At 51.3% G+C, this 57,671-nt stretch carries 57 protein-coding genes, 1 pseudogene and 2 riboswitches (1 of these 60 running past the window's edge); of the genes and pseudogenes, 4 read left to right on the top strand and 54 right to left on the bottom strand.

All coding sequences use genetic code 11. The features are described from left to right. From nadB to yabN, 15 genes are all read right to left on the bottom strand, one after another. On the bottom strand, positions 1 to 985 hold the 5' portion of the coding sequence (gene nadB, locus AC0YNV_RS37415) for an L-aspartate oxidase (protein WP_475772605.1). It extends 632 nt beyond the left edge of the window; only the first 985 of its 1,617 coding nucleotides appear in the window; it begins with the start codon at positions 983 to 985; the stop codon falls past the left edge of the window. Positions 986 to 1,017: 32 nt separating this feature from the next. Then, entirely contained in the window at positions 1,018 to 1,956 is a 939-nt protein-coding gene (gene nadA, locus AC0YNV_RS37410) for a quinolinate synthase NadA (protein WP_475772604.1), read from the bottom strand. Between the two features lie 400 nt (positions 1,957 to 2,356). Continuing rightward, positions 2,357 to 4,360 carry an ATP-dependent zinc metalloprotease FtsH gene (gene ftsH / locus AC0YNV_RS37405; protein WP_210046384.1) on the bottom strand — a complete coding sequence of 668 codons (2,004 nt, stop codon included), beginning with the start codon at positions 4,358 to 4,360 and terminating at the stop codon, positions 2,357 to 2,359. Between the two features lie 145 nt (positions 4,361 to 4,505). Next, on the bottom strand, positions 4,506 to 5,045 hold the full coding sequence (hpt, locus tag AC0YNV_RS37400) for a hypoxanthine phosphoribosyltransferase (RefSeq protein ID WP_210046383.1): 540 nt from the start codon (positions 5,043 to 5,045) through the stop codon (positions 4,506 to 4,508). A gap of 76 nt (positions 5,046 to 5,121) precedes the next feature. Next, positions 5,122 to 6,537, bottom strand: coding sequence for a tRNA lysidine(34) synthetase TilS (tilS, locus tag AC0YNV_RS37395; RefSeq protein ID WP_475772603.1), 1,416 nt, complete (start codon positions 6,535 to 6,537; stop codon positions 5,122 to 5,124). 70 nt (positions 6,538 to 6,607) lie between these two features. Continuing rightward, positions 6,608 to 7,534 carry a serine/threonine protein kinase gene (locus AC0YNV_RS37390; protein ID WP_210046381.1) on the bottom strand — a complete coding sequence of 309 codons (927 nt, stop codon included), beginning with the start codon at positions 7,532 to 7,534 and terminating at the stop codon, positions 6,608 to 6,610. Beyond that, positions 7,518 to 8,243, bottom strand: a complete 726-nt coding sequence (locus AC0YNV_RS37385) for a vWA domain-containing protein (RefSeq protein WP_210046380.1) — start codon at positions 8,241 to 8,243, stop codon at positions 7,518 to 7,520. Before AC0YNV_RS37385 ends, AC0YNV_RS37390 begins: the two co-directional genes overlap by 17 nt. Before the next feature lie 208 nt (positions 8,244 to 8,451). Next, positions 8,452 to 10,947: a stage II sporulation protein E gene (spoIIE, locus tag AC0YNV_RS37380; RefSeq protein WP_475772602.1), complete on the bottom strand. Its 2,496-nt coding sequence runs from the start codon at positions 10,945 to 10,947 to the stop codon at positions 8,452 to 8,454. Positions 10,948 to 11,482: 535 nt separating this feature from the next. After that, a complete protein-coding gene (locus AC0YNV_RS37375; RefSeq protein WP_475772601.1) occupies positions 11,483 to 12,046 on the bottom strand; it encodes a S1 domain-containing RNA-binding protein in 564 nt (187 codons plus the stop codon). Positions 12,047 to 12,189: 143 nt separating this feature from the next. Beyond that, on the bottom strand, positions 12,190 to 12,507 hold the full coding sequence (locus AC0YNV_RS37370; RefSeq protein ID WP_475772623.1) for an FtsB family cell division protein: 318 nt from the start codon (positions 12,505 to 12,507) through the stop codon (positions 12,190 to 12,192). 30 nt (positions 12,508 to 12,537) lie between these two features. Continuing rightward, entirely contained in the window at positions 12,538 to 13,179 is a 642-nt protein-coding gene (gene yabQ / locus AC0YNV_RS37365) for a spore cortex biosynthesis protein YabQ (RefSeq protein WP_475772600.1), read from the bottom strand. After that, positions 13,176 to 13,460, bottom strand: a complete 285-nt coding sequence (gene yabP, locus AC0YNV_RS37360; protein WP_210046375.1) for a sporulation protein YabP — start codon at positions 13,458 to 13,460, stop codon at positions 13,176 to 13,178. Before yabP ends, yabQ begins: the two co-directional genes overlap by 4 nt. Before the next feature lie 195 nt (positions 13,461 to 13,655). Beyond that, positions 13,656 to 13,937, bottom strand: a complete 282-nt coding sequence (locus tag AC0YNV_RS37355) for an RNA-binding S4 domain-containing protein (protein ID WP_475772599.1) — start codon at positions 13,935 to 13,937, stop codon at positions 13,656 to 13,658. Between the two features lie 3 nt (positions 13,938 to 13,940). After that, entirely contained in the window at positions 13,941 to 14,213 is a 273-nt protein-coding gene (locus AC0YNV_RS37350) for an HU family DNA-binding protein (protein WP_210046373.1), read from the bottom strand. A gap of 301 nt (positions 14,214 to 14,514) precedes the next feature. Further along, positions 14,515 to 16,002: a bifunctional methyltransferase/pyrophosphohydrolase YabN gene (yabN, locus tag AC0YNV_RS37345; protein WP_475772598.1), complete on the bottom strand. Its 1,488-nt coding sequence runs from the start codon at positions 16,000 to 16,002 to the stop codon at positions 14,515 to 14,517. A 122-nt stretch (positions 16,003 to 16,124) separates the two neighbouring features. Here yabN and AC0YNV_RS37340 point away from each other — a divergent pair, with 122 nt between their 5' ends. Further along, the gene (locus tag AC0YNV_RS37340; protein WP_475772597.1) at positions 16,125 to 16,538 is read left to right on the top strand and encodes a hypothetical protein; all 414 of its coding nucleotides are present in this window, start codon (positions 16,125 to 16,127) and stop codon (positions 16,536 to 16,538) included. A gap of 16 nt (positions 16,539 to 16,554) precedes the next feature. Here the strand turns inward: AC0YNV_RS37340 and AC0YNV_RS37335 are convergent, their stop codons facing one another. The 15 genes from AC0YNV_RS37335 to pth all read right to left on the bottom strand — a co-directional run bounded on the left by AC0YNV_RS37335 (position 16,555) and on the right by pth (position 34,779). Beyond that, positions 16,555 to 18,360, bottom strand: coding sequence for an oligosaccharide flippase family protein (locus AC0YNV_RS37335; RefSeq protein WP_475772622.1), 1,806 nt, complete (start codon positions 18,358 to 18,360; stop codon positions 16,555 to 16,557). A 194-nt stretch (positions 18,361 to 18,554) separates the two neighbouring features. Next, a complete protein-coding gene (spoVT, locus tag AC0YNV_RS37330; RefSeq protein WP_475772596.1) occupies positions 18,555 to 19,097 on the bottom strand; it encodes a stage V sporulation protein T in 543 nt (180 codons plus the stop codon). Positions 19,098 to 19,385: 288 nt separating this feature from the next. Beyond that, positions 19,386 to 20,147: an ABC transporter ATP-binding protein gene (locus tag AC0YNV_RS37325; protein ID WP_475772621.1), complete on the bottom strand. Its 762-nt coding sequence runs from the start codon at positions 20,145 to 20,147 to the stop codon at positions 19,386 to 19,388. Between the two features lie 142 nt (positions 20,148 to 20,289). After that, positions 20,290 to 21,090, bottom strand: a complete 801-nt coding sequence (locus AC0YNV_RS37320; RefSeq protein WP_210046369.1) for an ABC transporter permease — start codon at positions 21,088 to 21,090, stop codon at positions 20,290 to 20,292. 7 nt (positions 21,091 to 21,097) lie between these two features. Beyond that, positions 21,098 to 22,114 (bottom strand): ABC transporter substrate-binding protein, encoded by a 1,017-nt coding sequence (locus AC0YNV_RS37315; RefSeq protein ID WP_475772595.1) that lies wholly within the window; start codon positions 22,112 to 22,114, stop codon positions 21,098 to 21,100. A 158-nt stretch (positions 22,115 to 22,272) separates the two neighbouring features. Continuing rightward, positions 22,273 to 22,418, bottom strand: a riboswitch (guanidine-I (ykkC/yxkD leader). A gap of 119 nt (positions 22,419 to 22,537) precedes the next feature. Beyond that, positions 22,538 to 23,233, bottom strand: coding sequence for an urea ABC transporter ATP-binding subunit UrtE (gene urtE, locus AC0YNV_RS37310; protein ID WP_475772594.1), 696 nt, complete (start codon positions 23,231 to 23,233; stop codon positions 22,538 to 22,540). Then, positions 23,211 to 23,996, bottom strand: a complete 786-nt coding sequence (gene urtD, locus AC0YNV_RS37305) for an urea ABC transporter ATP-binding protein UrtD (RefSeq protein ID WP_379114256.1) — start codon at positions 23,994 to 23,996, stop codon at positions 23,211 to 23,213. Before urtD ends, urtE begins: the two co-directional genes overlap by 23 nt. Next, positions 23,959 to 25,047 (bottom strand): urea ABC transporter permease subunit UrtC, encoded by a 1,089-nt coding sequence (urtC, locus tag AC0YNV_RS37300; protein WP_475772593.1) that lies wholly within the window; start codon positions 25,045 to 25,047, stop codon positions 23,959 to 23,961. The genes urtD and urtC overlap by 38 nt, the downstream gene beginning before the upstream one ends. Before the next feature lie 20 nt (positions 25,048 to 25,067). Continuing rightward, positions 25,068 to 25,973 (bottom strand): urea ABC transporter permease subunit UrtB, encoded by a 906-nt coding sequence (gene urtB, locus AC0YNV_RS37295; RefSeq protein ID WP_210046365.1) that lies wholly within the window; start codon positions 25,971 to 25,973, stop codon positions 25,068 to 25,070. Between the two features lie 127 nt (positions 25,974 to 26,100). Beyond that, entirely contained in the window at positions 26,101 to 27,375 is a 1,275-nt protein-coding gene (gene urtA / locus AC0YNV_RS37290) for an urea ABC transporter substrate-binding protein (protein WP_475772592.1), read from the bottom strand. 333 nt (positions 27,376 to 27,708) lie between these two features. Beyond that, positions 27,709 to 28,749, bottom strand: a complete 1,041-nt coding sequence (locus AC0YNV_RS37285) for a lactonase family protein (protein ID WP_475772620.1) — start codon at positions 28,747 to 28,749, stop codon at positions 27,709 to 27,711. 209 nt (positions 28,750 to 28,958) lie between these two features. Beyond that, positions 28,959 to 30,023: a peptidylprolyl isomerase gene (locus AC0YNV_RS37280; protein WP_475772619.1), complete on the bottom strand. Its 1,065-nt coding sequence runs from the start codon at positions 30,021 to 30,023 to the stop codon at positions 28,959 to 28,961. Between the two features lie 37 nt (positions 30,024 to 30,060). Then, positions 30,061 to 33,588 carry a transcription-repair coupling factor gene (gene mfd, locus AC0YNV_RS37275; protein WP_210046361.1) on the bottom strand — a complete coding sequence of 1,176 codons (3,528 nt, stop codon included), beginning with the start codon at positions 33,586 to 33,588 and terminating at the stop codon, positions 30,061 to 30,063. A 345-nt stretch (positions 33,589 to 33,933) separates the two neighbouring features. Further along, positions 33,934 to 34,164: an anti-sigma-F factor Fin gene (locus tag AC0YNV_RS37270; protein ID WP_210046360.1), complete on the bottom strand. Its 231-nt coding sequence runs from the start codon at positions 34,162 to 34,164 to the stop codon at positions 33,934 to 33,936. A gap of 54 nt (positions 34,165 to 34,218) precedes the next feature. Then, entirely contained in the window at positions 34,219 to 34,779 is a 561-nt protein-coding gene (gene pth, locus AC0YNV_RS37265) for an aminoacyl-tRNA hydrolase (protein ID WP_475772591.1), read from the bottom strand. Positions 34,780 to 34,951: 172 nt separating this feature from the next. Here pth and AC0YNV_RS37260 point away from each other — a divergent pair, with 172 nt between their 5' ends. After that, positions 34,952 to 35,152: a hypothetical protein gene (locus AC0YNV_RS37260; protein ID WP_210046358.1), complete on the top strand. Its 201-nt coding sequence runs from the start codon at positions 34,952 to 34,954 to the stop codon at positions 35,150 to 35,152. A gap of 155 nt (positions 35,153 to 35,307) precedes the next feature. Here AC0YNV_RS37260 and AC0YNV_RS37255 read toward each other — a convergent pair whose 3' ends face one another. From AC0YNV_RS37255 to AC0YNV_RS37190, 14 genes and pseudogenes are all read right to left on the bottom strand, one after another. After that, entirely contained in the window at positions 35,308 to 35,940 is a 633-nt protein-coding gene (locus tag AC0YNV_RS37255; protein WP_475772590.1) for a 50S ribosomal protein L25/general stress protein Ctc, read from the bottom strand. A 218-nt stretch (positions 35,941 to 36,158) separates the two neighbouring features. Further along, positions 36,159 to 37,544, bottom strand: coding sequence for a bifunctional UDP-N-acetylglucosamine diphosphorylase/glucosamine-1-phosphate N-acetyltransferase GlmU (glmU, locus tag AC0YNV_RS37250; protein ID WP_475772618.1), 1,386 nt, complete (start codon positions 37,542 to 37,544; stop codon positions 36,159 to 36,161). Positions 37,545 to 37,766: 222 nt separating this feature from the next. Continuing rightward, positions 37,767 to 38,054 (bottom strand): septation regulator SpoVG, encoded by a 288-nt coding sequence (gene spoVG, locus AC0YNV_RS37245; protein WP_189000021.1) that lies wholly within the window; start codon positions 38,052 to 38,054, stop codon positions 37,767 to 37,769. Positions 38,055 to 38,194: 140 nt separating this feature from the next. Beyond that, positions 38,195 to 38,587 (bottom strand): RidA family protein, encoded by a 393-nt coding sequence (locus AC0YNV_RS37240; RefSeq protein WP_475772589.1) that lies wholly within the window; start codon positions 38,585 to 38,587, stop codon positions 38,195 to 38,197. Positions 38,588 to 38,647: 60 nt separating this feature from the next. Beyond that, positions 38,648 to 39,478 (bottom strand): pur operon repressor, encoded by an 831-nt coding sequence (gene purR, locus AC0YNV_RS37235; protein ID WP_210046355.1) that lies wholly within the window; start codon positions 39,476 to 39,478, stop codon positions 38,648 to 38,650. A gap of 83 nt (positions 39,479 to 39,561) precedes the next feature. Further along, the gene (ispE, locus tag AC0YNV_RS37230) at positions 39,562 to 40,416 is read right to left on the bottom strand and encodes a 4-(cytidine 5'-diphospho)-2-C-methyl-D-erythritol kinase (protein WP_475772588.1); all 855 of its coding nucleotides are present in this window, start codon (positions 40,414 to 40,416) and stop codon (positions 39,562 to 39,564) included. Positions 40,417 to 40,763: 347 nt separating this feature from the next. After that, positions 40,764 to 40,937: pseudogene (locus AC0YNV_RS37225) on the bottom strand (small, acid-soluble spore protein, alpha/beta type); the annotation flags it as partial. 179 nt (positions 40,938 to 41,116) lie between these two features. Further along, the gene (veg, locus tag AC0YNV_RS37220; RefSeq protein ID WP_189000010.1) at positions 41,117 to 41,389 is read right to left on the bottom strand and encodes a biofilm formation stimulator Veg; all 273 of its coding nucleotides are present in this window, start codon (positions 41,387 to 41,389) and stop codon (positions 41,117 to 41,119) included. Between the two features lie 150 nt (positions 41,390 to 41,539). Next, positions 41,540 to 42,421 (bottom strand): sporulation peptidase YabG, encoded by an 882-nt coding sequence (gene yabG, locus AC0YNV_RS37215; protein ID WP_475772587.1) that lies wholly within the window; start codon positions 42,419 to 42,421, stop codon positions 41,540 to 41,542. 73 nt (positions 42,422 to 42,494) lie between these two features. Beyond that, on the bottom strand, positions 42,495 to 43,388 hold the full coding sequence (rsmA, locus tag AC0YNV_RS37210; RefSeq protein WP_475772586.1) for a 16S rRNA (adenine(1518)-N(6)/adenine(1519)-N(6))-dimethyltransferase RsmA: 894 nt from the start codon (positions 43,386 to 43,388) through the stop codon (positions 42,495 to 42,497). Beyond that, the gene (rnmV, locus tag AC0YNV_RS37205; RefSeq protein ID WP_475772585.1) at positions 43,389 to 43,961 is read right to left on the bottom strand and encodes a ribonuclease M5; all 573 of its coding nucleotides are present in this window, start codon (positions 43,959 to 43,961) and stop codon (positions 43,389 to 43,391) included. A 130-nt stretch (positions 43,962 to 44,091) separates the two neighbouring features. Continuing rightward, positions 44,092 to 45,240: a ubiquitin-like domain-containing protein gene (locus tag AC0YNV_RS37200; protein WP_475772584.1), complete on the bottom strand. Its 1,149-nt coding sequence runs from the start codon at positions 45,238 to 45,240 to the stop codon at positions 44,092 to 44,094. 240 nt (positions 45,241 to 45,480) lie between these two features. Beyond that, a riboswitch (cyclic di-AMP (ydaO/yuaA leader) is annotated at positions 45,481 to 45,683 on the bottom strand. Positions 45,684 to 45,855: 172 nt separating this feature from the next. Continuing rightward, the gene (locus AC0YNV_RS37195; protein WP_475772583.1) at positions 45,856 to 46,635 is read right to left on the bottom strand and encodes a TatD family hydrolase; all 780 of its coding nucleotides are present in this window, start codon (positions 46,633 to 46,635) and stop codon (positions 45,856 to 45,858) included. A gap of 19 nt (positions 46,636 to 46,654) precedes the next feature. Beyond that, the gene (locus AC0YNV_RS37190; RefSeq protein WP_475772582.1) at positions 46,655 to 47,965 is read right to left on the bottom strand and encodes an HD domain-containing protein; all 1,311 of its coding nucleotides are present in this window, start codon (positions 47,963 to 47,965) and stop codon (positions 46,655 to 46,657) included. 274 nt (positions 47,966 to 48,239) lie between these two features. On the opposite strand from AC0YNV_RS37190, the gene AC0YNV_RS37185 reads away from it, so the two are divergent. Next, positions 48,240 to 48,494, top strand: coding sequence for an AbrB/MazE/SpoVT family DNA-binding domain-containing protein (locus AC0YNV_RS37185; RefSeq protein ID WP_188999999.1), 255 nt, complete (start codon positions 48,240 to 48,242; stop codon positions 48,492 to 48,494). A gap of 141 nt (positions 48,495 to 48,635) precedes the next feature. On the opposite strand, the gene rsmI is transcribed toward AC0YNV_RS37185, so the two are convergent. The 10 genes from rsmI to AC0YNV_RS37135 form a co-directional block, all read right to left on the bottom strand. After that, the gene (rsmI, locus tag AC0YNV_RS37180; protein ID WP_475772581.1) at positions 48,636 to 49,535 is read right to left on the bottom strand and encodes a 16S rRNA (cytidine(1402)-2'-O)-methyltransferase; all 900 of its coding nucleotides are present in this window, start codon (positions 49,533 to 49,535) and stop codon (positions 48,636 to 48,638) included. Beyond that, positions 49,532 to 50,314: a tRNA1(Val) (adenine(37)-N6)-methyltransferase gene (locus tag AC0YNV_RS37175; RefSeq protein ID WP_475772580.1), complete on the bottom strand. Its 783-nt coding sequence runs from the start codon at positions 50,312 to 50,314 to the stop codon at positions 49,532 to 49,534. The genes rsmI and AC0YNV_RS37175 overlap by 4 nt, the downstream gene beginning before the upstream one ends. A gap of 146 nt (positions 50,315 to 50,460) precedes the next feature. Beyond that, positions 50,461 to 50,859: an initiation-control protein YabA gene (locus tag AC0YNV_RS37170; RefSeq protein WP_475772579.1), complete on the bottom strand. Its 399-nt coding sequence runs from the start codon at positions 50,857 to 50,859 to the stop codon at positions 50,461 to 50,463. 47 nt (positions 50,860 to 50,906) lie between these two features. Further along, positions 50,907 to 51,707: a PSP1 domain-containing protein gene (locus AC0YNV_RS37165; protein ID WP_210046345.1), complete on the bottom strand. Its 801-nt coding sequence runs from the start codon at positions 51,705 to 51,707 to the stop codon at positions 50,907 to 50,909. Between the two features lie 4 nt (positions 51,708 to 51,711). Then, positions 51,712 to 52,689, bottom strand: coding sequence for a DNA polymerase III subunit delta' (gene holB / locus AC0YNV_RS37160; RefSeq protein ID WP_475772578.1), 978 nt, complete (start codon positions 52,687 to 52,689; stop codon positions 51,712 to 51,714). 159 nt (positions 52,690 to 52,848) lie between these two features. Beyond that, complete coding sequence (locus AC0YNV_RS37155; protein WP_210046343.1) at positions 52,849 to 53,292, bottom strand: YaaR family protein; 444 nt, start codon at positions 53,290 to 53,292, stop codon at positions 52,849 to 52,851. Between the two features lie 17 nt (positions 53,293 to 53,309). Then, the gene (locus tag AC0YNV_RS37150) at positions 53,310 to 53,639 is read right to left on the bottom strand and encodes a cyclic-di-AMP receptor (protein ID WP_475772577.1); all 330 of its coding nucleotides are present in this window, start codon (positions 53,637 to 53,639) and stop codon (positions 53,310 to 53,312) included. A gap of 139 nt (positions 53,640 to 53,778) precedes the next feature. Beyond that, positions 53,779 to 54,438 (bottom strand): dTMP kinase, encoded by a 660-nt coding sequence (gene tmk, locus AC0YNV_RS37145; RefSeq protein ID WP_475772576.1) that lies wholly within the window; start codon positions 54,436 to 54,438, stop codon positions 53,779 to 53,781. Between the two features lie 95 nt (positions 54,439 to 54,533). Beyond that, positions 54,534 to 56,051: an aminotransferase class I/II-fold pyridoxal phosphate-dependent enzyme gene (locus AC0YNV_RS37140; RefSeq protein ID WP_475772575.1), complete on the bottom strand. Its 1,518-nt coding sequence runs from the start codon at positions 56,049 to 56,051 to the stop codon at positions 54,534 to 54,536. Positions 56,052 to 56,251: 200 nt separating this feature from the next. Then, the gene (locus AC0YNV_RS37135) at positions 56,252 to 56,437 is read right to left on the bottom strand and encodes a sigma factor G inhibitor Gin (protein ID WP_210046400.1); all 186 of its coding nucleotides are present in this window, start codon (positions 56,435 to 56,437) and stop codon (positions 56,252 to 56,254) included. Between the two features lie 225 nt (positions 56,438 to 56,662). On the opposite strand from AC0YNV_RS37135, the gene AC0YNV_RS37130 reads away from it, so the two are divergent. Beyond that, positions 56,663 to 57,193, top strand: a complete 531-nt coding sequence (locus AC0YNV_RS37130) for a transposase (protein ID WP_475772574.1) — start codon at positions 56,663 to 56,665, stop codon at positions 57,191 to 57,193. Positions 57,194 to 57,671: the final 478 nt, after the last annotated feature.

Here is a 57,671-nt window from a genome sequence, read left to right as displayed (position 1 = left end):
ATTCATAAATATTAGGAAAGCGATGTTTCACCATATCCGGCGACTCATGGGTGACATCAATATAAACGAACGTCGATTTGGTTTCCTCCATCTCGGTGACGATCGCACGGGCAACAACGTCTCGGGGAGCAAGCTCAAGCTGCTCATGATATTTCTCCATAAACCGCTCGCCTCTAATATTGCGAAGGATACCGCCTTCTCCGCGTACTGCCTCCGAAATGAGGAATCGCGGTGCTCCCGGGTAGCAGAGTGACGTGGGATGGAATTGAACGAATTCCATATCCTGAATGTTGGCACCCGCCCGGTAAGCCATCGCAATCCCGTCGCCGGTCGCTACATCCGGATTTGTTGTGTACCGGTACAGCTGACCCGTCCCGCCTGAGCAGAGAATAGTTGCTTTACCGCGCACAAATACCCTTCCGCCCTCCGGTTTCTGAACAACCGCTCCAATGCATTGACCGTCATCAATAATCAGATCAATGACAAAATGATCGTCCCAAACCTCGATACGCGGGTTCTCAATCGCTTTCAGCGAGAGGGCGCGAACAATTTCAAAGCCGGTCGCATCCCCATTGGCATGCAGAATACGCCGCTGGCTGTGAGCGCCTTCTTTGGTAAGCGCAAATTCACCGTTCTCCTGATCGAACTTCGTGCCCATCCGCACCAGATCCTGAACGCCCTTCGTTCCTTCATGAACCAGCACATCAACTGCCGTATTGGAACAAAGTCCCGCACCTGCGATGAGCGTATCCTGCCTGTGGTATTCCGGAGAATCATCCTCCGATATGACAGCTGCAATGCCGCCTTGGGCATAACGTGTGTTGCTGTCCAGAAGAGACTTCTTCGTTATCATCAGCACATCATTATCGCTGCTGGACTTAATAGCGGTAAAAAGGCCGGCAATGCCGGCCCCAATGACAATAACATCCTTGTCGATAACAGGAAGAGCTGCGAGCGATACATCTACTAAATATCGTGGGATCATCGTAATAGATTTTCCTCTCTAAAGTTCATTCCTTATTTCACCAGCAGCATGCGCTCCAGTGATAGTCGTGCCTGATCGGCAATATGGTCGGGAACATATATTTGCGGCTGCATGGTTTCAAGGCTTTTTACAAGCTTCTTGAGGTTGTTCACCTTCATATTCGGGCAAACCAGATACTTGGAAGCAAAATGGAAGGTTTTGCCCGGGCTGTCCAAACGCAATTGGTAACCGGTGCCATCCTCCGTGCCTACAATAAATTCTTTGTTGTCCGACTCTTTGCAGTATTTCAGGATCGCCGTCGTGCTTCCTACAAAATCGCCAAGTTGAACGACTTCCGGGCGGCATTCCGGATGAACGACAAATTGTGCATTCGGATACTTGGCTTTCATCTCTTCTACATCTTTGACGGTCAGCATATCGTGGGTGTTGCAGTAGCCTTCCCAAATGATCATTTTTTTGTCCGTGTGCTGCTGAACATAGTGACCGAGGTTCTTGTCCGGCACCCAGATGACCTCGTCCGAATCCACCGAGTTCACCACACGGACAGCGTTGGCCGAGGTACAGCAAATATCCGTTTCCGCTTTGATCTCAGCAGAGGAGTTAATATAAGTCACGACTTTCGCATTGGGATGCTGCGCCTTCAGCTTGCGCAGACCATCCACATTGACCATATCGGCCATTGGGCAACCGGCACGTTCATCAGGAATAATGACCGTCTTGTTTGGAGCCAAAATCTTGGCGCTTTCCCCCATAAAATGGACGCCGCAGAAAACAATAACATCTGCGTCGGTCTGAGCGGCCTTCTGTGCGAGCAGGAACGAGTCCCCGCGGAAGTCAGCCACCTCCTGTATTTCGTCACGCTGATAATAATGCGCCAATATAATAGCGTTGCGTTCTTTCTTAAGCTGCATTAAACGTTCCCGCAGCTCGCGGTTTTGTTCCGCTTTGCGCTCGAGAGCCAATGCTTCCATAGTCTTAAGTCTCCTCTTTTCACTGACTTTGTGAACAGATGCACAAACCCCTACATGACTTATAGATGTTCAATCTGCCGCACAATCATGACAAAGCGTTTTCGATTGTTTAACATTTAATTTACACAGTGTGCTTCCTGCTGTCAACCGACAAAAGGGACCGTTTTGAGCCATCTGCGAAGACAATGCGCTTCATTGAACACATAGGGGCTGCAAATCTTATCCACCCTTCTACAGAGGCTTGTTTTCAAGAAGAAACGGCTGCATCCACTTTGGTACGGCAAAGTAAATTTTTTACACAATATATTAAAAAAATCAATAATCATTCTTACCGGGGCAAAAAAGGCTGCCCGCGCAGTTGTCTGCTTGCGAACAGCCTTCGATGGCTTTGATCTGGTCTTTATTTGGGTCCGTTGTCGTTGCCGCTATCCGGATCGTCCGGAGGCGACAGATCTTCTGTTTCCTTGGATTGAATGCGAACCTTCACACCACCGATGTTATCAATGATTGGCTCCCCGTGAGGTTCTTCAGAGGTGCCTTCGGATGGAGTTCCTGTACCTGTTCCATCGATCGAGCCCGTCTCGATCAGACGCTTGATTTGATCAAGCTCCAGCGTTTCCACTTCCAGCAGAGTTGATGCAATGAGATGCATCTCTTTGCTTTTCTCCGTAAGCAGCGCTTTGGCACGATCGTAGCAGGATTGAATAAAGCTCTGCATTTCCTGGTCAATTTCATAGGCGATGGCATCGGAATAATTCTGTTCATGTCCGATATCACGACCCAGGAATACCTGACCCTGCGAGCTGCCGAACTGCATCGGTCCAAGCTTGTCGCTCATCCCGTATTCCATAATCATGGCACGAACAATGCTGGTCGCTTGTTTGAAGTCACTGTAAGCGCCTGTGCCGATTTCGCCAATGAACAGCTCTTCGGCAACACGTCCTCCAAGGAGTCCCGTTACTTTATCGAGCAGCTCCTTCTTGGTTGACAGCATGCGGTCGCCTTCCTTAGGAAGCATGATAACATAACCGCCTGCTTTACCGCGCGGGATGATGGTAACTTTATGCACCACATCCGCATGCTCCAGGAAGTAACCGGCAATGGTATGCCCGGCTTCGTGATAAGCGACTATCCGTTTCTCGCGGTCACTGATGACGCGGCTGCGTTTCTCAGTTCCGACCAGCACGCGGTCAATCGCTTCGTCCACCTCAGTCATCGCAATATCCTTCTTGTTGCGTCTGGCCGCAAGAAGCGCCGCTTCATTGAGCAGGTTCTCCAAATCCGCGCCTGTAAAGCCTGTTGTCCGCTTCGCGATGATGTCAAGCTTCACATCCTTGGTCAGCGGTTTATTGCGTGAATGTACTTTGAGCACCGCTTCACGTCCCTTAACATCCGGACGGTCAACGGTAATTTGACGGTCAAACCGGCCTGGACGAAGAAGCGCCGGGTCAAGAATATCCGGACGGTTGGTAGCCGCCACGATGATGATGCCTTCATTGGCGCCGAATCCATCCATCTCAACGAGCAATTGGTTGAGCGTTTGCTCACGTTCGTCATGCCCGCCGCCAAGACCCGCACCACGCTGACGCCCTACGGCGTCAATTTCATCGATGAAGATGATACAAGGCGCGTTTTTCTTCGCATTTTCAAACAGGTCACGCACACGCGACGCGCCGACACCGACGAACATTTCGACGAAATCGGAACCCGATATACTGAAGAACGGTACGCCGGCTTCCCCTGCAACGGCACGGGCCAGCAACGTTTTACCTGTACCCGGAGGTCCTACAAGGAGAACCCCTTTAGGAATACGCGCTCCGACCGCCGCGAATTTACGGGGATCCTTCAGGAATTCCACAACTTCCACAAGCTCCTGCTTCTCTTCGTCCGCGCCTGCCACGTCCTCGAACGTGACGCGCTTCTTCTCTTCGTTATATAAGCGCGCTTTGCTTTTGCCAAAGTTCATCACTTTGCCGCCGCCGCCCTGCGCTTGATTGATAAGGAAGAAGAACAAGATGAAAATGATCACGAATGGGATGATCGATGTTAAGAACGTCAGCCAGATGCTAGGGCCTTCGGTTGGTTTGACATCGATTTCGAATCCATTCTTGGCCTGTGCGTCATAGATTTCCTTGACTGCAAATTCCTCTACATTGGAGTGGGCATAAAATTGGTCCGACTCCGCGCCAGCTGGTTTTGTCTTATATTTACCTGTAACCAAATAGGAATAGCCGTCAAATTGAAGATCGACGCTGGCGACATTGTTATCGTTCAACGCTTGTCTCAATTGGTCGTATCGAATTTCGACGGTGGTATCGTTCTGGCTGCTGATAAATTGGAATATCCCGACAGTCACCAAAAAAATAATCAAATAAAATCCAGTGTTCCGGATGATCCGATTCATCCCCTACCTCCTCTCAAGACGTTCCAAATATTTTACCACAGCATGATTTCCGTCACAAACCAGAGTAGGTCGTGGGAGGGACATGATTGCTGGTGAATCGTACCACTTCGAGCCGCTTCCTGACAACAGGGTCAATCCACAAGCTTTACTTCTCATATATTTCCGGCTTGAGAATGCCGATAAGCGGCAGATTACGGTATTTCTCCGCATAATCAAGCCCGTAGCCGACCACGAATGCATCCGGCAGGACAAAGCCTTTATAATCAGCCTCCAGTTCCACCTTGCGGCCGGTCGGCTTGTCAAAAAGCGCAACGAGTGTGACTGATTTGGCATTGCGCCTTTCCAGTACATCGATTAAATAGCTGAGTGTCAATCCGCTGTCAATGATATCTTCAACGATCACAATGTCGCGTCCCTGAACAGGTGAATCGAGATCCTTGATGATTTTGACAACACCGGAGGTTTTGGTGGACTGTCCATAGCTGGAAACCGCCATAAAATCGATTTCGAGCGGAATATCAATCGTTTTGACCAAATCAGACATAAAGATAAATGCACCTTTCAAAACGCAAATGACAAGTGGATTGCGTCCTTCGAACTCCCGGCTGATGATAGCTCCGAGCTCACTTACTTTCTGCTGAATCTGGTCGGCGTCATACAATACTTCTTGAATGTCATTCAGCAATGCCGGGACCTCCTACTTTTTCACCTATACTTATGAATGGATCAGTGCAACTTATTCAAGACCCTACCATTCGTCTCTAAATCACCCTGATGCGCAGGATCCGCTTGGTTTGCCCTGTAACCTGAGCAAACCGCGAACGTCTTACGCCCGGGATCCAGAGGATGCAATCTTCGGCATCGACAAGCAGCGGCAGCTTATTGCGCTGCGAAGGTGCGATTCGGTCGTCAACGAACATATCTTGTACTTTTTTGGTGCCGTTTAAACCAAGCACCTGCATTCGGTCTCCCGGGCGCCGGTTGCGGACTGTCAACGGCCAATGAATCAGGTCGGCATCGAACCATGATTCCCGCCGGTCAACGGGCTTATCTTCGCCTGGAGGAAGCATCATATCCAGCCTGAGCTGAGCATGCGCAAGAGGCATTTCCAGCAGCTCCATGCTTTCCGTGACCATATAAGAGTATTCGGCCTCTGCTTGTTTGCCGCCCGACGTCCAATCTGCCCGGATAAAATGCAAGCTCTCGTATTCGCGTACGAACTTCACGCCACTTCCCGCATCATAGCTCCAGGTCGTCGATGCACGGTTCGAGACCGCTTGTCGAATAGTCTCAACGCTGTCGAATGAGATGGTCGCAGTTTCCATTCCAACATGGTTTAATATTAGTTTAATCAATCTCCTTTGTAAAGCGACATGCAACTCTAGCAGCGCTTTGCGGGTCATTTGGCATCCTTCACGGCCTATCATGATGCAGCGTTTAAAAGCCGCTTGTGTCTCCCGTTCCATCCAGTCGTCTTCACTTGCCGCAAGTTCGGAAAGCCGAACGAGCGCATCCGATAACTGTGGATTAAATTGTGCCAAATAAGGCAGCGCATCGAGGCGGATGGCGTTGCGGACGTAGGTCCTTTTCCCGTTGCTGCTGTCTTGGCTGTACGCGAGTCCCCATTGATTGCAATAGTGGAGGATGTCTGCCTTGTATGTACGCAAAAGAGGCCGAATAAGTTCCACGTTTTTTTCGGAACGCTTGATCGGGATGCCCGCAAGGCCGCCGGGGCTCGTCCCCCGGAGAATACGCATGAGCACGGTCTCCGCCTGATCATCGGCATGATGGGCCAGCGCGATACGTGATGCGCCATGCTTGCGGGCGACCTCATGGAGAAAGGCGTACCGCCGCTTGCGTGAAGCCGCCTGTGAATTCATCTTTGTTTCTTCTATATAAGCCGGCATATCGATATAGACGGATTCACACTGCAGGCCGAGCTCGGCGGCAAATTTTTTCACCGATTGCTCCTCCTGGTCGGATTCCCCGCCGCGGAACCCATGGTTCACATGCGCGGCAATCAAGGTCAAACCTTCCGAGGGGGCAAGCCGGTGAAGCATGTGCAGCAGAGCTGTTGAGTCAGGTCCGCCAGACACGGCCACGATGATGGTCTCTCCAGGGAGCCACAGCTGCTCGCTTGAAGCAAGCTCTGACATCTCGGCGAGCAACTCGTTCATACCTACCACCTCCATAGCGTTTGCAGCCGCGTTATCTTTCATCCCTTATACGTTAAAGACCGAGCTTTATTTACGATCCTGTCCGCAAAAGCCAATATATCGTTGTGGCGAGCACAGCCGCAGATGCAACGAACAATCCTTTGATCCAGCGGGAAACCGGAGGGGACGAGCGTCCGCCGGGCCGGTGCATCCACTGCTGCCAAGCAGCCGCGGCTTCGCGGGCGTTCTTGAATTCTCCGCCCATCGCTTTGCGCAGCCATCCGCAAAGCGGCTTGAGCACCGGATTCGCGTAAGCCAGCCGCAGCAGCTCTTCGGGAACGCGGTTCTGCGGCAGCATGGAAGCAGTGAGCTGGGCCAGCCGTTTGCTTTCGTACAATTGCAGACAAAGAACAGCGAACGAAAACAGATCATACCCCGCATCCGCGCTGCGCGTTCCCGCATTCCAATAACCGCGGTCGTAGATTTCGGTGAACTGCCTGACCCCTTTGCCGAAGGCGGTAACTCCGCCATAATCGACGAGCTCGACACGGCCGTAATCAGCCACGAGCACATTCTCCACCTTCAGATCGCCAAAGGCCCAGCCCGCTTCATGCAGCTGAGCCAGTTTGCCGAGAAGGCTGTACAGTGTCACCGGAAACCATTCCGCTCCCTGCTTCGACAAATAATCGGCCAATGTTACGCCGCGGACATAGCGCATCACATAAAACGGATATTCCTTGCCGTTAGCCGTGCGCAAGTCATCAACATCGACAAGATAGGACTCTGCCTTTGAGCTGCGCCTTTGCTCCGCGATGGACTGCAGCACATTAACCTCGGATTGCAGGTCCACTGCATCCGCGCCAATCTTGAGCGCATACCAGTTGCGCTGGCTCTCGACAAGAAAAACCTTGCCGTTGGCGCCCTCACCCAACAGCCGTTCCACGCGGTAGCTTCCCTGCTTCCATTTGCCCTTGATAATTGTTCCCCGGGACAAACTCCATTCAAACGACGTAGTCACTCATCATCCCGTCCGTTTCATCATTGTTCCTATTACCATAATCGGATTTTCGGTAAAAATCAATGACATGCAGCAAAGCGGGACCTGTAGGTGTCGTTCCGCGCATCTGCAGCCGGGGGAACAAAGACGCGGCCCCGCTGACATTGCCGGTCCAGTCCAGATCAAGCTTGCAATCCTCGCCATAGGCTGATCCCGGAAAATGAAATACCGCGATTTCGCTGCTTCCCTGACGGGCTTGAAGACTGAGCGAAAGATCGCGAATCGCATCCTCAACCGCCGCAAGCTTCGGCTTCATGCTCGCGCTTGCGTCAATAAGCAGCGCTACACGCAGCTTGCTGGTCTCGCTGAGCTCATCGATAACATGCACCACTTCGCCGCGTTTTTCCGGCGGCAGCGATTCAATCGAAGACGAGCCGAGAACCTGCTTCAGTTCACGTTGAACGGCATGCTGGATTGTCTGCACTACGGTCTTGCGTGTAAGCATCTGAACCGTTTGCGACAGCTGCCTCGTCTGTGCCAATCGGCTAAGCCCTCCGCCTGCGCGCGCAATCTCCTCGATTTCAGAGGTCCCGAACTCACCCAGATCCCCTTCATCCACTACACCCACAACATTGACTGTGACCCCCTGCGCATATGCCTGTGCAGCTGCCACAACCGGACTTATGCCTACATTCGAGCATCCATCGGTAATTAATAGAATCTGCTTCATTTCTCACAAACCTCCACAAACTTCAGAATCTACTGATAGCAAACGTTTGAGTATCTCTATCAGCGTTCCCAGTTTTAAGAGGCTTTAACCCTATGTAATCGTATGTCCTGCTTGGACATTAACCATTTTGCGCCGCTTGCGAATCGATAGAAATCGCCATAGCAAAAAAGCCCGCCCTCCGGCAGGCTTCATCATACTATAGCATTCTCTAGCTCACCGTCCTTGGACGCTCGACCTTGGACAGACCCGGCCAGCGGAAGGTTGCCCACTCGGGCTGATGCTTGTCTACTCTGGCGACGACGACTGTCATGTCGTCCATGATCTCGCCTTTATGATAACGCACGACCGTTTCCAGGAGCGAGTCGGCGATTTCCTGCGGATTGTCTGAGGCGATTTCCTGAATAACCCGCTTCATCCACAATTCTTTATTGACCGCATGGCCCGGAGCATCGTAGATGCCATCGGTCATCATTATGAGGGTATCGCCCGCCATCAGCTGCACCCGGATCAAATCGACATCGATTTCCTGCAAAATGCCCACGGGCAGATTGTTTGCGGATATCGGAATAACTTCGCTGCCGCGCTTGATGAAGCTTGGCGTCGAGCCAATCTTCATGAAGGTCGTCTTTGCGGTATACATATCAATAAGGGCCACGTCCACAGTGGCGAAAATTTCCTCGGACGACCTAAGCAGCAGAACCGAATTAACCGACTTGATGGCCAGCTTCTCATCCATGCCGGACTGCAGGAGCTGCTGCAGGATGGTCAGGGCGGTGCTGCTCTCCAGCTTCGCCCGCTCCCCGTTGCCCATCCCATCGCTGATGGCGACGGCGAATTTTCCGTTACCCAGCTCCACTGTGCTGAAGCTGTCCCCGGATAATAAATCTCCTCCTTTGGCGACGCCGGCTATACCGGTCTCCACCTCGAACGCTTTGGCCGTGCCGAACACAACCAGCGCCGGTTCGCTGCTCTTCTCGGGATAGCGCTCCGAGATCACGGCGATCGGCTCACCCAGAATATCCGAAAGCAGCGGGGCGATGATCTTGCGGCATTCATCATAGCCCCTGGCAAAGGTATGGTAAACTTCAATTTCGACATTCCCCTCCTCCAAATTAACGACATCAATGCCATGTATGGATAAACCGAGCCCTTCCAGCGCTTCTCGGATCTGTTCTTCCTGTAAATGCAGTTGTTGGCCTTCCCGCTTGATCTCATGCGCCAGATCTTCCATGATCTGCGACACACCGGATAGCTGCTCGGCGACGAGCTGCCTTGAGTCGCTGAGCTGCTTTCTCCACATTTGATCATGCTTGTACATTTCATATTGCTGCTGCATAACACTCAGTACCTGTGGCGAACGTATACAATGATTGCTCCATTCCTTAGGTATATCCTTGGGTCCGACCTTCCTCCCTTCTTCAACAGCCGTCATCATTCCGGTCATTACCCTGTACGTATCATAGAATCTCCCCTCCCAGCATAATTCCTTGCGGTGACAGGAAGCGCATGTTTTCTCCGCAGCCGCATTCATAAAGTGGCCGACAGTCTCCTCACGCTTCACACTCTCATCAACAAGGTTGACCTGTCCGAAGCTTCGCGACAGTTGCTTGAACACTTCAGAGAACTGCGTGACGCGCTGAGCCGTCACATCGCGCACCCGCCTGGCATATTCGTGCTGTGATTTGACATGCTCCTGTGTCCCCGGCACATATTTGGCAATGGTGCGCATAATGGAACGGGGCGTAACCAGAAACAATGCGGCAGCGATGACCGATTCCCAGGTGGAGGCCAATACATCCTGCTGATTTCCTATATAAATAGAGAGAATACATGATCCGAGCAGCATGCCGAAGGCGACTGCCATTCTCCCGCCCTCCCGCAGCAGCCCCGCGAGTAATCCCGCAAAAGCGAGCAAACTCATCTGCACGATGGCATTCAAGTCCGCGAGACTCAAAATCAATCCGGCTATCACGCCCACGGATGCGCCAAGCGGCGCCCCGCCTACCAGGGCAAAGAGCAGCAGCATGTAACGGGACATCATATGTTCAACAGACAGACCGTATACCGCCCAGCCGACGGCACCTGTCATCACGGAAGCAAGCAGTATCATCAGACATATAATTTCTTCGTTCTTCAGCGATGAGGTCTTCCTCGTCATCGTCAGAACAGGTATGGCTTGTACAAACACCAGCGTCAGCACAAAGGCCAGCGCAGCCTCTACTCCCACCATCATCAGCTGATACCAGCCAAGCGTATCGACAATGACGACGCTGAACAGCCTTACAATAAGGGTGGAGATGAAGACAAGGAGCGGGGCGTAGGATAATTCCGCCCGTTCGTAAGCTTCAAGCCCTCTCATCAACAGATAGACAACAGCCAGCTCCATGGCAATCCACATCGGTTCCGGCGAAATGGCGAAGCAGCTGCCAAGAACAATGGAAAACCCTACTGAGAGATAAGAATCCCTTCTTAGAAAATAAACAACCGTGAAGTAAGCAACCGCAAAGGGGGTAAGCGACTCAAGAATCACCGCGCGACCGAGAAGAAAACCAACGACCATCAGAACAAATGCCCATTTCTTCGAGGAGATCATCGCTCCCAGCCTGCGTATAAAGGAACCATTCACTCCCTTTTGAATCGCCGTCTGTATAATGCTCGTCCGTTTAACATTTGGAAACAACACGACATTTTGCTTGTCTCTCATTTCAAGGACACCACCCATTCCCGATTTGTGTGTTCTCAGTATAGGAGCATGTCCATATAAAAGTTTGTCATAAAGCGTTGTCACTCTCAAAGTTTTTTCCGACAAAAATGCGTGAATTGGAAACGACGCGCGCGCTGAGCGCGGTTGCACGGATTACGCGGCATTGGACGTGCAGCACGCGCCGCCGGCGACCCACCGTTCAACAAAAAACATTGTCTGACGGGAAGCCTCAATCAGTGAAACGCCGTCCGAACCTGTCGGGAATAGATGAGAAGAAGGGAAAAGTTTTTTTGAAAAAGAGGCATATTCTTCAAATTCGCGGATTTAAACCGGAAGAATTGGGGTAATCGGGTGATGAATCGGCAATAGCAGAACCGCCTTCATAGCTTGACGCAGTTTCTAGGTTCAGAAAAGATTACATATATGACAAACTTCTGGCGCAATATGCGTAAAGAGGGCTGTAACCATTACAATCTCTGGAAAGCCAAAAAAGGCAGAACCTGTAAAGGTTCTGCCTGCAAAGAGTCATATACAATTAAACGCGCTTCGCTCCGCGTCCGCCGCGTTTGGATTCCGTATTCTTCTTGATTGAAGAAATGCGTTCCTCGCTATCCTTAAGAAAGCGCGATACTTTATCCTCGAAGGTTGGTTTGCCAAAGGAAGGTTTACCGCCTGCTGCTTTATTGAAAGGACGTCCGCCGCCTCCTCCACCGCCTCCAGTACGATTGAAGCCGCCTCCGCCGCCTCCGCCAGGACGACTAAAACCGCCTCCGCCGCCTGCGCTTCCGCCACCACCTGTACGGTTGAATCCTCCGCCAGGGCTGGCACTGCGTTCGCGTTGAGGTGGAACAGAACCCTCAGGACGGTCGATTGCCTGTTTTATCGAAAGTCCGATTTTCCCGTCTTTATCTACATTAATGACCTTAACTGTTACAACATCTTCCAGTTTAAGATGGTCTTTAACATCCTTGACGTAATTATCGGCAATCTCTGAGATGTGAACGAGTCCCGTGACACCTCCCGACAAATCGACGAATGCCCCGAAATGCGTAATACCTGTCACTTTGCCCTCTAACTTGGCGCCCACTTCAATTGCCATAGGTAAAAATGTTCCTCCCTAACCGTTATGTGAAGCTGTTAGCTTCTGATGGCCTTACAACCAACAATAAATGCTGCTACTAAGGTGATTATAACCGAACGAGAGGTGCAAGGCAACAGACGTGTACCCGATTTCAGGCCGAATCAATCCTCAATGACCTGTATCTGCTGCTCGCCTTTTTTTACCATACCCTGTTCTTTCGTAGCCAATTGACCAATGTATTCTTTATCATTCAGTTTGGCGACTTCTTGCTTGAGATCATTGATCTGAGTGTTCGCCGTATCGATCATCTGCTTTGTCTCGGCGAGCTTGAGCTCGGACTGACCTTGCCGCTCCAACTGGGATATAAACGTATAGGATGCCCAGCCCAAGAATAAAGCAATGACGATAAACCATAGTTTCAGCCGACGTTTCGTTCCTGTGTATGAAGGTGTAGGAGTAGTCCCGGTAGCCGTCATCATCAATTCGTTGACCTCCACTCATAACATTATCTATTCATCACTGTCCTTCTTCTTCCAGTTTTTCACTCGCTGCCAAACCCCTGCCGCCTTGCCAGCCGCGGACTTCCAGCGTTCGGCAACCCGCCACCGGGCCATTAGCGGAACCCACCAGCCAACCACCCATCGCGAGAACGGTTTGGTGATCGGGCTCATCATCCAGCGAACCAGAATCCAGAGTGGACGGGTTAATTGTATCACAATTTTCAAGAGGAACAAAGCAAGCGCAATCAAAAAGGAAATAATCAGCTTGCACAGCCGGTAGATTAACTGTAAAGGACGTACGACAATATATATAAACATCTTGACTATGATTTGAATCAGAGTACGGACGGCACGGATAAAAAAATGTACGAGCTTCACCACTATTTTGCTGAAAAGCCAGTAATAGCTGGCGATTCCGAGCAGGAGCCCGAGAAAGACATATGCCCGCACCTCGCCCTCATTGCTTGCCGAGAGGACCTGGAAAACCACAATCGTCGCGGTAATCCAATATAGCAAATCAAGCACCGGAACCCATAATCGTCCGATCCGCAGCTCGTCCGACACAACACGGTACCCGTCAAAAACAATGCCCATTCCAATCCCGGACAGCAGCATCGTCGCCATCGTCCACCACTGTACGCTGAGACTCACTTAAATATCTTCCCGAACAAGCTTTTGGATTTGGCTGCGGTATTCCCGTCCAGATAAGTCAGCGAATGGACGAGCCCCTCAATGGCAACAAGACCCTGCTCCAGGCTCAGATGCTTCATATGTAGGTTCTGCCCGCGAATGGCCAGGAAGCCAAGCTCCGTTTCCAGCAGAAACTCTTCAACATCGAAGCTTTCCACATTCATGACACCCGTAATTTCGAGTATTTTACGATTAAGCATTTTGATTTCCTGACGTTTTTGCCCTTTTCCTTGATCAATCATCGCCTCGTCCCCTCCTTTAAGACTAGCCTATGGGGGTGGGACAGGTTTTAGAACAATTCATCCTTCTACCGTTCTGCCGGAAAAAGGAAAAGCTGCATGCCGGTACGGGAGCCGCAGCAGATAAAGGCGTATTCGCTTGCTTCTAAAAAAAAAAGACGGCCCCACCGAATACCCCGGTTAAGGCCGTCATTTCCTTTATTGCCATTCCATTTTGTTCTCCGCTTGGCGCGATTCTTCCTTCAACAAAGTGTATAAGCCGCTCGCCTCATCCTTTCTGGTCGTCTCCGCAAGCCGCTCAATGCGCACGGTGACAACTTTCTGGCCGAATTGAATCATGAGCTCGTCGCCGGCTTTGACGGTGCTGCTCGCTTTGGCTTCCCGGCCGTTGATCCAGACGCGCCCTTGATCGGACACATCCTTGGCGACAGTGCGCCGCTTGATCAGCCGGGAGACTTTGAGAAACTTGTCAAGACGCATGAACTACTTGATAGCTTCTTTTAATTTATTGCCGGCTTTGAATGCAGGAACTTTGGATTCCGCGATAGTGATGGGATTGCCCGTTTGCGGGTTGCGGCCCGTACGGCCTGAGCGCTTGCGGGTTTCGAATGTGCCGAAACCGATCAATTGCACTTTCTCGCCGCCTGCCAGCGCATCGGTTACTTCTCCCATAAAACCATTGAGAACCGACTCGACATCACGCTTGGTAAGCCCGCTTTTAGCTGCAATGCTGTTGATAAGATCTGTTTTGTTCATGAACATAGCCTCCTAAATTTTTAATTATCATAGCAGATAGTCACTATACTTCTACTTTGAGTTTACTTGCCCGCTTGTACCTATTCTGCTTGATTCTAAATAAATCCTGCCCATTTGTAAATTTTTTTTGCAATTTCTGGCGACTGGAGACGAATTTCCGATGAACCTTTAGCCGGGTTGGAAGAACGGCCCTCTCATCTTCAGCAGTCTATCAGCTTCAAGCCTTCCCTAGGATAAGCGGGCATCCTTATTCTGTCCCCGGGCTTATCGCAAGGAAGAGCATCCGGCGTCAATCGCGCTTTCAGGGGAGCAGCTTGGCTTCCTCCCAATACCGGTCCATCTCTATTAAATCAGTTTGGTCAAAGGTTCGTCCACTTATACGAAGCTGCTCTTCAATATATGAAAATCGTTTCTTGAACTTCCGGTTCGTCCGGGCAAGCGCTTCTTCGGGATCAGCATGGATGAACCGGGAAGCATTCACCACGGCAAACAACAGATCGCCCAGCTCATCGGCCTGCTCTTCCGGATTCCCGGCTGCTATGGCCTCCCGCAGCTCACCCAGTTCCTCTTCGATCTTGCCGAGCACCGGCTGAATATCATCCCAGTCAAAGCCGACCTTGGCCGCTTTCTTCTGAAGCTTATAAGCCTTCATAAGCCCGGGCAAATCCGGCGGAATCCCGTCCAGCTGCGACAGTTCCCCGGAATTTATGCCTTTGCGCCGTTTCTCCTCCGCTTTCATCTGCTCCCAATTCTGCAGGGCTTCCCCGGAATCATTGGCAACCTGGTCGCCAAAAACATGCGGATGGCGAAACAGCAGCTTCTCATTGAGGGACTCGATGACATCGTAGACGGAGAAGGAGCCAACCTCCTCTTCCATCTGGCTGTGCAGCATAACCTGAAGGATCACATCGCCGAATTCCTCGCGCATTCCGTCCGGATCGTCCGCATCCAGCGCTTCGATCGCTTCGTAGGTTTCCTCGATGAAGTTTTTGCGGATGGAGGTATGCGTCTGCTCCCGGTCCCAAGGGCAGCCTTCAGGGCTGCGGAGGATCCCCACAATCTCGTGCAGCCTTTCAAAGGATCGGTTGCGCAGCTTGTCATCGGTGGAGCGCGGCACATAGACAAGGGACAAATTCCCAAATCCCGGAGTCCGGTCCAGCTCATAGAGCGGGATCGTCAATATCTGTTCTTCGCCCGCGATTCCGAGCGCGTGACCGACAATGACGGGATAGTCGTCGGGCAGCTGCTCCATCAAGCTTAATTTCACATCCGAAGCCGTAAATTCATCATAGACCTGACCGATCAAGGTGTGCAGCTCCGGCCGCAGCTGTGACGGCTTTAGTTCCGCTGCATCCAGCAGCACGAAGCCTTCGATGGGATCGAAGCCAAGCCGGGTGAAGGCCTGATCGAGGAAGCTCTCTCCGCCCAGAATAACCAGCTCGATCCCCTCCTGTGGACAGCGTTCGCGCAGCAGCTGCACGGTACGTTCCGCTACCATCGGGTGCCCGGGAACGGCGTAAATCAGCTCAGACGCGGCTGGCAGCGATTTGGCCTGCCCGATCAGCGCCTCCGTAATAGCGGCATAGACATCAGGGAAGGAATCAAGCTGTTCATACAGGCTGTCAAACGACGTATAGGTTAAATCATTGTCGCCGAAGATCTTCATCATCGGATGCTTCTCCGTCCGTACAAAGCGGCGCTCCGCCTTCTGGAGCCTGCGCCAGACGCCGAGCGTCAGCTGGTCGGCATCGCCAGACCCCAGCCCGACAACGGTAATGGTTGGTTGCATGAATGAACCCTCCTTTGCTTAATAAGTGGTAGGCAGGTAGGTCTTTTCTTGTAAGGCTGCCAAGCGCGCATGAGCTGCTCTTGGAGAGCTGATAGCGTACGTGCGTTGGGGGCTGTACCCGAGTGAGGCTGATCAAGGCCGAGATCATGTACGGCAAGCCGGGTTATACATGCCTGGCGGGCTATATCCGAGTGAGGCTGATCAAGGCCGAGTTCATGTACGGCAAGCCGGATGGTACATGCCTGGCGGGCTATACCCGAGTGAGGCTGATCAAGGCCGAGTTCATGTACGGCAAGCCGGATGGTACGTGCCTGGCGGGCTGTACCCGAGTGAGGCTGATCAAGGCCGAGATCATGTACGGCAAGCCGGATGGTACATGCCTGGCGGGCTATACCCGAGTGAGGCTGATCAAGGCCGAGTTCATGTACGGCAAGCCGGATGGTACGTGCCTGGCGGGCTGTACCCGAGTGAGGCTGATCAAGGCCGAGATCATGTACGGCAAGCTGGATGGTACGTGCCAAGCGGGCTATACATGAGGCATTCTGCCTCGTGCTACTCGGCTGGAGGAAGCAGCCGCCAGCGGATCAGGCGGGCGGCCAGACTTGGGCCGCCCGGCAGTGCGCGCAGCTCGGCCGCGGTTATGCCGCCGAAGCGGAGCGCGGCGGCGGCAAACAGCGCGCCGCCGATGGCTGTGCCGCCGAGCGCCAGCACGGCGGCGGCCGCTCTGGGCGGCAGCGCCAGCCCGAGCAGCGGCGCTCCGCAGCGCTCGGCCAGGACCAGCGCCGCGGCCATTACCGCGAGCGCTAGCAGGGTGCCCGCGGCACGGCGAGCGGGCACTCCCGCGCCCGTGGCGCGGCGGACAGCGCCCGCGCTCAGCAGGGCGGCCGCCATGAGCGCGGCGATGCCCGCGCAGGCCGCGCCGGCGATGCCAAGCGCCGGCACGAGCAGAGCATTGAGCGCCGCCTTGAGCACGGCGGCCGCCAGCATGAACAGCGCAGGGGCGCGGGCGCTCCCCAGCCCCTGCAGCGCGGCTGCCGCGATCGCGGCGACCGTGCCCTCGAGCGCTGTGCAGCCCACAAGGGCAAAGGTACGCGTGCCGGCGGCGTCCGCGTACAGCATGACATTGATGGGCTCGGCCAGCAGCACGAGCCCGACCGCCGCCGCGCCGCCCACCGCCCACGCGGCGCGCATCACCAGGGCCGACTGCCGTTTCACGCCGGCCAGGTCGCCCTGAAGCCGCGCAGTCGCAAGCGCCGGAACAAGCGCGGCGCCCATCGCGCCTGCCACCATCACAACCAGCTGCACAAGCGGCTGGCCGCGGCTGTACAGGCCGAACTGCGCCATAGCCGCCACCGGGTCTCCGCCCGCAGCGCCCAATAGGCGCGGGACCGTGAACGCATCGACTACGCTGAGCGCGGGAACAGCCAGTGCGCCGAGCGTAACAGGTACCGCAAGGCCAGCGAGTCTGCGCATCAGCGGCAATATTACACCGCTATCCGGAGGCTTCAGTGCCTGCCCGGAAGGTGTCATTCCACCGCTAACAGGACTCGTAATCGCAGCTTCAGCACGGATAATTGCCCGGTCACGCAGCCAATACCCGGCCATGACCATAAGGCCTGCGGCGCCGCCGAAAGCGGAGCCCGCCGTTGCTCCGGCAGCCAATGATCCGTCGTTCCAACCCAAGTGCCATCCGATGGCCAGCAGCGCAAGCATGGCGCCTACACGGACGGTCTGTTCGGACAGCTGGGAAACAGCCGAGGGCAGCATGTTCCCAAGTCCTTGATAATACCCGCGAAGCGCAGCCGTAACAGGCCCAACCCACAGCGCCAGCGAAACGGCGCGAACAGCGGAAACGGTATCCGGATCGCCGATCCATCCCGCAATGTGACGGGCCCCCAGCCACATGAGCGCAAAACCGGCAGCTCCGCTGAGGCTGAGCAGCATCACGCTCGCCCTCAGCACAAGCCGCGCGCCGTCCCGGTCACCGCCGGTCATCCGCTCCGCAACAAGCAGTGATACGGCAACGGGGAAGCCCGCCGTAACCATGACAAGCAGCAGCTGATACAAGGGATATACCGCATTGTAAATGCCGAATACCCGATCCCCCGCGATATTTTGCAGCGGAATCTTCTGCAGGGTTCCGAGCGCCTTGCTGATCAGCATCGCGGCTCCCATCAATGCCGCTCCCCCGAGCATCTGCGGCCCGCGGGAGCGGCGGACGCCCATTTCAGGCGGGAGACCGTCCTCCTGCCCGCCGCTGTATGTATCCCCGTCAGGGGTCAAAACCTTATCCTCATCCATCAATCCGGACCTGCCGCTGCCGGCAAGCCCGGAAGCACTGGCCTTATGTCGTTTCACTTGTTCCAAGCCCGGCACCTGCCTGTCTGTACTCCTCCCCTCATTATACCCGAAAGCATCCCAATGTGAATGGCGCTCCTTATCGGCTTCTTAACCTCCACATGAGCAGAGGCTGATTCCGGCGGCACACAACCCCAAAACAAAAAACAAGCTGCTGCCAGTGTTTTAACGTCACTGTGCAGGCAGCTTGCCCTTTATTGCTCCATTTGTTTGGCCAGGAATCCGGCGGCTGTTTCGGCCATTTTGGTTTCCATCTGCGCCATCTTGACGTTTTCATCCTTGCTGAGCAGCACAACCGTACCAATGGGGTCTCCGCCCGCTACAATCGGCGCCGCTACAAACGAGCTGAAAGCTTCACCGAGATCCTTGACTACTTCATACGAGCCGCTGCCGGTCTCAACCACCGTTTTGCGGTTCTCCATGCAGGACTCCAGAATGGATCCGATTTGCTTCTCCATATATTCCTTCTTCGATGTCCCCGCTACGGCTATAATATTGTCACGATCCGTAATCAGCGTAATGTGGCTCGTGCTTTCCGAGAGGGATTCGGCGTATTCCTTGGCGAATTCACCAAGCTCCCCGATCGGGGAGTATTTCTTCAAAATCACTTCCCCATCGCGGTCAACGAATATTTCAAGCGGATCGCCCTCGCGTATACGCAGCGTACGGCGGATTTCCTTAGGAATGACGACCCGGCCCAAATCGTCAATTCGACGAACAATTCCAGTTGCTTTCATGTTCTGGTTGCCCCACTTTCATTGAAGGTTTTGAATTCGACTGGATACCTGATGCTTGTCTATTGCACAAGAGGAGAGAACTTGTAATAAAGGTGCTTTTCGAATCTGACCATAGTATTCATCCGCTCCCATATTCTTATGCACGTGGTAAACGATCACAGTCTTTAAAATATCCGCAGGCCGGGGAACCCCTCAATAAAATGCTGACTCAGCATCAAACGACGGCCCGAAATCGAGCCGCCGCCGCACACATTATATAGCGTTTTGCTGCTTCCACAGGTGATGAAATCAATGCTTGAGAAGCTGGGCAATTTCCCGCTTCAGAGCCAGAAATTCGGGATGCTCGCGCACTTCCGGCGATCGCCGGGCAGGAAGCTTCACCTCATAGGTCTTCAATATTCGCCCGGGTCCGGCACCCATAACCACAATACGCTGGGACAAGAATATCGCTTCATCGATGTCATGAGTAATGAACAAAACCGTTGTTTTTTCCCTCTCCCATACCTCAAGCAGCATTTCCTGCATTTCCAGCTTCGTTTGGGCATCAAGCGCGCCGAACGGCTCATCCATCAACAGCACCTTCGGCCGGTTGGCCAAAGCTCTGGCGATTGCGACCCGCTGCTTCATCCCGCCGGAGAGCTGCTTGGGATAGGCTTTACGGAATTCCTCCAGCCGGGTCACCTTCAACCAATAGCTGCTGATCGCACGGCGGTCCATAGTTGCCACTCCCTTAAGCTTCGGACCGTATTCAATGTTCTCCTGCACGGTCAGCCATGGGAACAGGGTGTAGCCCTGGAACACCATGCCCCTGTCGGCTCCCGGACCAATCACTTCGCCGCCATCGACGGTGACTGTGCCCTCCGTCAGCTCATCTAGGCCTGCGACAATGCGCAGCAGGGTTGATTTTCCGCAGCCCGAGGGGCCAAGTATTGTCACGAATTCATTGCTTCCAACCGTCAAATCTATTCCCTTAAGCGCCTCGAACCGGCCTGTTTTTGTTTCATACACCTTCTGCAGCCCGCTTATGACAATTTCACCGATGGCCGGCACAACCGCTGGACCGCGACCAGCTGACCCGCTGCCGCCCGCTTCCTCAAGGCTGCCTTCCTTCTGCTTCCGAATCGCCGCTTCCACACTCCCACTCCTCTCCTGCTTCCAAGCTTTCCTTTAAGGATGTAGCAAAATCCTCCGTTTATGCCCATGGATATAATCTGCGGTTTAAGAAAGCAAAAATCCGGTCGCTGATCAGACCAAGCAGCCCGATAACGATAATCCCCACAAAAATCTGATCCGTATTCAGGAACCGCTGCGCCTTCATGATGGCAAAACCGAGGCCGCTGTTCACCGCCACCAGCTCCGCGACGACCAGATAGGTCCACGCCCAGCCCAGAACCAGACGGAGCGTGTTCATCAGCTGCGGCTGTATAGCCGGGATCAAGACGGTTTCGATCGCTTTCCAGCGCCCCGCCCCTAAAGTGAAGGAGGCCTGCAGCAGATCATGGGAGACGCGGCGCGTGTTGTCCGCCACCATAAGCACAAGCTGGAAGAAGCAGCCGATAAAAATCAGCAGGATCTTGGCCCATTCGCCGATACCCGCCCAAACCATAATTAGCGGAATGAAAGCGACTGCCGGCATATAGCGGATAAATTCCATTGGAGGCTCGACGAATGCTTCCCCGAATTTGAAGGTTCCCGCGAAGATACCAATCGGGATCCCGATGATACAGGCGAGCACGAAGCCCGAGGTAACCCGGAACAAGCTTATGCCAATATGATGCCAGTAAGTAGCGGTCCCCAGCTGATGAATCAGCTCCAGCAGCACCTCATGCGGCTTGGGCAGAAAGACCGGATTCACCGCTTCGGTATAACTGAGCAGGGACCAGACGAGCAGCAGCAGTGCGAATGAAGCTCCTGCTGTAAACGCGAACGGCCTGCCGCCGATATCTTTGAAGATTTGCAATCTATGGGGTCTGAGTCGTTTTTTTGTCTTCATTGACTGCTCACCTCTTCGCAGTTGCTTCAATAAATTGGGAACCCAGAATAGCGTCGAAATCGTCAATGTCGTCCACCATGTCCAGGTTCTTGAGGAAATCAGCTGTTTTCTCAGCCGTGTAGCGCAGCGATGTATAGTCATCACGCTTGCCGAATGCATTAATATTGTCTTCTACGGTAAACAGCTTGATGCTGTCGAGCCCCAGCTTGAAGTCTTCCGGGGATGTTTCAGCATGCTTCGCCATCAGCTCAATCGCTTCATCCTGATGATCCTGGAAGTAGTCAAGCGCATCGAACCAGGCGTCAACTACCTTCTGAATATCCGCCGGACGGTCCTTGATCACGGAATCGCGGAAAACCAGCAAATCCGGAATCAGCCCAGGCGTATCCTTGGAGGAGAATAGAACCTTGCCCTTGCCTTCCTTGACTGCAGTCGTCTGGAACGGCTCCCACAGCACGGAAGCGTCTGTTTTTCCGGAAATAAAAGCAGGCCCCGCATCGTTGACCGTCATGTTGACGTAATTGACGTCGCTTTCCTTCAGCCCGTTCCTGTCTAATGCAGTCAGCAGCAGCAGATGGTCAACCGTACCCAGCTCGGTGGCTATTGTTTTGCCTTTCAAATCCGCAATGGAGCTAAATTCCGGCTTGCTCACGATGGCATCGCCGCCAAAGGAGTTATCATTGACAAGCACGGCTTTCAGTCCAATGCCTTTGGACACGGGAGCAAGCGTATCGCTCAGCGTCTGGCTGTTGGCGTCCACCTTGCCCGTTGCCAATGCCTGCAGCGAGTCGCTATACACAGGGAACCATTCCAGCTTGACATTCACGTCATGCTTTTCGAAAAAGCCTTTCTCCTCCACCAAATACCAGAAGAACCAGCCCGGCCAAGGACTGAGCGCAATCGTGATCGGCTTATCCGAGCCTCCGCCCGAGGAGGATTCCTCCTTGGGTCCTCCGCATCCGGCAAGCGCGGCAATAATCGCCGCCAACATCAGAATCGTAACCGTACGTTTGATTTTGTTCATCCAACTCCAGCTCCCTCTATTTTTATATACAACAAGTGCAAATAAACGATTGTAACGATTGAACTCTTGAACCTTTTGCATGAGGCTGAAGAAAAAACGGCGCTTGCCGTCTTATCGCAGCAAAATTTAGTGTAAAAAAAAGAAAAAGCCTTGGGATTATCTCCCAGGCTTTTGTCCTTCCGTGTTATATGGCACCATTACTCCCATCAATAGAGCAACCCCTGCCATACGCCGCCTCTTGGACCAGGCTGATTTCTTCCTCGGTTATAGCGAGAGAGATCACGGAACCCTAGACAGCTTTGTGTCCCCACCTGCCGTGGCTGGGAACCTTTATGAATTTGTCAAATTATCTAACATCTAATAGTATTCTATAAGGTCCGACACTCTCTTGTCAATGTCGATGTTAGGTTTTATTACATTTAATTATACAGTTAAATAATGGCGAATGACCTCGTCATCAAGCGATTCCAGACCGCCTTCCCAGGCGATGGACCCCTTCTCCAAAATATAAAAATAATCGCCCACACTCTTCACAAACTCCAGACTTTGCTCAGCCAGCAGTATGGCCGTCCTGCCATCCGCTTTAATCGATCGGATCACATCGCGGATATCATCGACGATCGACGGTTGGATGCCTTCGCAGGGCTCATCCAGGAGCAGCATATCCGGCTCCGATGCCAACGCTCTTGCGAAAGCCAGCTGCTGCTGCTGCCCACCGCTTAAATCTCCGCCCCTGCGGCTGTACATGGTGGGAAGCACAGGGAATTTGGCGATAGCCGATGCGGGAATCTCCCGTTTTTTCTCCCGTGAAGCCTCCAAGCCAAGCAGCACATTCTCAAAAACCGACAGCTGCGCAAAGATCTCGCGCCCTTGCGGCACATAACCAATCCCCTGCTTCGCCCGGTCTCCCGGGGAACGTCTGGTCATATCCATCTCCTTGTAGGAGACTTTGCCCTTACGCGCCTTGAGCACCCCCATGATGCTCTTCATCAGCGTGGTCTTGCCAACCCCATTGCGCCCCAGCAGGCAAACCACCTGCCCCGGCTTCACCTTCAGCGTCACATCGCGCAGGATCACACTCTCGCCATATCCTGCTTCAAGCTGTTGAACGGCTAGCATCGGCATCCCGCCTTTTCCCCAAATACACTTCCGCCACCCGGTCATCCCGCTGCACGTCCTCCATGGAGCCTTCCTTTAGCAGCTTTCCTTCATGCATCACAGTCACTTTGCTTGCGAAATTACGGACAAACTCCATATCATGCTCCACGACAACAATCGACTGCGTCCTGCTGATCTGCTTCAGCAGCTCGCCGGTCTTCTCCGTTTCATTATCCGTCATACCCGCTACCGGTTCATCAAGCAGCAATATTTCCGGCTCCTGCAGCAGCATCATGCCGATCTCCAGCCACTGCTTCTCTCCGTGAGAGAGGCCTCCGGCCCGCCAGTCTGCCTTGGTTTCCAGACCGATCATCTCAAGCTGCGCTTCAATCCGGTCATGATCCTCCATTCGCATCCTGGCCCGCATGGCGGCAAATACCCCACGCTTTTGCTTCATGGCGATTTCCAGATTCTCATAGACGGTAAGCGTCGGGAAAATCGAAGGGGTTTGAAACTTGCGCCCAATGCCAAGCTCCGCAATCTGATGTTCTTTTTTTCTCGTAATATCGATGGTTTTGCTGAACACCACTTTTCCTGCCGTCGGCTTCACTTTCCCGCAGATCACATCCAGCATTGTCGTTTTTCCCGCTCCATTAGGCCCGATCAGAAATCGGAGCTCACCGCGCTCCAGACTCAGGTTCATGCCCTGGATTGCTTTGAAACCGTCAAAATCCACGGTAACCTCATCACACTGCAGGATGACGGACTCCATCTGCCCCTTCATGCTTCGTCCTCCTTCTTATCAACCGTTTGAATTGGCCAAACAGACCCGCCGCTCCCTTCGGCAGGAAGACCACAACGACAACGAACAGAGCACCCATAAAGAACAGCCAGATTGTCGGATATGATTCACTGAATGCGCTCTTGGCTGAATTGAGCAAAATCGCGCCCAGCGCCGCTCCATAGAGCGTGCCGCGGCCGCCTATCGCCACCCACAGCACCATCTCAATCGAAGGTACAATACCCATCATCGACGGCGAAATAATGCCGACATGGAGAACGAACAGCATGCCGGCAAGCCCGGCAAGGCCCGCCGAGATGCTGAAGGCCACCATCTGGTAAAGCGCCGGGTTATAGCCGATAAACCGAACCCGGTTCTCCCCGTCCCGGATTGCCCGAAGCACCTTCCCGAAGCGGCTCTTCACCAGGAATCGGCATAGCGCGTACGCCGCGATAAGCGCCACAACGGTCACGAAGTACAGCGTCCGCTTCGTGTCCGGCGATGCCAGCGAACTGCCGAAAAGCTGGCTGTATCCGGTCACCCCGTTGGTTCCGCCCGTAAAAGCCTGCTGGCCGATGAACAGTGTAGTCGTAATGATAACAAGCGCCTGCGTCAGAATCGTAAAATAAACACCGCGAATCCGGTTGCGGAAGGTAAAATAGCCAAGTATAAGTGCGATCAGCGCAGGCAGCAGAATCCCCGCCGCCACGGCGAACCCGAAATTCCCGAAGGGCTTCCAAAACCACGGCAGCGCGGTCAAGCCGCTCCAATCCATAAAGTCCGGCAGCCTGCCGCCGCCGGCATCGAGCTTAAGATACATCGCCATGGCATATCCGCCCAGACCGAAGAACACGCCATGCCCCAGACTCAGAATTCCGGTATACCCCCAAATTAAATCCAGCCCGAGCGCAACTATGGCATAAGCCAGAAATTTGGCAAGAAGGTTAAGCCGGAAGTCGCTGAGCACAAGCGGCGCGCAGAAGAGCGCGGTTGCGCAAGCCGCATAACCCGCCAGCAGCCACCACTGCCTGGATGTCATCATTCGCCTTTGCATGCCAATCCCACCCTTTAACGTTAATCCAGCGAACGCGTCCGCATGGCGACGAGCCCCATCGGTTTCCACTGCAGAAAAGCAACGATACACAAGAAAACAAGTACTTTGCCCAGCGAAGCTGTCGTCCAGTACTCAAACAATGTATTGGACATGCCTATCCCGAATGCGCCAAATACAGTGCCCACGAGCTTGCCCACGCCGCCTAGCACAACCACCATGAATGCGTCAACGATATAGTAGGTGCCGATGGAAGGACCGATCGGACCAATCAAGGTCAGCGCACAGCCGGCAATTCCCGCAATCCCCGATCCGATGGCGAACGTCGTGGCATCCACGCGGCGCGTGGAGATGCCCACACATGCCGCCATCTCCCGATTTTGCATAACGGCCCTCATTCTGCGTCCCGAGTGGCTGCGGTAAATGTATAGATACATAGCGAACAAGCAAACCAGCACCAGCGCAATAATAAACAGCCGTTTGTACGGCAGTACAACATCTCCCATAACCGTCATCCCGCCATTGAGCCAGGAAGGGCTGGTTACCCCGACGTTCGGAGCTCCGAATATGGTGCGTGCCAGCTGCTGCAGCATCAGACCGACGCCCCAGGTCGCAAGCAGACTGTCGAGCGGCCTTCCGTACAGAAACCGGATCAACGTCATCTCCAGCACAAGACCGAACACGAAAGCCACGGCGAAGCTGACCGGAATGGCCAGCACAAAATACCAGCCGAACGCCGATGCGGGAAAATAAGAGGTGAACATATTCTGGACGACATAGGCGGTGTAAGCCCCGATCATAATCAGTTCCCCATGCGCCATATTGATGACTTTCATAAGTCCGAATGTAATGGAAAGCCCAAGCGCGATCATCAGCAGAATCGAGCTGATACTGATTCCGTTAAACAGCTGAAGCACAATAACATCCATTATTTCACCCCTCATGCGTCAGACTTCTTGCAGTCGGCAAAGGAAGTATCCAAAGAAGCGCTGACGCTCGGCGAATACTTCCTTTGCCGCGTTTCATACGAGGTTGGTTATGACGTTTTTCGTTAATTTAACTTCCGGAGCTCAAGCTGCTCGCCCACTCATAGCCCTTGAGATAAGGGTCCGGCTTCACCGGTTCGCCGGAATTCCATACTTCCTTGAATTGCCCGTCGGACTGCACTTCTCCGATTCGAACGGTTTTGTATATATGCTGATTCTCGCCGTCGATTGTGATTTTACCCTCTGGCGCATCCCATTCAAGGCCTTTGGCCGCTTCCTTGACCTTAGCCACATCCGTGGATCCCGCTTTCTCTACAGCAGCAGCCCACAGATAAACCGCATCATAACCCGCTTCAATCGGGTCTGCCGTTACGCGGTCATCGCCGTATTTCTTTTTGTAGTTTTCAACGAACGTTTTATTGGCAGGCGTATCTGTCGTCTGATAGTAGTTCCAGGCTGCGAGATGCCCTTCCAGCACATCCACGCCGATGCCGCGGATTTCCTCTTCCGCCACCGAAACCGAGAGTGTCGTCATATCCTGCGCGGTAATCCCCGCATCCTTCAGCTGCTTGAAGAAGGCTACGTTGCTGTCGCCGTTAAGCGTATTGAACACGACCTCCGGCTTCGCCTCCTTGATTTTGCTGATAATCGTTGCGTAATCCGTATGACCCAGCGGTGTATATTCCTCGCCTACCAGCTCGCCGCCTTCGGCTTTCAGCTGTTCTTTAATAATTTTGTTGGCGGTACGCGGGAATACATAATCGGAGCCCAGAAGATAAAATTTCTTGCCGCGGTTCTCCAGCAGCCAGCTTACCGCCGGTACAATCTGCTGATTGGTTGTTGCTCCGGTATAAAAAATATTCGGGGAGGATTCCAAACCCTCGTATTGTACGGGATACCATAAAAGCCCGTTTAATTCTTCAAATACAGGCAGCATCGCTTTCCGGCTAGCTGATGTCCATCCGCCGAACACAGTTGCGACTTTATCCTCGGATATCAGCTTGCGCGCTTTCTCTGCGAATGTCGGCCAATCGGAAGCACCGTCTTCAACGACAGGCACAAGCTTCTTCCCTAACACGCCCCCTTTGGCATTGATCTCATCAATGGCCATCATCTCCGAATCTTTAACCGATACTTCACTGATGGCCATGGTGCCGCTGAGCGAATGAAGGATGCCGACTTTTATTTCTCCGCTGTCACCTCCGCCGTTTCCTGCAGCATTACTTGTATTGGCTTCCCCGTTGGCAGTTGTTTCTGTGCTTCCGCCATTGTTCCCGCAGCCCGCTAATACCAGGCAGAGCGCAACCAGCATAAAAATTGTGCTTTTCCATACTTTTTCCCTCATTTTCCCACTCCCCTAACCATTTTCTCCTATAATCCGAACGATCCGCTCTCTAAACGTTGTATCGTTCGTGAATTCATTATAGATTCATGTCAGCTTTCATGTCAATATAGTTTCCATAAAAGTTTTAATAACACATAAATGGTTCCTTTTTCCTGCATTATATGATAAAAAAGTCACTTTAATGTTATGTTAATGTTATCTAAATGAAGATGATTTTGTCGATTTCCTTCTTATACCTAACATGAAATAGGTCCGGTCAACGAAAAAAGCGTCAGGTCTCTTCCCCTTTACGAGGTGAGATCCTGACGCTTTTCGTTTTTCGATGGAAAAAGTCTATTTTACGAACACACAAACCGGTGTAGACAGCTCAACTTGGTGACCGGTGTAAAGCAGACGTCCTGAATCCTGATCAATCCGGTAGCTAATCAGACTGTCCGATAATTGATTGGCGGAAAGCAGATATTGATCATCCGGCGTGATCGTAAAATTCCGCGGCTCCCGTCCGCCGCTCGTGGCAATATCCACGAGCTCAAGCTTGCCGTCTTCCGCGATCCGGAAAATGGCAATGCTGTCATGCCCGCGGTTGGAGGCATATAAGAAACGCCCGCAGCCTTTGACCAGGATATGGGCGCAGGTGCTGTTTCCGGTAATGGAGTCCGGAAGCGTCCCGATCGTTTGCAGCAATTCCAGACGCAAATCCTCCTGGTGGACCTGATACACCGAAACCGTGCTGTCCAGCTCGTTTACAACATACAGCTGCTGCCCGTTAGGGTGGTAAGCCATATGTCTTGGACCCGAACCGGGGACCGCCGCAGTGTGACGTACGCGCACAAGCTTCCCTGCTTCCCTGTCAATCCGGTACTGCACAAGCTCATCCGTTCCCAAATCCGCGATCGTCACATATTCATTCGTCGGGTCGATTATGGAAGAGTGCGGATGCGGCGCTTCCTGGCGGTCCTCGCGCGGTCCCGTTCCTTCATGCTGCACATTATCGGCCATCGGGCCTATGGAGCCGTCCTCCTCCACGGGAAACAGGCATACATTGCCGCCGCTGTAATTGACAACCGTAATAAATTGCTCATCCCGATCCAGCGTGATATGACAAGCCGCATTACCCAGTGTCGAGCGCTCGTTCATCACAGACATGGACCCATCAGCCGGGTCAACAGCAATGCTAATTACTTTCCCGGGCTGATCCCCTGTCTCGCTGACCACGTACAAGCGCGTCCGTGCTGCATTCATTGTCAGATAAGAAGGATTAACCAGTCCTGTGACACCAGAGACCCTTCTCATTTCCCCGCTCCCGGTATTCAATTCAATGACAGCAATTCCTTCTGCTTCCTTGCTCGAATAGGATCCGACAACCACCTGCATTTTCCCCAAAGCCAATCCCTCCCCGATCTCCTCTTCCCACTGCGTACAACTGATACTAAGCCTTTACATTACCGGCTCCCGGCATAAAACAAGCCCGGCTTTACAGCCGAGCTTGTCCGTATAGCTGAAACGGCTGCTTCGACTTTTGGCGGCGGATCAGCTTCTTCAAGCTGCCGCAATCCTCGGGCGTTGATGGCAAAAACCGCTGCTTATTTCGTTGCAGGTTCTTCTTTTTTATCAGTCGATGTCGAATCCGGAGCTGCAGCACCATTGGCTGCTCCGTTCGTTGCGCCACCAGCCGCACCATTCGTTGCTCCGCCAGCAGCGTTAGGATCAGCTGGAGGTGCAGGCAGATCAACTTTCGTAATCAGACCCGGGAGCTCTTTGGTCATAAACGTATTGAGGATCTCGGAAGCTGCAGCCTGCTTCAGACCTTCTTTGTCCTCGGCGGACAGCTTGTCAAAAGCCGTAGGCTCACGCTTTTCCACCTTCATGACATGATAGCCATAAGAGGATTTGACGGGATCGCCGACTTTGCCGACCTCCTGCTTGTTTGCGGCATCTTTAAATTCCGCCACCCAGACTTTTGCCTGTTGATTCTCATACAAGCCGCCCGTCTCCTTGGAGCCGGCATCGTCTGAATATTGTTTGGCCAGTGCTGTCCAGTCGCCGCCGGCATCAAGCTTCTTCTTCACTTCCTGGGCAATCTTGAGCGCGTCTTCGTCCTTGCGCGTCTCTTCGCCTGTCTCGGGGTTGACGGTTCCGACCAGAATATGACGAACCGTGATCATGTTGTAGTCATCTTTGGTTTTATCGTATTGGGCTTGTACATCAGCATCTTTAACTTTGCTTTCCTCATCCTTCATGATAGAGGTAATCATTGTATAGAAATATTTGATATCCGCCTCGGTAAGGCCGACTTTGTCCACTTTTGCCTTCACTTCCGGGGTTGCATCAATTTGCTGCTTGATTTGGGTATAGAAGTTGTTTACTTCTTCTTCCATCGCCTTGTCCTCTTTGTCCCCAAGACGGGTTTTCAGAATCTTGTATCCCACATACTCACGCAGAAATTGTTCCTGAAGCTGCGGAATGCTCAAATACATTTCCGTTTGCGGCTGTACGATGCCAAAGAAGGTCGAATATTTGGCAAACTCCGTATCCGTTACCGTTCCGTCCTTATACGTCGCAACGGCTTTGCCTTCCCCTGCTCCGGGCGCTGTCCCCTCGGAGTCATTCTTCTTGCCGCATCCTGCTGCCAAAACAACGACCAACATGGCCGCCAATGCAAGCAAGACCCCCTTCTTCCAATAATTAGTGCGCAACATCCTGTAGTTCCCCTTTCGATTGTATGGTTTCTTTATAGTGAAGCAAAAAACGTTCCAGTACTTCGAGCCTTTGATCCATTTCAAGCCCTTTGCCTCTCAGCTGTACAAGCGGATAAGGCTCGTTGCCGGCTGAACGCTTGATCCGGTTCTCGAACTGCAGACACAACCGGTCGACTTTCTTCGTGTCAAACCGCCGCTTCTCCTGTTCGGCGAACCGCAAGCTGATATCATCGCCCTTGCCGCTTATCTGCTCAATCCCGCATGCTGCGCCGAGCACTTTGAGCCTGGCTACGGAAAGCAGATTGTCCACCGATTGCGGCAAATCGCCGAACCGGTCCACCAACTCCTCGCGCAGATCTTCCGCTTCCTCAAGGGAGCGCAAAGCTGCCACCTTCTTATATATCTCTATCTTCTGTATGCTATCGTAAATATAAGCCGAGGGCAAGTACGCATCTATACTCATATCAATCACCGTACTGACTTCCTTCACCGGCTCGACGGCTTCTCCGCCCATATCAAGCTTGCGCTGGGCTATTTCATCCGCAAGCATTTGGGAATACAGATCAAAGCCAACGGAGGCGATGAAGCCATGCTGCTCCGCTCCAAGCAGGTTTCCCGCTCCGCGTATAGCCAGGTCGCGCATGGCAATCTTGAAGCCTGAGCCGAGCTCCGTGAATTCTTTAATGGATTGCAGACGCTTCTCCGCAACCTCTGTCAGCACTTTATCCCGCTGGTAGGTGAAATAAGCGTAAGCGATGCGATTGGAGCGCCCCACGCGTCCGCGCAGCTGGTAGAGCTGGGAAAGTCCCATTTTATCCGCATCATGAACAATCAGCGTATTGACATTGGGGATGTCCACACCCGTCTCAATAATGCTGGTGCTGACAAGCACATCGGACTCCCCGTCGAGGAAATCGAGAATCGTCTTCTCCAGCTCCTGCTCGGACATCTGGCCGTGCCCGACCGCAACGCGGGCATCCGGAACCAGCGCATGAATCTGTTCCGCCATTTGATGAATCCCCTGCACACGGTTAAACAGGTAATAGACCTGACCGCCCCGCGCCAGTTCCCGTTCGATGGACTCGCGGACAAGAGACGGACTGTATTCCACCACATAGGTTTGCACCGGGAAACGGTTCTCCGGCGGTGTTTCGATAACCGACAAGTCCCGGACTCCGAGCATGGACATGTGCAGGGTGCGCGGAATTGGCGTTGCCGTCAGCGTAAGCACATCCACGTTGGTTTTGAGCCGCTTCAGCTTCTCCTTGTGGGATACGCCGAAGCGCTGCTCCTCATCCACAATAAGCAGGCCCAGATCCTTAAAGATAATATCCTGCGAAAGCAGCCGGTGCGTACCGATAACGACATCCACCGTTCCCGCCTTGAGACCTTTCATCGTATCAGTCTGTTCCTTCTTGGAGCGGAAACGGCTCAGCACCTGCACATTGAAAGGAAACCCCGAGAAGCGCTCGCGGAACGTTTCATAATGCTGCTGGGCAAGTATCGTCGTAGGAACAAGAATGGCGACCTGTTTTCCCTCAATCGCCGACTTGAAAGCCGCGCGCACCGCAACCTCGGTTTTGCCGTAGCCGACATCGCCGCACAGCAGACGGTCCATCGGACGCGGTGTCTGCATGTCTTTCTTGATCTCTTCAATCGCACGCAGCTGATCCCGCGTCTCGTCATAAGGGAACATCGCTTCAAATTCCTGCTGATAGGAGGTGTCGCCTCCAAAGGCAAATCCGCTGGTAGCCTGCCGCTCCGCATACAGCTTGATAAGCTCATCGGCGATATCCTGGACGGAGGAGCGGACCTTTGTTTTGACACGCGTCCATTCGCTGCCGCCCAGTTTATAGACCTTCGGCTCCTTCTCCTCGGAACCGACATACTTCTGGATCAGGTCGATTTGCTCAATCGGAACAGACAGCTTGTCGCCGCCTGCGTACAAAATATGAATATAGTCTTTATGGATGCCGGCAATCTCAAGCGTACCGATCCCGATATATTTGCCGATTCCGTGGTTCTGGTGGACGACGTGATCGCCAACCTTCAGCTCGGAATAGTTTTTAATCCGTTCGGCATTGTCAATTTTTTTGTCCACCCGCCGCGCCTTGCGCTGCTTCTGCGAAAACATCTCGCCCTCGGTAATTACAATCAGGTGGATGGATGGCAGCTCAAAACCGGACTGCAAATTGCCTTCGATCAGCGTCGGCGGCTCAATGCCGTAATCGTGCAGAATCCGCCTGATGCGGTCCATACGCTCCGTGCTGCCAGCCAGCATCATGACACTCGCGCCGGATTTGCGCCAGCGCTCCATCTCCGCCTTCAGCACATTCATTTGACCGTGGAAATTTTGCATCGAGCGGCAGACGACATTAAGGATATTCTGAGGCTGCGTATGCGGAATTTGCCTTAAGAAAAGAGAGAGAAACATGGTCGGGAACGGACGATGATACAGAATCTCGTCAGAGGGGCGGGCCAACACAAGCCCAGGAAGAGATTTTCCGCTTTGCAGCAGATGCAGTTCCCATTCGGATTCATCCCGTTCGAGCTGACGGCCCGTCTCAATGAGACGGGTCGGTTCGTCATAGATAAGCAGCGTATCCTCGGGCATATAGTCGAACAGCGTTTGCCTCTCCGGATAGAGCAGCGAGATATATTTATAAATTTCCGTAAAATACTGATGCTCGCGCAGCTTTTCGATCTCTGCGCCCATCTCCGAGCGCAGCCGGTCCTTGGCCGAACGGTCATTCATCTTCTGAAGCTGCTGCTCCAACAGCTCCGAGGCATGCTGAGCCGCATTATCGAAGCGGCCGGCCTCGGCAAGAAGCTCCTGGCAGGGAGGAACCATATACTGCTCCAGCTTCTCTACCGATCGTTGATCGGCAATATCGAAGGTGCGGATTGAATCGATATCATCGTCAAACCACTCGATCCGGTACGGGTTCGCGGTAGTCAGCGGGTAAAAATCGACAATTCCGCCGCGCACGCTCATTTCGCCCTTTGCCTCTACCTTATCGGCCCGGACATAACCAAGCTCTACCATTTGCCGTAAAAACGCTTCCATAGGCAGTGTATCGCCTACTTTTATCTCAATCCGCGCCTTAGCCATCACACTGCTGATCGGCAGGTAGCGGCGCACCCCGGAGAAGGGCACGACAACAATCCCGCGAAAGCCTTGCGACAAACGGATCAGAACATCCATCCGCTGGGCAAGCGTTTCCGGGCTCGATATGGCTGCTTCCGCTGCGACCAGCTCGTTGGCGGGGTACAGCAGCACTTCATTTGGCGAGAGACATTCCACCAGATCCTCCGCGATCTTTTGCGCGGCGAACATATTGTGCGTAACCACCAGCATCGGCTGGTTCATTTCCTTGGAGAGAGCAGCAATCATGACCTGCCGCGACGATCCGGCCAGGCCGGATATCAACTGTTCCCGCATCCCTTTTCGCAATCCGGACACGACTGACTGAAAATCCATATCCGCGGCGTAAGCCTCTAGTAATGCTTTCAACGTTTACTGCACCTCGTTTCATTCCACCAAAGATAATGACTTGCTACTCTGCCCCGATTGTGAGACCCGGGTTCCATAATATGCACCATGACCCCCTGTTTCCTGGGCGAGCGTCAAGCGTTATCCTAGCGGAACGATATAGATAAAATAGGGAATATCAACTGTTACAAATTAAAATTCAGGAAAATAGCACCCATAACGGAAACAGCCTGCCTTCTTTTGCGCAAGAGATGCCAAAAGAAGAACAATCCCTGCTGCTGAACCTGAAATTTTAAAAATCAGTTCACAAAAGGAGCCTCAGCCGTGCGCCAAGGCTCTTCAAATCCTGATCCGAGTGGGAGCCCCCTACTGCAGGGGACTATTCATAAGCACGAGTTCCGGATTATTCTCAATCGCCTCGCGGCAGTAGTCGCAAACGACTTTGACCGTCACATCGCCGTTTGGATTATACGCTATTATATCGCTGCGCTCTTCGGTGGTCAAGAAATGGAACCCGAGCTGCATTTCCGATACGGAGCTGTTGTGTATGGTCCCTATAGCGGACTTGCAGTGACGACAAATGTAATGTACAGCCATATTATGCCTCCTGAAGGTTTGTTATACCCTCAGTATGCCCGGACGGGCCAATATTTAACGGTTGAATTTGGCCATGGTCTGATCAAAAGGATGCTTGAGCGCAAATTCGACCGCATCGCAGGTGTCCTCTATCATGGTAGACACTTTGTCTCCATCGCTTTTAGGGAAATTGGCCAGCACATAGTCTGCAATATTCATACCCGGCTGCGGTCTGGAAATCCCCATCCTTACCCGATTGAATATTTGGGTGCCGGTATGTCCAATAATGGACTTGATCCCGTTATGACCGCCTGCGCTGCCCTGATAACGGAGCCGGATTTTACCGATTTCCGTATCCAGATCATCGTAGACGATAATCGCATCCTCCAGATCGGCTTTAAAATAATCCATGAACCCGCGCACCGTCTCCCCGGACAAATTCATATACGTCATCGGCTTGAGCAGCACCACCTTCGTGCCGGACACATTCCCTTCACCGAGCAGCCCTTTGCATTTGCTTTGCGTTACACTGATTCCCCACCGCTTGGCCAGCGCATCGACCGCCATAAATCCGATATTATGCCGCGTCCCCTGATAAGCCGTGCCGGGGTTTCCTAATCCGACAATCCATTTCATGTGCGTGCCTTCAACTCCTAAACGTTTTTACTCAGACATTGTTACATAGGCGAAAAATGTTTGCTGTAAAGTTTTTGTAATGATGCAACGAATCATCCTTGTAAATTGTCATATCTATATAAGCGGCAGACTGCCGAGGCAATGCGAAATTGAACACAAAGGAGCGACTTTGATGTATTTGAACGGTCAGCTGATTTATGATGATTCTCATTTCTTGGATCACTCGGAGCATCAGGTTCCAGTCCAGATCTATTGGGGCAACGAGCATAGTGACATCGGCTTCGTCGAACAGTGCAGTCCTCAGTATATCAAGGTTAATAATGTGTTCTACAACAGAAGGCAGTTTACCTTTGTTTCCCGTCCCGGATATTGAAAAAATTCAGGACAAGTTAAACCGATCGCCAGCCTGTGAGCAGGCAAGAGGGTTATGCCACACAGGAAAGAGGGCTGCAGCGGCGCAGCCCTCTCCACCTTACTATATTTTCTCCCCGATGACAAAGATCTTCTCCCCTTGCCACCGCTATGGTTTTATTCGTTATCGCTGTCCTTCTTCTCCTCGGAAGCTTCGGCACTTTCACCCTCGGCAGCTTCGGAATCACCTTCTTCTGCTTTCTGTGGTGCAAGAATGGCAACCACTACCTGATCGCTATCGATACGGGTAGAAACATCCTTAGGCAGCTTCAGGTCGCTCACCAGCAGATTCTCCCCTACAAGCAGTGCGGAAACATCAAGCTCGATAGCATCCGGAATCGCATTCGGCAGGCAATGAACCTCGATTTCATGCAGCAGCACCTGCAGGATACCGCCTTCCTTCACGCCCTGAGCCTCGCCCGCCAAATCGATGCGGACCTGCGCCTTAATCTCTTCATTCATGTTCACCTGATGAAAATCAATATGCATAACGCTGCGAGATAAGGCATCCCGTTGAACCTCGGCCATCATGACCGGCTGCTTGCCGGCACCTGGTACATCCACTTCGAGCAGTGCATTGGGATGATAGCGCAAAATGGCAAGCAGTTCCTTCTCATCGACCGAAATGCTGATGGGGTTCTCCAGCTTTTTGCCGTATACGACTCCGGGAATCTTGCCCGTATGACGCAGCTTCCGCAGTTGTCCCTGTGATCCTGACGCACGTTCCTCTGCCTTGAATGTTATAGCCATAAATTGGAACCTCCTGGGTTTGTACTTATTCGTGCTTTATTCATATTCGTACATAGTATATTCATATTACCCACTCCGCCAAAAAATTAAACAAGCAGTATGCTTCGGCTTTTTGAGAACCGAAGCATACTGCTTGCAATCGAGGGGTGCAGCGGCACCCAATTAACGAATAACCGCCGACATCCACATGCTGCTTTGCCCATTGATTGGACCAAGAGTTATTTGTTGTTTGCCTTCTTCGCTTTTGCCCGGGCACGGAGCTTATCCGCATAACCGGGTTTGTTGACTTGACGCTCGCGGGCAATCGCAAGATCTCCATCAGGCACATCATGTGTAATTGTAGACCCTGCGACAACATAGGCGCCATTGCCGACTTTGACCGGTGCGATCAAATTCACATTGCTTCCTATAAAAGCATTGTCGCCGATCTCCGTGAGCGATTTATTATACCCGTCATAGTTGGCGGTAATCGCTCCGCAGCCGATATTGACGTCTGTGCCTACTTTGGCGTCCCCGATATAGCTAAGATGGGAAACCTTGCTGCCGGCTCCAAGCTCAGCGTTCTTGATTTCAACGAAATCCCCAATCTTGCAGCCGATCCCAAGCTTGGTACCCGGACGCAGGTAAGCGTAGGGACCCACCGAGCATTCATCGGCGATGACAGCTTCCGTCGTTACGGAATGCTTGACTGTGACTCCGTTGCCGACTTCCGTATCCGTGATATCCGCCTGCGGCCCGATGATGCAGTCCTCCCCGATCACCGTGCTGCCCCGCAGAATCGTACCGGGCAAAAGAACGGTGTCGGGGCCGATGACGACATCCGCTTCTATATAAGTGGCGGCGGGATCGATAATGCTCACACCCGCAAGCTGATGCTTTCGGACAATGCGCGCGCGCATGAGCTGCTCAGCCTCTGCGAGGCCGACACGGTCATTCACGCCGACTCCTTCCGCATAATCCGCCGCACAGTAAGCCTCTACAACCTCGCCGGATTTTCGGATAATCTCCATGACGTCCGTCAAATAGTATTCACCCTGCGCGTTGTTGTTTGTAACCAGCTTCAACGCCTCAAACAGCTTGCGGTTGTCAAAGCAGTACATGCCGGTATTGATCTCGTTAATGGTGGCCTGCTCGGGCGTGCAGTCCTTCTGCTCGACGATCCGCTGGACTGCTCCCGCTTCATTCCTGATAATCCGTCCCAGACCCTGCGGATTGGGCACTACAGCCGTCAACACAGTAGCAGCCGACTGAGTACGCGTATGCAGCTCCAACAGCGCTGTAATGGTCTCTGCCGTGACCAGAGGCGTGTCCCCATACAGAATCACAGTTGTGCCTTCTTCAGCACCAAGCAGCCCCTCTGTTTGCAGAACCGCATGACCGGTGCCAAGCTGCTGCTCCTGCAGCACGAATTCCGCGCCGTCCCCGACGTAGCTCTGCACCGCTTCCGCCCCGTGTCCCACAACAACAACGGTGCGCTGACAATCCGCTTCCCTCACCGTTTGCAGCACATGGCCGACCATTGGTTTGCCGCATACCGGATGAAGCACTTTATATAATTTCGATTTCATTCGTTTGCCTTGTCCCGCGGCGAGTATGACTGCCATTATTTTTCCCAATGTAAATTCCTCCCGGCTTTATAATGTCTATCTGGATCCTCTATGAACTTTTTTGTTTATTCTTGTTCTTGTAAATTTCTCTAATGAATATAGCGTATTCAAGGCAAAAAGAAAAGAGAGCCCAAAAGGCTCCCTTTTCTTCGCAAATCGGGTTGATAAAAGGGCTTCAGTATCCTGCACCCTGATTTGCACTCTCCCCAATTTCGTCAATTACGCTCCTTCTTCAATCACTTCTTCTTCCTCCGTAGCGGCACGCTCATACTCAGCAAGAACTGCAGCCTGGATCTTCTCACGGGTAGTAGAAGAAATCGGATGAGCGATATCGCGGAATTCTCCATCCGGAGTCCGTTTGCTTGGCATTGCCACAAACATCCCATTGTTGCCGTCGATCACACGAATATCGTGAACGACAAATTCGTTGTCAATGGTGATGGAAGCGATAGCCTTCATGCGACCTTCGGAATTTACACGGCGGAGTCTGACATCGGTAATTTGCACTTGTGTTCACCACCTTTGCCTATCAAAGACTTGGTGTATAATTCCACACGGCAATGCAAAATCCTTCATGTTTTTGGAAAATTAATGCCTTATTTTAAAATAAATATTTCCAATTCCATTGTTTCGATTTAATTCGACTTTTATTCGACTTTTATCGATACAATCAGCTCAATTTCGACAAGTACGTCTTTGGGCAGTCTGGCCACTTCAACCGTGGAGCGGGCAGGTTTGTGATCACCAAAATAAGAGGCGTAAATCGTATTGAGGGCGGCGAACTGGTTCATATCTTTGATAAAAACCGTCGCTTTCGCCACATCGGAAAAGGTCGCTCCCGCTTCCGCAAGGACCGCCTGCAAATTGCGGAATACCTGATGGGTTTGTTCTTCGATTCCGCCTTCCACCAGCTGACCGTCTGCATCCAGTGGAATTTGTCCGGACGTAAACAATAAATTGCCCAGTGTAATGGCTTGCGAATAAGGTCCGATTGCGGCCGGCGCCTTGTCTGTAGATACAATGCTTGGAATATGCTTCATTTTTGAAAGGTACCTCCTGAAGGTGTTTGTGAATTTAATTGGCCTTGGTGCAGCTCTGATCTATTTGGCATCAAAAAAATTACCCGGAACAATCGTCGTATGCTTGGTCTTCATATCCACCGCCGTCAGCTTTGCAAGCGATACATAATCCTCCAGCAGCCTCTCTTCCGTGCCAAGCTCCCCTGATTCCACGAAGACGCCGACACCGGCGACCTTGGCATTAAACTCATGCAGCAGATCCATCATTCCCTGCACCGTGCCGCCCGCTTTCATGAAATCATCAATAATGAGCACCCGGGACTGCTCCTTGAGCGCCCGGCGGGTAAGAGACATCGTCTGAATCCGTTTGTTGGAGCCCGACACATAGTTAATGCTCACGGCCGAACCCTCCGTTACCTTGTTGTCGCGTCTTACAATCACAACGGGAAGGTTCATGCAGGATGCTGTTGCATAGGCAAGCGGAATGCCCTTTGTTTCTACAGTCATGATTACATCGATATCGGCGGATGCGAATGCGGTTGCAAACATCCGGCCCACATCGGCCAAGAGACCAGGCAAGCCCAGCATATCTGTCATATATAAGTAACCGCCTGGAAGCACCCTCTCGGGCTGTTCCAGCTGGCGGCAAATATGATTCATAATGGATAATGCTTCTGCCTTGCCCATTTTGGGTGTATATCTGACCCCGCCCGCAGCACCTGCCAGCGTTTGCAGTTCACCGAGTCCTTCTTCCTCGAATACCTCTTTAATAATGGCCAGGTCTTCACTGATGGAGGACTTGGCAGACTGGTAACGATCAGCAAAAGCTGTCAAAGAAATTAACGTATGGGGCCGGGTAAGAAGGTACTGCGTCATTTCAACTAACCTAGCACTTCGTTTTAATTTCTTCACAGCATCGTCCCCCTCGCTAAATCCGAATATTATAATGATAATATATCATTTTTATACGGATTTAATCAAGAAAAACGTCTTTATCATGTCAGCATTCTTACCACGTAAACTTCTTTGCAGAAACCACGCAGACCATTATATATCCGTGATACTTTGGCTTCTTTGCTGACCAGGCCAAAAACTGTAGGACCGCTGCCCGACATCAAGACCCCGTCGGCACCCAACCGGTACATGATTTCCTTGAGCTGGAGCACCTCCGGATAGGCATGAAGCGTAACCGACTCCAGTACATTGCCGAGATTTGCGCATATATCGGAAAAGGAACCCCGCTCAATAGCAGATAACATCGCCGAGGTAGAAGGATGCTGCTTGAGCTCCGACGCCCGCAGCTTTCCGTATACGTCAGCCGTCGACACATTGATCGGCGGCTTGGCTAGCACGACCCAGCATTGCGGCGGATTGCCGATCGGCTCCAGCTTCTCGCCACGGCCGCGCGCAACCGCGGTTCCTCCCGTCACACAGAAAGGTACGTCCGAGCCCAGCTCCGCGCCAAGCGTGCACAGCTCGTCCTCAGAGATTCCAAGCTCCCAGAGCCTGTTCAAGCCCCTGAGCGCAGCCGCAGCGTCACTGCTGCCCCCTGCAAGCCCCGCAGCAACAGGGATCTTCTTGTCCAAATGGATATAAACCCCTCTTGAGACGTCATACCGGTCCTTGATCAATCTAGCCGCCTGGAAGGCAAGGTTCTTCTCATCCAGCGGTATGTAGCCAGCCTGGCTCGAAATAATAATCGTATCCCTGGGAAGCTCTTCCATCTCCAGACGATCTGCCAGATCCACCATCGTCATAATCATTTCCACTTCATGGAAGCCATCGTCCCGTTTACGCAATACATCGAGCATCAGATTGATTTTAGCCGGCGCTTTTTCATAAATCTTCATTTGTGTCACCCGTTCGTTATATATAGAAAAATAGAATCTTTTTTTATATTCTAACAAAAGGCCATAAGAAAAGCTAAGATGTCCTTTGCGCGGCGTTTATGTCCGCTCAGGCATCTTAGCTTCTGGATGAAATATATCCGGTCATCCCGGGAGTTCATCTCCCGAAATCCAATCGGCTAATGGCGTGGTTGATATGGCTGACGCGACTGCATGGTCTGCACAAAAGCCGGCGAGAAAGAACTGCCTGCGCTTCTTTCCGGTTGTCCCTGCGGCACATAAACGGCAACTGGCGGCGTGGATGCTGTGAAGCGCTGCTGCACGTATGGCGCGGCTTGAGGCGCGGTGAATTGTTTGGCGGCAGCCTCCTCAGCCAATTGAATTGCCCGTTTCACCATATTCCCGGCATCCTTGGCTTTAATGCCGCCCCAGCCTTCGCGCTGCACCGTATCGTAAAATCCAAGGTCCTTCGCCAGTTCATTCTTCAACTGCTCGCTCATAAAGCTTCGGCGTTTGCGGCTCATCCCAATAGAATCCTCCTTCGACCTGTAAGTTACCGTTAGTATGCTTGAATTTAAATTCTTCATGCACGCAGGCAAACAGGCTGTTTTTGGAGATTCGCTTGGGGTATGACGCTTAATGAACAGAAAAAAGAGTACGGACTTTTGAAGGGTCTCCGTACTCGATCAGGCTTGTTATTCTTTTATTGCATATACGTAATGCGAACTTGGCCATCATCGCTATCTACAGTCACTTCAACCGATTCAGTCAAAATATCTGCGTAGCTGTAGGAGACCCGCTTGAACGCATGCTGCTCCTCGTCAAGTTTGACAATGAATACAGAAGGGTAGATTTCTTCCAACACTCCGGTTCGTTCAATGGTCTTTCGTCGACCACCGTTTGCGCGAAGACGTATTTTGGAGCCGACATGGATTTCCAAACTGCGTTTGATCTCCATCAGTGCATTTTTAGCCATTGTCCACTACCACCTCTTTCCTTGTCCATTATAACTAAAAAGAGGTGGTTTGTCAAAAAATTATAATTATAACAGTGCGGCAAACAAATTGTCAATAATGAAAAGTCTAATTTAGGGCCGGATGCATAATATATTTTGCGAAGTGGAATATTATACGGTTGGCTTGATACCCGTCAATGTTTTGGGCTTGGGAAGTCCGACGCGGTATTTTCCTAACGTTTCAATCCCCCCCACGCCATCGATCCCGCTGATCGTGCCGTGAATCACATCGGCAAGATTGACCGTCTCCCTGATGGACGTATAGCTCGCTTTGATGGCAACATAAACAGGATCCAGGGCGTGAATAAGGATCCGGCCTGGTGAGCTTGCAAAATTGGCACCGGACTGCAGCAGAGCTTCATAATGGGACTGGCAGGCGCCGGCAACGATAATCAAGCCGTCACGGCTTTTCTCATACTCCCGCGCAATGCGCACTGCATTGCAGAAGTTCTGGGAGTTTTTGTAGCTGTTGATGCTCATCAACTCATGCTGCGGCGTATTTTTAAAAACCCCGTCATGGCCGGTAATTACAATAACATCCGGATTAAGCTGCGGCAGCAGACGCTGTACCAGCTCAGGCATCTGCGACTCATGCACATGCAGGCCATGTGCAGGAACCTTCATCTGCGTATATAGCTGCATGCTTTTCTTCATGTAATTGCCGTCTCCATCAAGATGGAGCACTTTGCCGGGCACTTCAAAGTAGGGCTGGGTTTCGTTTGTCGCCCTCCTCAGCTCGCTTGCATTATGAATGACCAGCTTCTCTCGCTGCTCCTTCATGCGCCGCATCGATTCATTTACCTTAACGCGAACCTCTTTGGCCGCACCGGTGGATTCCGGATGGGAAACTACCGTCAAGTCGCGAATCGGAGCGTCTGCAAGCAGCCGGTAGTCCGTACCCTTCAGTATTGCTATTTCTGAGTCTAGAATGGCAACGCGAAAAAGGACGTCCCCGCCATACGATTTGCGGACGACCAGGTCCCCTTGCTTCATGGGCAAATCACCTCTTCGTCTATCCTATGGGCCAGCAACGTCAATGGTGCGTTTTTAAGCCGTCCGAAGATCTTTAGCTTGGCAGTCCGGCTTCCAGCAAAGCGTGGCTAAGGCGGGCAAATTCATCCAGCGACAGCGTCTCGCCGCGGCGTGCAGGAGCAATGCCGCAGCTCTCCAGAAGAGGCCCCAGAAGCTCCCTGTTCTCTTTGCCCACCAAGGCTGTCAGGTTATTATAGATTGTCTTGCGCCGCTGTGCGAAACTGCCCTGGACAGTACGGAAGAAATGGGCTTCATCCCTCACATCAACAGGGGGCTGCTTGCGCACCGTAAGCTTAATAACTGCGGAATCCACATTGGGCTGAGGGATGAATACCGTATGCGGCACGATGCAGACAAGCTCCGGCTCGCAATAATACTGAACCGCCACACTGAGACTGCCGTACTCTTTGCCGCCAGGCTTTGCAGCCATCCGCTCCGCCACTTCCTTCTGAATCATAACCACAATATGCTCAAGCGGCAGCTTTTCCTCAAGCAGCTTCATAAGAATCGGCGTAGTCACATAATAGGGCAGATTTGCCACTACACTGACTCCGCTTAACCCCGCAAAATGCTTCTCAATCAGCTCGCCCAGGTTCAGCTTCAGCACATCTCCATGCACAACATGAACATTAGAGCGATCAGCGAGCACATCCCTTAGAATCGGAATAAGCCTGTTGTCGATTTCCACTGCAGCAACGCGCCCCGCCTGCTCGGCAAGCTGCTGGGTCAAGGCTCCGATGCCCGGCCCGATCTCCAGAGCTCCTTTTGTTTCGTCCAGCCCTGCTGCCGATACGATTTTTTGCAATATATTTTGATCAATCAGAAAATTTTGTCCCAGACTTTTTTTGAAGGAAAATCCGTATTTGGCAATGATGTCGCGTGTGCGTCTTGGGGAAGCTACATCCTCATGCACGTTTGGACCACTCATTCAAGACTTGCCCCTTTCGCTGCTCTCTTGCTCCATCGCTGTCAATGCCAGCTCAAATTCCTCGCGCGTAATTCGGAACATGGAGCAACGCTTAAAAAACTGCTTGCCGTTCGCATAGCCGATGCCGAGCAAATTGCCCATCTTCAGACGCCTCTCCGAAGCGTTCGCGTGCACAAGAAGACCTGCCCGCATAAGATCGTCCCAGGTGATGTCGGGCTGGCTTGTCCCTTCGCCGCTGCCCGCTTCCGTACGCACATTGGCGAGCGCTCTTCGAATCGCTTCGGGCGAGGCGTTCTCGACGCCGATATCCCCCTTGTAGCTTGCATCCTCCTGGGGGAGAAAAGCATGCTTGCAGCCGGGCACGCGCTGCGCCACAATTTTACGGATACGCTCCCCTGCATGATCCGGATCTGTAAATATAATAACTCCGCGGCGCTGCTGTGCGAGCTCCACCCTGCGCAAAACATCCGCGCCGATGGCCGAACCGCCGGTTTCGATCGTTTCCGCTTCAACTGCCCGCTTGATGGCCACGGTATCGTCCTTGCCCTCAACTACGATTATTTCCTTAATCATGCCGTCCATCCATTCCCTTCAGACAAACATACAAAAGAAGAGGCAATCGCCTCTCCTTATAATGGCATATTTATGTTTAAAATACGATATGAATGAGGTAAACCCTTATTAAGGGAGTTAAGTCCCAAGGTTAAATTGCCTCCGGCTTATTCGGCCCGAGCACATAAACCGTGTATCCTCGTTTGAGACCAAACTTCTCAGCATAAGACTCACTTTCAAAATAAACATCGATTTTTTTGCCTTTGACGGCACTGCCCGTATCTTCCGCTCTGCGGAAACCGATACCCTCAATGTAGACCCACCAGCCGATGGGAATAACCTTCGGGTCAACCGCGATAGTTCTTCCCTCTTGAACCGTCGCACCTGATGCCGTTATCCCATATTGCGGATGACTCTTTGACTTGCCCGTTGATGAAACGCCCGCAGCGTAAGCAGTCAGCGTTACATTCTTCAAAATCTGTTTAGGCTTCAGCTTGTCGCCCCGCTTGGTCGTTACTGTAGAAGAGCCCGCCTTCGCCGAGAGCGTTACTACATTCGTTTCCGGTTTCTTGGTACCGACAGCCACCACTTTATCGACCGACTCCGCTTTCGTCAGCTTGGTAACCATAATCTGGGACACAAGCACCCCATCCGCATATACGTTCTCAAACTGTTTGACTACTTTACCTTCATTGCCGTTCTGAATAAGCTTCAGTTTGCCCTGCTCGAGCTTGGGGTCTTCCTTCTTCACGACCGAAAAGGGAACCGTGTAAGCTTTCTCAGACATTTTCTTCTCGATCCGTGTGACCGTTACACTCATGTTGGACTTCACTCTGTCCTCCAGGGCAGGCCATACTTTATCTTGATTGCGTATCAGTATATCCGCTTGATCGATCACTGCCTTAACCGTTCTTTCTGTCGTGTACAACGTTCTTACCTTGCCGTCTGCCTTCACATGGACCGGTACCGCTTGGTCAATGACGATGCGGTCGCCGTCCTTTATTCCCCCGTTAAGAGGTAAGGACACCTTGTCATACTGCCCTATCGTGATGGCTTGTTCATCCAGTAGGCGTTGAAGGACCCATTGTTTTGTCGAAACAATGGTTTCTTGTCCGTTCACTACTACGGAGACGTGCTTGTCAGCCGTTCCGTACAACAACACCAGAAACATGAAAGTCATAGCGATTGAGATCAGAGCGCTCAGTAATATTAAACGCACGTTCTCATGCTTCCATCGCAATGCGAAAGACATGCTGGATGATCGTTTACCATGGGTATCCTTAAGCTGGAGTGCGCCCACTTCTTCGGTCCTCCTTCATAGCCCCGCCGCCTAGTTACATGATTGCCTTTGACGGTTCTATTGTTTTTGTTGGCGTGATTGCACGCCACTCCTCATTTCCAACCTCGACCTCCATGCTAAACCCTATGTCGTCTTTTTACGCAATATTCAAAATAAAAGAAGCCGACGACGACAGAGGATCTGTTTCGTGGCTTCCCAGATGACGACGGGACATGGATTAAATGCACGAGGTTGATCTCTCTTATAACACTATTACGCTGGCGAGGTTAGCTGTCGGATTCGGGCGAGAGAGTCGCCCTATTCATGGCTGGCATGTCTACCACATGCTTCCATAAAATTCACCCCAAGAAGAATTCAACATTTACTGCCCTTCGTCCGATACGAAGTGTATCAATGTTTGGTTCCCCCGCTCTCCGACTTCGGAGATTAAGCGATATGTTGGAAAAGGAATGCAAGTTTTGAAGCTCTGAGATGAATGATACCGCCTTTTGCTGCTCATTGTAAAGAAGAGATTAATCGCGATTTTAACGAATTTTAAGGAAAATCACGTGAAAAACTGCCAATTTACTGACTCAAAATTAGTTTTTTCACTCGAAATGTCTTGATTGCTGCCTCTTATAGCCCTTTTTCTTTAAAAGCAAAACAATTCTGAGCATTCTCTGTCGTAATTTTCGAGATTTCTTCTACAGTTTTCCCTCTAATTTCGGCAACCGTTTCTGCTACAAGACGGACAAAAGCGGATTCGTTTCGTTTCCCCCTGTAGGGGTGGGGAGCTAAATAAGGAGCATCGGTCTCGATCAAAATACGGTCAAGCGGCACCTGTGCAAGCACCTCTTTGGGAACACGCGCGTTCTTGAATGTGAGCGGTCCACCGAACGAAATATAGAAATTCATGTCGAGGCATTGTTTCGCCGTCTCCCAGCTGCCTGAGAAGCAGTGCATGACTCCGCCCACATCTTTGGCATTCTCCTCTTTCAGTATATGAAGCACGTCCTCATGCGCCTCCCGGTTATGAATCGAAATGGGCATCTTCTTCTGCCGCGCAAGCTGGATCTGCTCCCGGAAAACACGCTGCTGAACGTCCTTCGGAGACGTATCCCAGTGATAATCCAAGCCTATTTCGCCGATTCCGACAACTTTGGGATGATCGCAAAGCGATGCAATCCAGTCCAGGTCCCCGGGCAGCATATGAATGCTTTCAACAGGGTGCCAGCCTACAATCGCATAGATAAAATCATATTGCTCCGCCAGAGCCATTGTCGTGGGAATGGTCTCCCGGTCGAAGCCGATATTTATAATTCTCGAGATCCCGGCAGCACGGGCCCGTTCGATCACTTCCGCGCGGTCCTCGTCGAATTGTTTCGAATCCAGATGGGTATGCGTGTCGATTAACATAAGCAAGTTGATCTCCCTTCTATAATAAGAGCCCGAATCGTTCGCGGATATGCGGCGACAACAGATGTGCCGATTCAAGTAAAGGCTCTTCGGGGTAATACAGATGATATTTGCCCTGATGAATTCCGGTAATCGAGCGGATGATATCCGACTTTCTGGAGATTTCGGACAAGCGGTCATCCTGCCCCAGAAGCAGAATCGGCGGACGTTCATCCTTGTCCATGAAATCATGCCCCAGACGGTATACATCATACGGCATATCGTAGGGAAAGTCGATTTCCAGATGATAGTCCGGATTTAGACCGATCGATTGGAATTGTTCACGAATTTCCTGCCAAAGCTTTTCATCGGCATTGTCCATGGTTATGTATTTATATAGTTTTCGGTTCAGGAATCGGGTGCATAATTCTGCCAGCAGAGAATCCTCCTCCTTCAACCACTGCGTAAAGGCTGTTTGAGCCATGGCTTCGTCCAGCAGGAGATAGTTCTCCACATCCAGCGTACCTTCCATCAGATGCCGGAGCGGTTCGATCATCCATGAGAAAGCATACCCGCCCCCATAAAGCTCGCGCGCTCTGCGAAATATTTGTCGAAGTATAATTTCCGAGCTCCTGGTGACCGGGTGAAAATAAACCTGCCAATACATTTGGTAGCGGGACATCAGATAATCCTCAACAGCGTGCATTCCACTCTCTTTTACAACAATTCGTCCCTGATACGGCCTTAGAACGCGAAGAATGCGTTCCAGATCGAATGTTCCGTAATTGACGCCTGTATAGTATGCATCGCGCAGCAGGTAATCCATACGGTCCGCGTCCATCTGGCTGGATATGAGGCTGACCACAATCGGTTGATTGTACGTTTTGCAGATGACAGCCGCCACCCGTTCCGGCAGGGAGGGGTCGCAGTCGCGGAGAACCTGGTTAATTTCAGTATTCTCCAGTAATATACGGCATGTCCATTCCTCATGATCAGTATCAAACACCTGTTCAATGGAATGCGAGAAGGGACCATGACCCACATCGTGCAGCAGAGCGGCGCATAACGTCACAAGCCTCTCTTCCCTGGGCCAGTCCGTATAACCACCCCGTTCAAATTGGGAAATGATTTTTCTGGTTATTTCATAAACACCCAGTGAGTGCGAGAAGCGGCTGTGCTCCGCCCCGTGAAAGGTCAAATAAGATGTACCGAGCTGACGAATTCGCCGCAGACGCTGAAATTCCCTCGTATTAATGAGATTCCATATCGTCTCATCCTGCACATAAATATATTTATGAACCGGATCTTTAAATACTTTCTCCTCGGCTAGCGAATGATGTCTAGGATTCATCTTTTTCCCCTCCGATGTTCAATTATTCGACATAATTTCTTTTTAATGTGTCGAATTGTGTCGTAAACGCATTACCAAATAGTCAGTATCGTTGTATGATTTATGTAAGGCTATACACCCTATCCTTATGGATAAAACGGAGAAAAACGGCGTATATGCAAGCAGAATCAAGGTTGACTATTATGGGAAACGTTGGTATTATAAAAACAAGAATTAATAGAACTTTGTCGAAAAATGACGAAATAAGTATTTTGAGAGGAGCACGGGATAGATTATGATGAAATCAACAGGTATTGTGCGTAAAGTGGATGAGCTCGGACGTGTTGTAATCCCCATTGAACTGCGCCGTACGCTTGGCATCGGTGAAAAAGATGCCCTGGAAATTTATGTGGACGGCGAACGCATTATGCTGAAAAAATACGAGCCCGCTTGTATCTTCTGCGGTAATGCCGAGAATGTCACTTACTTCAAGGGAAAAATTGTATGTAACGCTTGTTTATCCGAAATGCCAACTCCTGTAACAAAATAAGAGACAAAACCGGAATCATGCGTTATAATATAATTAATCAACTTACATTTGTTAATTCTAACCTTTTTAATACTCCTTGCCTTCCTGAGTTTGCTTATCAGGAAGGTCCTTTTTTTTATGGCCCCAAGAAAGAAACGGCATTCACTTTCGCATGATTTCATTATATACGTCGCGTTTTGCCAACCCTCGATCAACCGCGGTAAGCTTGATGGCCTCTTTCCGATCCAGATTCTGCCCTTCATAACGACTTACATGCTCCTCCAGATTCAGCTCCGTCCACCAGGGCTTGTCATCCCCCTCCAGATCTTTCGCATCCGATGCATCGGCTCCGGCAACGACCAGGCAGTACTCGCCAAGCGGCGGATGTTCACTGAGCCAAGCCAGACATTCCGATATTGTCCCTCTCGCCGCCTCCTCAAATCGTTTCGTGAGCTCCCGCACCATAGCTACGTCACGGTCGCCCCATTGCTCCAGCATAGCCGTGAGGGTTTTGGCCACCCGATGAGGCGATTCATAGCAGATGATAGTCGCATCCTGTTTCCTCAGCTGCTGCAGCCACTCCTGCAGTGCTTTGCGCTCGCGCGGGGGGAATCCTGTAAACAGGAATCTGTCTGTAGGCAGGCCGGATATGATAAGTGCCGACAGCGCCGCGTTTGCCCCTGGTATGGGAACCACCGCGATTTCCTGCTCAGCTGCCGCTACTACCAGCTCTGCACCCGGATCAGAAATGGCGGGAAGCCCCGCATCGCTCACCAGCGCAATTGAGAGTCCCTCAGAGAGAAGACGAATAAGCTCGCTGCCGCTTGCCGATTTATTATGCTCATGATAACTTACCAGCCTGGTCGGGATTTCAAAATGAGTCAGAAGCTTGCGTGTCTGCCGGGTATCCTCCGCCGCAATCAGATCGACTTCTTTCAACGTGCGGATCGCACGAAAAGTTATGTCTTCCAGATTTCCAATCGGCGTTGCCACCAAATAAAGCGTACCCGCTTTCTTGCTCTCTTGATCTTTCGCTTTCGTAAAGCTTTGCTGAACTTTCATGTTGGCTCGATCCTCGTTTCCGGCTGATGATTTCCATAATAGATCTGCATGATCTCTTCATTATATTGACGTTGGCTATTGTAAACGATTAAAGGCGCCAGAAGCTTAACATCGGGCCTGCCGTCGCGTACCGCTTCAATCAGCACCATATTCGCCTCTGCCTCCACATGTGGATGGACGAAGCGGATCCGCTTGGGCTCCAATTTCCATTTTCGAAGCGTTTGCGTAATCTCAATCAATCTTGACGGCCGATGCACCATGGATACACGTCCGCCGGTCCGGACCAGCTTGGCGCAAGCGGCAACAATATCATCCAAAGTCCCGTTTAATTCATGCCTGGCATTCGCAACGTATTCATTCTCATTCCGCTCGCCAATTCCTACCGGCATGTAAGGGGGATTGACCGTAATCGCATCGAAGCTGCCATAACCGCTATGTTCTATATAATAACGAAGATCGCCTTCGTGAATGTGAATCTGACGCTCCAGCTTGTTCCATACCACACTTCTCCTGGCCATATCCGCAAGGCGGGGTTGAATCTCAACGCCCGTGATAGCCGCCTTGGTGCGCGTAGATAACAACAGAGGAATAACTCCATTTCCGGTACATAAATCCAGTATTTTTCCCCGTGGCGGGACCCCGGCGAACCTCGCCAGCAGAACCGCATCCATAGAGAAACTGAACACATCCCGGCTTTGGATGATGTGCAGCTGATGGGTCAACAAATCATCCAGCCGTTCATTCGATTTCAGTGTTCCTTCATTAAATGGATTAGACACGTGCATGATGCCCTCATTTCTTCCCTTATTATTACCCGCTGCAAGCCTTTCTGACATCCCGGCATAATCCAGGAAGGAATATGGTTAATCCGTGTTCTCGGGACATAAAACAAACAAGACCCGGGAAGCCGGGTCTTGTTGTGTAATCATTCCTTATTCAGAAAGGATAGACAGAACAAACAGTCACCCTCCGTACGCAAATGCCCATAGTACAAGTTGCAAATGTGAAATCCTTCATGATAAAGACGGGCAAGATTGTCGTAGCCCTCGCCGACAGCTGCCGCTTGGTCCAAGGGCATATGAGGAGGCAGTTCTACAGTTCCCTGATCGTCGGCAGCAACGGCAGCCTCCGGCTCTACGTGAGTGGAGAGAATCGCCGTTTCGCGCTTAAATATCTTGCGCAGCTGCTGATTCTCGATGCTGAGCCGTTTGTTCTCCTCAAGCAATGCTTTCACCCGCTGCTTGAGCGCGCCCATTTGAACATGCAGGCTCCCCATATTCGTTTCCAGCTCGTCCATTTGGTTAAATATATCCTTCTTGTTCAAGTTCCCACCCCAAAGACTGTTCAGCTTCGGACTTACGGATTCCCGCCTTATTTAATCACGACATCATCCAGCGGCATTTCCTTCGGCTTCCCACCATCGAATAGTTGCACATAAACGGATTTGGTGCCTACGTTTATTCCGGTCACTTTGCCTTCTCCCAGGGAAGTGACAACGACCTTGCCAACGGCCGGAAGCTCTTCCCGGACGCTTTCATAATTATCATGCTCATATTTCAAGCAGCACATTAATCTTCCGCATAAACCGGATATTTTGGTTGGATTCAGCGATAGATTCTGATCCTTGGCCATCTTGATCGATACCGGCTCAAAATCGCCCAGCCAAGATGAGCAGCAGAGAACGCGCCCGCATGGGCCAATCCCGCCCAGCATCTTCGCTTCATCCCGCACACCAATTTGCCTAAGCTCAATGCGGGTGCGGAATACACTGGCCAAGTCCTTCACCAATTCGCGAAAATCGACCCGGCCTTCTGCCGTGAAATAAAAAATGATCTTGTTCCGGTCAAACGTAAATTCGACGTCGACCAGTTTCATTTTGAGCTGATGATCTTTTATCTTATCGAGACAAGTATTAAAGGCATTGCGGGCAGCCGACTTGTTCTCGTCAACGATCTTGGCATCGTTGTCTCCTGCAATACGGATGACTTTCTTAAGCGGAAGGACAACATCCGATTCACCGACTTGTTTGTGCCCAACCACAACTTTACCATATTCAATACCTCTGGCCGTTTCCACAATTACATGCTGATCTTTATCTACCGGAAACTCCACAGGATCAAAATAATATATTTTGCCCGCCTTCTTGAAGCGGACGCCAACGACGTTATACAATCCGTCACCCCTCCTGTATGCGGATAAGCAATTGCTCCAGGGCCAGCTGCGGGGGTACATGAGCACGCATTCGTTTGCCTGCTTCCAGCGTATGCTCCATGCACCGTACCCAACCGTCCGCTGAACGTCCGAATGCATGTTTGCCGATCCAATCCACCTGATCTATAAAAACGAGTGCCTCATGTCTTCCAGCTTGAAAGTGAATCATATCTTTATACCATAATACGAGCAGTGACAGCAGCAGCTGCGGCTGTTCACCAAGTCCCGTCTTGAATACTTGCTGTTGAGCGGATACCATCGCCGCGGTGAATCGGGTCAGACTATCCTTGCCTAATTGTATCACTACATTTCTCATTTCTGCAAACTCATTCTGCTGGATGATCAAGCGGCATGCCTCAAGCCCGGAAGCCAAATGAACGGCAGCCCGCGCCAGGAGCTGTGGAACCTCCTCCGCTACAAGCGTTTGCAGCATATCCGTAGGCGCGAGCGGCATAAAAGGCACCCACTGCGTACGTGAGCGTACCGTCGGCAGCATGGCTTGTCCGTTTTCTGTCAGCAAAATCGCGACCACCAATGTCTGCGGCTCCTCCAGATATTTGAGCAGACTGTTGGCGGCCTGCGGCGTCATCGTTTCTGCACGCTGCATAATATATATTTTACGCTCCGCTCCTGAACTCCGATAAGCAAGTTCACGCTGAAGCTCACGTATCTGATCAATTTTAATTGAACTGCCATCCGGCTCAACCACATGAAGATTGGGCTGATTGCCATGGTCAAACTTGCGGCATGCCAGGCACTCCCCGCAAGCATCACCTTGACCCGCTGTGCAAAATAGCGCTTTGGCGAATTCTTTGGCCATAGCCATTCTTCCGCTTCCCGGAGGGCCGCTGAATAGATAGGCATGCGAGACTTTGCCGCTTCGCAGTGCATGCTGCAGGATTCGTTTCGCCATAGGCTGTCCCGCCAGTTGTGCGATACTCATATGAATAATTCCTTTCCACACTCACCTGCTGCCAACGTACAAAATCTGGCGGCAGCCTTAATATCGATGAAAGCTTCTTCCATTTCAGAGAAGAAACGTAATCCTGCTGAGACTTTCAGGAACTTGAGGGAAGTCCACAAAATTCCACATCTCTCCATTCTAAAAAAACAAATTGATCAGAATCCCCCGTATATCTCCGATCCTTTGCAAAAGCTCCAACCGCCCCGCCTCAGTGTCCAGCAGCTCTTCTCCCATCGATAAGAGCGCCGAGTCCACCTCGTCAAGCAGCTTATAACGTTTTGTCCGGCCGCGCCGGTCAAACCCACGCGTCTCTTTCATGCCAACACCGCGTTTTACGGTATCTTCAAGAAATTTCTTAACCATTCTCCGATAAAGCTGCAGCTCACGCACTGTCATGGAACGCGACAAGCGCTCCCCCTGATTGTGGATATCCTGCAGCTTCTGCTGCAGCTGCTCCATCGTCCGCTGTTCATCCTGATGCATCATGACGTCAGTAAAGTTTTTTGGTTGAGCAGGTTTATAGCCCAGATCCAGCCGGGAACGGTCCTGCCCCAGCGGTCGATAACCCGGATTAATCTTCATCCATCAATCACGTCCAATCAGAAATGTTCGAATCTTTCTACAGGTACAACGAATACGGCGGCTCCGCCAACCTGTACTTCGACTGGAAACGGAATGTAGGCATCGGTTGTGCTTCCCATGGGCGATACGGGCGAAACAAGCTGATCGCGCACCTTGCAGTTGGCGCGGATAACATTAAGTACTTCATGTACCCGTTCATCCTCGATACCAATCATAAAGGTCGTATTGCCTGCCCGCAAAAAACCGCCTGTACTTGCCAGTTTTGTTGCTCTGAAGCCTTCTTGAACCAGTGCATTCGACAACCGGTTGCTATCTTTGTCCTGTACGATCGCAATCACTAATTTCATTGATTATCCCTCCCGAATTATATTGCCATTCGTAATGTTAGAAACAATAAAATGCAGGTTCTAATAAATGTGCAGAACTTTCAAGAAAAACTGCGATATGTGTAAATGTACATGCTCTAGGATGTTAAGAGGACTACTATTATAATTTGACATCGTTTGCAAATAATCCTTTAAAACGCTGTGCGATTATCGAAATGGAGTCATTTAACAGAGCTTCAGGTGAAGTTTCTGCATTTATTCGGACTATTCGACCCGGATTCTGTGCATGCAGCTTTGTATAGCCTTCACGTACCAGATGATGGAAAGAAAGTCCTTCCAGATCGAGGCGATTGATTTCCCTGTTCTTGGCATCATAGATACGCTTAAGCCCTGCTTCCGGAGAGATATCCAGCCATAATGTCAATTCGGGCATCACATCCTCAACAGCAAAACGGTTAATCGACCAAATCTCATCCATGCCAAGCCCTCGTGCATGACCCTGATAAGCAAGACTGCTGTCAACGAAGCGGTCACATATAACAAACATGCCATCGGCAAGAGCGGGTATAATTTTTTCCATCAAATGTTGTCGTCTGGCAGCTGCATATAGAAGAGCTTCTGTTCTGGCTTCCATTGCGGTATTGCCCTGATCGAGAATGACGCCTCGTATTTGTTCGGCAATGGGAATTCCTCCAGGCTCCCGTGTTGTCATCACACGGATACCTTTTGCTGACAGTATACGCGTTAGCCCATCAATGAGTGTCGATTTTCCGGCGCCTTCACCGCCCTCAATAGTCAAAAAAGTTCTCGGTTCCAACATAAGAGCTCCCTTTAGAATCGTTTCTTGTCCCTATCATAACAAAGCAAGCTATAAGCGTAAACGAATTCCTGCCCTATCAGGATCATCATAATGTCCTAGGCCTCCCGAATCACCATTATCGTTTTCAATGTCGGATCCGATATTCCTTGACATTTTGCGCCTATCAGGGCAAGCTCCTTCATATATAAAGCGACATTCTGATGAATCCTTTCTCCAGAATACAAGATGGGGATGCCCGGGGGATAGGGGATAACGGCTTCTGCAGCTATTCGGCCTGCTGCCTCCGTAATATTGATCATTTCCACCTGATCACGCTGTTTCCGCTGTCTGCTGAAGAGTACTGGTTCAGAAATCGATTGTACGGTATCATACATGGATCCTTTTATTTTCGCTTCATTAACATAACTTCTATGAATTACCATATCAAAATTAGTGCCCGTATGAACCTCTTTTCCAATTTCGATGCATGCCTGGATCAGCTTCTCGTTATCCTTAAATGACATCGACATTCCGAACAACAAAACCACATGAATGGAATCGGCCATTTCCGGCCAGCATCCTCGCATCTCAAGCATTTTCTGAAGGTCATAACCGGATAATAATCCGGCTCGATCCTTCATAACAATACGAAGGGGGTCCACCATCATATTCAGACCGTAAGCAGGCAATTCAATCCACCCAGAAGATTCGTTTGCCCACTGCCTGAATGACTCTGCAGCCACTATGCCCTCTTCAAATAAAAAAGGTCCAAAAGTATCAATCATTGCCCGGGCAATATCCAAGGATGCCATAATCGGATAAGAAGGACTGGAGCTTTGGACCATTGACAGTGCATCTCCTAATGCATCACGATCAACTCTGATTCCCTGTACATGCAGCATAGCACCCATTGTAAGAGCGGACAACGTTTTGTGAGTCGACTGTACAACAGCATCAGCGCCTGCCTGAAGCGCTGAACGGGGGAATGAGGGATGCATGCCGTAATGAGCGCCATGCGCTTCATCGACCAGCAGCAGACAGTCATGACTGTGTACAAGCTTTGCATATGGCTCTAAATCCGTACATAATCCATAATAGCTGGGGTTAGTTAGGAATACGGCTTTTGCCTCTGGATATCGGAGAAGAGCTGCCTCTATATCAGACAATTTTGGAATTGCATGCAAACCTGTTTCTGGATCTGTTTGTGGAGAAAGAAATACCGCTCTTGCCTGTGCAAGCATTAATCCATTTAGAACGGACTTATGTACATTTCTTTGTAAAATAATAAGATCTCCTGGGTTGCAGCTGGCCATTATCATTGCCAGGTTTCCAGCTGTACTCCCTCCAACCAGAAAATAAGTGTGCTCTGCACCAAATGTTGCCGCAGCCAGACGCTGAGCCGCAGCAATTACGCTTGTGGGCATATGAAGATCGTCTGTCACTGACAGCTCTGTCACATCCAAGGCCATAATCTCTTGAAATATCTGAGCTGCATCTGTATCAAGCTTTTGCAGTTTATTTAAAGATTGGCCATATTTATGGCCTGGAACATGATAACTTATTGGAAATGAGCGGTGCAGGTCCATTAACGTTTCATACAAGGGTGCGTGGAATAATGGCTCAATAGTAGTCATAAGAAATATAAATTCTCCTTTTAGATAATTAAACTGTAAATATAAAAGCTAAGCACTTGACCATTTCACAAATAATTTACAAATTATTATAATATAACCAAATAAGGGGTGTAAACAGAAAATAAATCCTCGCTATCCCGATTGGACTTCCTTTTCGAGATCTGCGAGGATTGACTATGCTAATGCCATCCGGATCACAATCAGGCATTCTTTTGAACCCAAATTTGCTTCAGCTGATGAATAAAGAAAGGGTATTTTGCATCTTGGACTTCCGTTCTGACCATTTCCACTTCGCATGATTCACAAATGAATTCATCAATAATTCGCAGACCTTCCTGCTTATGATGCCCGCAAATAATGCAACAGCTTCCGATTGCTTCTTCCATCATTCTTCACCTCGCCTTTACAAGAAATTACTCATTGCTACTATTATGCCACATAGTCTAGCATCATATACTTGTTTCATAGCCCGTTTCAAATAGCCCTACATCATATGATACACGAGTGAAAAGGGTGAATGGTATCTAAATATGTTGCCTTTGCTCCGCTCTTCAAAAAATGAATGCAGTTTCCGATACATTCTCTAGTAGGATGGAGGGGACATTGTCACAATGAGAGGCACGCTCGCTGAGCAGGAAAAAGCCACAATTTATCAATACCAGCTGATCCGAAAAATCGTTGTGCGCAAAGAGCTTATATGGAGCTACTTAAGCGCAGCATTCATCATTTCGATCATTCAATTAGCCTTGTATCAAGTAGACGGTGCAATTGCACTAGCCCTGGGACTGATCGTAACTCAACTGATCCAATTCATAATTATTCGCTTAACCTTGATTCGTGTGGATGAGCCGGATAACCGCCGGTGGGGCTATCGATTGATATTGCCCTGGGTCGGATATATCCCAATTGCCCATATTGAGCTTGCTCTCTTTCGTCGTCTGCAGCGTCATATGTTCTGGCTGGGGCTGTGCGCGATTGGCGTTGCTTACCCTTGGGCTAATGAAGCTCAGATGATCAGCTTGGTATGCTGGCATTTATGGACATTGGCACCGCGGGTTGTCCTGCTTCGTCAGTTGCGGAAAGTTCGCCGTGACGGTGTTCTCCGCATCCAGGCAGCCGATGTAAGCTATTATCATCGTTAGTCAATTGATTATAAGTAGAGGGTGCTCAGAGGCACCCTCTCTTCTTTATGTAAGGACTAAGCAACAAACATCTTGAATTAAAAATTAATACAAGTAGACCATAGAGACAGGAAACAAAAGATAAATATTGCGCAAATATTAGTATAGAGTATTTTCTTGAAAAAAACGGATAATCGTGCACAGCACATGGTGTCGCATGCGTTCCGGTTATCCAGTAAAATAATTATATGAATGTTATAAAAGAAACAGCTGTTATTGGACAATAAATTATGCTGCTCCTCCAGTCGGCAGGAAGTACCGGCAGGAACTTTGTCATACAACATGCATTAGTTAAACAACTTCTGAAAACAACAAGCGAGAAACAAGCCAGCAGACAACAAAAAACCGACCGCAGAACTGCGGTCGGCTTCTCGTGCTTGGCAACGTCCTACTCTCCCAGGACCCTGCGGTCCAAGTACCATCGGCGCTGAAGGGCTTA

This window comes from Paenibacillus sp. JT31N11 (assembly GCF_056269285.1).
Note: the sequence above shows the minus strand (reverse complement) of the source record. Positions and strands in the feature narration are given on the sequence as shown.

Coding starts and splice junctions, on each gene's coding strand:
- nadA (WP_475772604.1), bottom strand. CDS start 1,956: ATGGAAGCATTGGCTCTCGAGCGCAAAGCGGAACAAAACCGCGAGCTG.
- ftsH (WP_210046384.1), bottom strand. CDS start 4,360: ATGAATCGGATCATCCGGAACACTGGATTTTATTTGATTATTTTTTTG.
- tilS (WP_475772603.1), bottom strand. CDS start 6,537: ATGAACGAGTTGCTCGCCGAGATGTCAGAGCTTGCTTCAAGCGAGCAG.
- AC0YNV_RS37385 (WP_210046380.1), bottom strand. CDS start 8,243: ATGAAGCAGATTCTATTAATTACCGATGGATGCTCGAATGTAGGCATA.
- spoIIE (WP_475772602.1), bottom strand. CDS start 10,947: ATGAGAGACAAGCAAAATGTCGTGTTGTTTCCAAATGTTAAACGGACG.
- AC0YNV_RS37375 (WP_475772601.1), bottom strand. CDS start 12,046: ATGGCAATTGAAGTGGGCGCCAAGTTAGAGGGCAAAGTGACAGGTATT.
- AC0YNV_RS37370 (WP_475772623.1), bottom strand. CDS start 12,507: ATGATGACGGCTACCGGGACTACTCCTACACCTTCATACACAGGAACG.
- yabP (WP_210046375.1), bottom strand. CDS start 13,460: ATGATTGATCAAGGAAAAGGGCAAAAACGTCAGGAAATCAAAATGCTT.
- AC0YNV_RS37355 (WP_475772599.1), bottom strand. CDS start 13,937: ATGCGTCTTGACAAGTTTCTCAAAGTCTCCCGGCTGATCAAGCGGCGC.
- AC0YNV_RS37350 (WP_210046373.1), bottom strand. CDS start 14,213: ATGAACAAAACAGATCTTATCAACAGCATTGCAGCTAAAAGCGGGCTT.
- yabN (WP_475772598.1), bottom strand. CDS start 16,002: ATGCAACCAACCATTACCGTTGTCGGGCTGGGGTCTGGCGATGCCGAC.
- spoVT (WP_475772596.1), bottom strand. CDS start 19,097: ATGAAAGCAACTGGAATTGTTCGTCGAATTGACGATTTGGGCCGGGTC.
- AC0YNV_RS37320 (WP_210046369.1), bottom strand. CDS start 21,090: ATGAAGACAAAAAAACGACTCAGACCCCATAGATTGCAAATCTTCAAA.
- AC0YNV_RS37315 (WP_475772595.1), bottom strand. CDS start 22,114: ATGAACAAAATCAAACGTACGGTTACGATTCTGATGTTGGCGGCGATT.
- urtE (WP_475772594.1), bottom strand. CDS start 23,233: ATGCTAGCCGTTCAACAGCTTGAAGCAGGATATGGCGAGAGTGTGATC.
- urtD (WP_379114256.1), bottom strand. CDS start 23,996: ATGAAGGGGCAGATGGAGTCCGTCATCCTGCAGTGTGATGAGGTTACC.
- urtC (WP_475772593.1), bottom strand. CDS start 25,047: ATGCAAAGGCGAATGATGACATCCAGGCAGTGGTGGCTGCTGGCGGGT.
- urtB (WP_210046365.1), bottom strand. CDS start 25,973: ATGGATGTTATTGTGCTTCAGCTGTTTAACGGAATCAGTATCAGCTCG.
- urtA (WP_475772592.1), bottom strand. CDS start 27,375: ATGAGGGAAAAAGTATGGAAAAGCACAATTTTTATGCTGGTTGCGCTC.
- AC0YNV_RS37285 (WP_475772620.1), bottom strand. CDS start 28,749: ATGCAGGTGGTTGTCGGATCCTATTCGAGCAAGGAAGCAGAAGGAATT.
- AC0YNV_RS37280 (WP_475772619.1), bottom strand. CDS start 30,023: ATGTTGGTCGTTGTTTTGGCAGCAGGATGCGGCAAGAAGAATGACTCC.
- AC0YNV_RS37270 (WP_210046360.1), bottom strand. CDS start 34,164: ATGGCTGTACATTACATTTGTCGTCACTGCAAGTCCGCTATAGGGACC.
- pth (WP_475772591.1), bottom strand. CDS start 34,779: ATGAAATGGATTGTCGGATTAGGAAACCCCGGCACGGCTTATCAGGGG.
- AC0YNV_RS37260 (WP_210046358.1), top strand. CDS start 34,952: ATGTATTTGAACGGTCAGCTGATTTATGATGATTCTCATTTCTTGGAT.
- AC0YNV_RS37255 (WP_475772590.1), bottom strand. CDS start 35,940: ATGGCTATAACATTCAAGGCAGAGGAACGTGCGTCAGGATCACAGGGA.
- glmU (WP_475772618.1), bottom strand. CDS start 37,544: ATGGCAGTCATACTCGCCGCGGGACAAGGCAAACGAATGAAATCGAAA.
- AC0YNV_RS37240 (WP_475772589.1), bottom strand. CDS start 38,587: ATGAAGCATATTCCAAGCATTGTATCTACAGACAAGGCGCCGGCCGCA.
- ispE (WP_475772588.1), bottom strand. CDS start 40,416: ATGAAGATTTATGAAAAAGCGCCGGCTAAAATCAATCTGATGCTCGAT.
- veg (WP_189000010.1), bottom strand. CDS start 41,389: ATGGCTAAAAATGCACTGATGGAGATCAAACGCAGTTTGGAAATCCAT.
- yabG (WP_475772587.1), bottom strand. CDS start 42,421: ATGAAGCAAGGGGACCTGGTCGTCCGCAAATCGTATGGCGGGGACGTC.
- rsmA (WP_475772586.1), bottom strand. CDS start 43,388: ATGAGTGGTCCAAACGTGCATGAGGATGTAGCTTCCCCAAGACGCACA.
- rnmV (WP_475772585.1), bottom strand. CDS start 43,961: ATGATTAAGGAAATAATCGTAGTTGAGGGCAAGGACGATACCGTGGCC.
- AC0YNV_RS37195 (WP_475772583.1), bottom strand. CDS start 46,635: ATGTTAATCGACACGCATACCCATCTGGATTCGAAACAATTCGACGAG.
- AC0YNV_RS37190 (WP_475772582.1), bottom strand. CDS start 47,965: ATGAATCCTAGACATCATTCGCTAGCCGAGGAGAAAGTATTTAAAGAT.
- AC0YNV_RS37185 (WP_188999999.1), top strand. CDS start 48,240: ATGATGAAATCAACAGGTATTGTGCGTAAAGTGGATGAGCTCGGACGT.
- rsmI (WP_475772581.1), bottom strand. CDS start 49,535: ATGAAAGTTCAGCAAAGCTTTACGAAAGCGAAAGATCAAGAGAGCAAG.
- holB (WP_475772578.1), bottom strand. CDS start 52,689: ATGAGTATCGCACAACTGGCGGGACAGCCTATGGCGAAACGAATCCTG.
- AC0YNV_RS37155 (WP_210046343.1), bottom strand. CDS start 53,292: ATGAAGATTAATCCGGGTTATCGACCGCTGGGGCAGGACCGTTCCCGG.
- AC0YNV_RS37150 (WP_475772577.1), bottom strand. CDS start 53,639: ATGAAATTAGTGATTGCGATCGTACAGGACAAAGATAGCAACCGGTTG.
- tmk (WP_475772576.1), bottom strand. CDS start 54,438: ATGTTGGAACCGAGAACTTTTTTGACTATTGAGGGCGGTGAAGGCGCC.
- AC0YNV_RS37140 (WP_475772575.1), bottom strand. CDS start 56,051: ATGACTACTATTGAGCCATTATTCCACGCACCCTTGTATGAAACGTTA.
- AC0YNV_RS37135 (WP_210046400.1), bottom strand. CDS start 56,437: ATGGAAGAAGCAATCGGAAGCTGTTGCATTATTTGCGGGCATCATAAG.
- AC0YNV_RS37130 (WP_475772574.1), top strand. CDS start 56,663: ATGAGAGGCACGCTCGCTGAGCAGGAAAAAGCCACAATTTATCAATAC.